This window comes from Streptomyces afghaniensis (genome assembly GCF_044327915.1).
In the GTDB taxonomy this organism is placed as follows: Bacteria; Actinomycetota; Actinomycetes; order Streptomycetales; family Streptomycetaceae; genus Streptomyces; species Streptomyces afghaniensis.
Genome location: NZ_JBIRGJ010000003.1, coordinates 646405 through 704075, shown reverse-complemented (window position 1 = coordinate 704075; position 57671 = coordinate 646405). Strand labels below are relative to the sequence as shown.

The 57671-nt window shown below is 68.6% G+C and carries 50 protein-coding genes and 2 tRNA genes (2 of these 52 only partly in view); 30 read left to right on the top strand and 22 right to left on the bottom strand.

The features are described from left to right. Nucleotides 1–295, top strand: the 3' portion of a protein-coding gene (locus ACH4G3_RS13560; RefSeq protein WP_020271185.1) for a MarR family winged helix-turn-helix transcriptional regulator. It extends 170 nt beyond the left edge of the window; 295 of the gene's 465 nt are visible here — the last part of the coding sequence; the start codon falls outside the window, past its left edge; its stop codon occupies nucleotides 293–295. Nucleotides 296–335: 40 nt separating this feature from the next. Continuing rightward, a complete protein-coding gene (locus tag ACH4G3_RS13555; RefSeq protein ID WP_397624593.1) occupies nucleotides 336–788 on the top strand; it encodes a GNAT family N-acetyltransferase in 453 nt (150 codons plus the stop codon). 58 nt (nucleotides 789–846) lie between these two features. Here ACH4G3_RS13555 and ACH4G3_RS13550 read toward each other — a convergent pair whose 3' ends face one another. Together ACH4G3_RS13550 and dnaB are read right to left on the bottom strand one after the other, a co-directional pair. Then, the gene (locus ACH4G3_RS13550) at nucleotides 847–2232 is read right to left on the bottom strand and encodes a serine hydrolase domain-containing protein (RefSeq protein ID WP_397624592.1); all 1386 of its coding nucleotides are present in this window, start codon (nucleotides 2230–2232) and stop codon (nucleotides 847–849) included. Between the two features lie 81 nt (nucleotides 2233–2313). Further along, on the bottom strand, nucleotides 2314–3795 hold the full coding sequence (gene dnaB, locus ACH4G3_RS13545; protein ID WP_397624591.1) for a replicative DNA helicase: 1482 nt from the start codon (nucleotides 3793–3795) through the stop codon (nucleotides 2314–2316). Nucleotides 3796–4255: 460 nt separating this feature from the next. Here dnaB and ACH4G3_RS13540 point away from each other — a divergent pair, with 460 nt between their 5' ends. After that, nucleotides 4256–5593, top strand: a complete 1338-nt coding sequence (locus tag ACH4G3_RS13540) for an MATE family efflux transporter (protein ID WP_397624590.1) — start codon at nucleotides 4256–4258, stop codon at nucleotides 5591–5593. 172 nt (nucleotides 5594–5765) lie between these two features. On the opposite strand, the gene rplI is transcribed toward ACH4G3_RS13540, so the two are convergent. From rplI to rpsF, 4 genes are all read right to left on the bottom strand, one after another. Then, nucleotides 5766–6212: a 50S ribosomal protein L9 gene (gene rplI, locus ACH4G3_RS13535; protein WP_354737775.1), complete on the bottom strand. Its 447-nt coding sequence runs from the start codon at nucleotides 6210–6212 to the stop codon at nucleotides 5766–5768. An 18-nt stretch (nucleotides 6213–6230) separates the two neighbouring features. Beyond that, a complete protein-coding gene (gene rpsR / locus ACH4G3_RS13530; RefSeq protein ID WP_003949403.1) occupies nucleotides 6231–6467 on the bottom strand; it encodes a 30S ribosomal protein S18 in 237 nt (78 codons plus the stop codon). Between the two features lie 44 nt (nucleotides 6468–6511). Then, on the bottom strand, nucleotides 6512–7108 hold the full coding sequence (locus tag ACH4G3_RS13525; RefSeq protein ID WP_397624589.1) for a single-stranded DNA-binding protein: 597 nt from the start codon (nucleotides 7106–7108) through the stop codon (nucleotides 6512–6514). Between the two features lie 71 nt (nucleotides 7109–7179). Next, on the bottom strand, nucleotides 7180–7470 hold the full coding sequence (rpsF, locus tag ACH4G3_RS13520; RefSeq protein ID WP_003991486.1) for a 30S ribosomal protein S6: 291 nt from the start codon (nucleotides 7468–7470) through the stop codon (nucleotides 7180–7182). A gap of 263 nt (nucleotides 7471–7733) precedes the next feature. Between rpsF and ACH4G3_RS13515 the strand changes: the two genes are divergently transcribed. The 3 genes from ACH4G3_RS13515 (at nucleotide 7734) to ACH4G3_RS13505 (ending at nucleotide 10454) form a co-directional block, all read left to right on the top strand. Continuing rightward, nucleotides 7734–8051 (top strand): hypothetical protein, encoded by a 318-nt coding sequence (locus ACH4G3_RS13515; protein WP_354737771.1) that lies wholly within the window; start codon nucleotides 7734–7736, stop codon nucleotides 8049–8051. A 167-nt stretch (nucleotides 8052–8218) separates the two neighbouring features. Next, nucleotides 8219–9340: a peptidoglycan bridge formation glycyltransferase FemX gene (gene femX, locus ACH4G3_RS13510; RefSeq protein WP_020277982.1), complete on the top strand. Its 1122-nt coding sequence runs from the start codon at nucleotides 8219–8221 to the stop codon at nucleotides 9338–9340. An 82-nt stretch (nucleotides 9341–9422) separates the two neighbouring features. Next, complete coding sequence (locus ACH4G3_RS13505) at nucleotides 9423–10454, top strand: alanine racemase (protein ID WP_397624588.1); 1032 nt, start codon at nucleotides 9423–9425, stop codon at nucleotides 10452–10454. Between the two features lie 79 nt (nucleotides 10455–10533). On the opposite strand, the gene ACH4G3_RS13500 is transcribed toward ACH4G3_RS13505, so the two are convergent. Together ACH4G3_RS13500 and ACH4G3_RS13495 are read right to left on the bottom strand one after the other, a co-directional pair. Further along, entirely contained in the window at nucleotides 10534–12042 is a 1509-nt protein-coding gene (locus ACH4G3_RS13500) for a glycosyltransferase family 87 protein (RefSeq protein ID WP_397624763.1), read from the bottom strand. A gap of 118 nt (nucleotides 12043–12160) precedes the next feature. Beyond that, on the bottom strand, nucleotides 12161–14815 hold the full coding sequence (locus ACH4G3_RS13495) for a transglycosylase domain-containing protein (protein ID WP_397624587.1): 2655 nt from the start codon (nucleotides 14813–14815) through the stop codon (nucleotides 12161–12163). A gap of 391 nt (nucleotides 14816–15206) precedes the next feature. Between ACH4G3_RS13495 and ACH4G3_RS13490 the strand changes: the two genes are divergently transcribed. The 4 genes from ACH4G3_RS13490 (at nucleotide 15207) to ACH4G3_RS13475 (ending at nucleotide 18996) form a co-directional block, all read left to right on the top strand. Further along, nucleotides 15207–15881, top strand: coding sequence for a PadR family transcriptional regulator (locus tag ACH4G3_RS13490; protein ID WP_397624586.1), 675 nt, complete (start codon nucleotides 15207–15209; stop codon nucleotides 15879–15881). Between the two features lie 45 nt (nucleotides 15882–15926). Further along, the gene (locus ACH4G3_RS13485; RefSeq protein ID WP_397624585.1) at nucleotides 15927–17009 is read left to right on the top strand and encodes an inositol-3-phosphate synthase; all 1083 of its coding nucleotides are present in this window, start codon (nucleotides 15927–15929) and stop codon (nucleotides 17007–17009) included. 90 nt (nucleotides 17010–17099) lie between these two features. Further along, nucleotides 17100–18362: an MFS transporter gene (locus ACH4G3_RS13480; protein ID WP_397624584.1), complete on the top strand. Its 1263-nt coding sequence runs from the start codon at nucleotides 17100–17102 to the stop codon at nucleotides 18360–18362. Between the two features lie 124 nt (nucleotides 18363–18486). Further along, complete coding sequence (locus ACH4G3_RS13475) at nucleotides 18487–18996, top strand: DUF1720 domain-containing protein (protein ID WP_397624583.1); 510 nt, start codon at nucleotides 18487–18489, stop codon at nucleotides 18994–18996. A 98-nt stretch (nucleotides 18997–19094) separates the two neighbouring features. Here the strand turns inward: ACH4G3_RS13475 and ACH4G3_RS13470 are convergent, their stop codons facing one another. Further along, nucleotides 19095–20564, bottom strand: a complete 1470-nt coding sequence (locus ACH4G3_RS13470) for a CCA tRNA nucleotidyltransferase (protein ID WP_397624582.1) — start codon at nucleotides 20562–20564, stop codon at nucleotides 19095–19097. 257 nt (nucleotides 20565–20821) lie between these two features. Between ACH4G3_RS13470 and ACH4G3_RS13465 the strand changes: the two genes are divergently transcribed. The 7 genes from ACH4G3_RS13465 to trxA all read left to right on the top strand — a co-directional run bounded on the left by ACH4G3_RS13465 (nucleotide 20822) and on the right by trxA (nucleotide 30594). Continuing rightward, nucleotides 20822–23221: a DUF6049 family protein gene (locus ACH4G3_RS13465; protein ID WP_397624581.1), complete on the top strand. Its 2400-nt coding sequence runs from the start codon at nucleotides 20822–20824 to the stop codon at nucleotides 23219–23221. Between the two features lie 43 nt (nucleotides 23222–23264). Continuing rightward, complete coding sequence (murJ, locus tag ACH4G3_RS13460) at nucleotides 23265–25556, top strand: murein biosynthesis integral membrane protein MurJ (protein ID WP_397624580.1); 2292 nt, start codon at nucleotides 23265–23267, stop codon at nucleotides 25554–25556. Between the two features lie 140 nt (nucleotides 25557–25696). Next, nucleotides 25697–27415 (top strand): protein kinase family protein, encoded by a 1719-nt coding sequence (locus ACH4G3_RS13455; RefSeq protein ID WP_397624579.1) that lies wholly within the window; start codon nucleotides 25697–25699, stop codon nucleotides 27413–27415. A gap of 26 nt (nucleotides 27416–27441) precedes the next feature. Beyond that, nucleotides 27442–28167 (top strand): RNA polymerase sigma factor SigM, encoded by a 726-nt coding sequence (gene sigM, locus ACH4G3_RS13450; RefSeq protein WP_397624578.1) that lies wholly within the window; start codon nucleotides 27442–27444, stop codon nucleotides 28165–28167. Further along, complete coding sequence (locus ACH4G3_RS13445) at nucleotides 28164–29087, top strand: anti-sigma factor family protein (RefSeq protein ID WP_397624577.1); 924 nt, start codon at nucleotides 28164–28166, stop codon at nucleotides 29085–29087. The genes sigM and ACH4G3_RS13445 overlap by 4 nt, the downstream gene beginning before the upstream one ends. Before the next feature lie 158 nt (nucleotides 29088–29245). Beyond that, entirely contained in the window at nucleotides 29246–30214 is a 969-nt protein-coding gene (gene trxB, locus ACH4G3_RS13440; RefSeq protein WP_397624576.1) for a thioredoxin-disulfide reductase, read from the top strand. Between the two features lie 47 nt (nucleotides 30215–30261). Next, on the top strand, nucleotides 30262–30594 hold the full coding sequence (gene trxA, locus ACH4G3_RS13435) for a thioredoxin (RefSeq protein WP_010032728.1): 333 nt from the start codon (nucleotides 30262–30264) through the stop codon (nucleotides 30592–30594). A 93-nt stretch (nucleotides 30595–30687) separates the two neighbouring features. Here the strand turns inward: trxA and ACH4G3_RS13430 are convergent, their stop codons facing one another. From ACH4G3_RS13430 to rpmH, 9 genes are all read right to left on the bottom strand, one after another. Further along, complete coding sequence (locus ACH4G3_RS13430; protein ID WP_397624575.1) at nucleotides 30688–31305, bottom strand: GNAT family N-acetyltransferase; 618 nt, start codon at nucleotides 31303–31305, stop codon at nucleotides 30688–30690. Nucleotides 31306–31620: 315 nt separating this feature from the next. After that, nucleotides 31621–32721, bottom strand: a complete 1101-nt coding sequence (locus tag ACH4G3_RS13425; RefSeq protein ID WP_397624574.1) for a ParB/RepB/Spo0J family partition protein — start codon at nucleotides 32719–32721, stop codon at nucleotides 31621–31623. Then, the gene (locus ACH4G3_RS13420; protein WP_078602706.1) at nucleotides 32718–33794 is read right to left on the bottom strand and encodes a ParA family protein; all 1077 of its coding nucleotides are present in this window, start codon (nucleotides 33792–33794) and stop codon (nucleotides 32718–32720) included. The genes ACH4G3_RS13425 and ACH4G3_RS13420 overlap by 4 nt, the downstream gene beginning before the upstream one ends. A 265-nt stretch (nucleotides 33795–34059) precedes the next feature. Continuing rightward, a complete protein-coding gene (gene rsmG, locus ACH4G3_RS13415) occupies nucleotides 34060–34776 on the bottom strand; it encodes a 16S rRNA (guanine(527)-N(7))-methyltransferase RsmG (RefSeq protein WP_020273087.1) in 717 nt (238 codons plus the stop codon). Nucleotides 34777–34900: 124 nt separating this feature from the next. After that, nucleotides 34901–35413, bottom strand: coding sequence for a Jag family protein (locus ACH4G3_RS13410; RefSeq protein ID WP_359765392.1), 513 nt, complete (start codon nucleotides 35411–35413; stop codon nucleotides 34901–34903). 15 nt (nucleotides 35414–35428) lie between these two features. Then, nucleotides 35429–36703, bottom strand: coding sequence for a membrane protein insertase YidC (gene yidC / locus ACH4G3_RS13405; RefSeq protein ID WP_397624573.1), 1275 nt, complete (start codon nucleotides 36701–36703; stop codon nucleotides 35429–35431). A gap of 3 nt (nucleotides 36704–36706) precedes the next feature. After that, nucleotides 36707–37081 (bottom strand): membrane protein insertion efficiency factor YidD, encoded by a 375-nt coding sequence (gene yidD, locus ACH4G3_RS13400; RefSeq protein ID WP_020273090.1) that lies wholly within the window; start codon nucleotides 37079–37081, stop codon nucleotides 36707–36709. Continuing rightward, nucleotides 37078–37449: a ribonuclease P protein component gene (gene rnpA / locus ACH4G3_RS13395; protein ID WP_010032713.1), complete on the bottom strand. Its 372-nt coding sequence runs from the start codon at nucleotides 37447–37449 to the stop codon at nucleotides 37078–37080. Before rnpA ends, yidD begins: the two co-directional genes overlap by 4 nt. Before the next feature lie 21 nt (nucleotides 37450–37470). Next, entirely contained in the window at nucleotides 37471–37608 is a 138-nt protein-coding gene (gene rpmH / locus ACH4G3_RS13390) for a 50S ribosomal protein L34 (protein WP_003956500.1), read from the bottom strand. A 374-nt stretch (nucleotides 37609–37982) separates the two neighbouring features. Here rpmH and dnaA point away from each other — a divergent pair, with 374 nt between their 5' ends. The 10 genes from dnaA to ACH4G3_RS13340 all read left to right on the top strand — a co-directional run bounded on the left by dnaA (nucleotide 37983) and on the right by ACH4G3_RS13340 (nucleotide 52157). Further along, nucleotides 37983–40031, top strand: a complete 2049-nt coding sequence (gene dnaA / locus ACH4G3_RS13385) for a chromosomal replication initiator protein DnaA (RefSeq protein ID WP_397624572.1) — start codon at nucleotides 37983–37985, stop codon at nucleotides 40029–40031. Nucleotides 40032–40937: 906 nt separating this feature from the next. Next, nucleotides 40938–42068 carry a DNA polymerase III subunit beta gene (gene dnaN, locus ACH4G3_RS13380; protein ID WP_020273092.1) on the top strand — a complete coding sequence of 377 codons (1131 nt, stop codon included), beginning with the start codon at nucleotides 40938–40940 and terminating at the stop codon, nucleotides 42066–42068. Nucleotides 42069–42256: 188 nt separating this feature from the next. Continuing rightward, nucleotides 42257–43132 (top strand): phosphogluconate dehydrogenase (NAD(+)-dependent, decarboxylating), encoded by an 876-nt coding sequence (gene gnd / locus ACH4G3_RS13375; protein ID WP_243380059.1) that lies wholly within the window; start codon nucleotides 42257–42259, stop codon nucleotides 43130–43132. A 36-nt stretch (nucleotides 43133–43168) separates the two neighbouring features. Continuing rightward, nucleotides 43169–44290, top strand: coding sequence for a DNA replication/repair protein RecF (gene recF / locus ACH4G3_RS13370; protein WP_397624571.1), 1122 nt, complete (start codon nucleotides 43169–43171; stop codon nucleotides 44288–44290). Next, the gene (locus tag ACH4G3_RS13365; RefSeq protein ID WP_397624570.1) at nucleotides 44287–44877 is read left to right on the top strand and encodes a DciA family protein; all 591 of its coding nucleotides are present in this window, start codon (nucleotides 44287–44289) and stop codon (nucleotides 44875–44877) included. The genes recF and ACH4G3_RS13365 overlap by 4 nt, the downstream gene beginning before the upstream one ends. Nucleotides 44878–45365: 488 nt before the next feature. Next, entirely contained in the window at nucleotides 45366–47438 is a 2073-nt protein-coding gene (gyrB, locus tag ACH4G3_RS13360) for a DNA topoisomerase (ATP-hydrolyzing) subunit B (RefSeq protein WP_397624569.1), read from the top strand. Between the two features lie 42 nt (nucleotides 47439–47480). Further along, nucleotides 47481–50075: a DNA gyrase subunit A gene (gyrA, locus tag ACH4G3_RS13355; protein WP_397624568.1), complete on the top strand. Its 2595-nt coding sequence runs from the start codon at nucleotides 47481–47483 to the stop codon at nucleotides 50073–50075. 18 nt (nucleotides 50076–50093) lie between these two features. Next, nucleotides 50094–50918, top strand: a complete 825-nt coding sequence (locus ACH4G3_RS13350; protein WP_397624567.1) for a DUF3566 domain-containing protein — start codon at nucleotides 50094–50096, stop codon at nucleotides 50916–50918. Between the two features lie 97 nt (nucleotides 50919–51015). After that, a tRNA-Ile gene (locus tag ACH4G3_RS13345) sits at nucleotides 51016–51092 on the top strand. A 153-nt stretch (nucleotides 51093–51245) separates the two neighbouring features. Further along, complete coding sequence (locus tag ACH4G3_RS13340) at nucleotides 51246–52157, top strand: hypothetical protein (RefSeq protein ID WP_397624566.1); 912 nt, start codon at nucleotides 51246–51248, stop codon at nucleotides 52155–52157. Between the two features lie 106 nt (nucleotides 52158–52263). On the opposite strand, the gene ACH4G3_RS13335 is transcribed toward ACH4G3_RS13340, so the two are convergent. Beyond that, a complete protein-coding gene (locus ACH4G3_RS13335; protein ID WP_397624565.1) occupies nucleotides 52264–52635 on the bottom strand; it encodes a DUF6344 domain-containing protein in 372 nt (123 codons plus the stop codon). A gap of 337 nt (nucleotides 52636–52972) precedes the next feature. Between ACH4G3_RS13335 and ACH4G3_RS13330 the strand changes: the two genes are divergently transcribed. Both ACH4G3_RS13330 and ACH4G3_RS13325 read left to right on the top strand, forming a co-directional pair. Further along, a complete protein-coding gene (locus ACH4G3_RS13330) occupies nucleotides 52973–53101 on the top strand; it encodes a DLW-39 family protein (RefSeq protein WP_003999697.1) in 129 nt (42 codons plus the stop codon). A 198-nt stretch (nucleotides 53102–53299) separates the two neighbouring features. After that, nucleotides 53300–54583 carry a hypothetical protein gene (locus ACH4G3_RS13325; RefSeq protein ID WP_397624762.1) on the top strand — a complete coding sequence of 428 codons (1284 nt, stop codon included), beginning with the start codon at nucleotides 53300–53302 and terminating at the stop codon, nucleotides 54581–54583. A 48-nt stretch (nucleotides 54584–54631) separates the two neighbouring features. Here the strand turns inward: ACH4G3_RS13325 and ACH4G3_RS13320 are convergent, their stop codons facing one another. Beyond that, nucleotides 54632–56218, bottom strand: a complete 1587-nt coding sequence (locus ACH4G3_RS13320; RefSeq protein WP_397624564.1) for a protein kinase domain-containing protein — start codon at nucleotides 56216–56218, stop codon at nucleotides 54632–54634. A 251-nt stretch (nucleotides 56219–56469) separates the two neighbouring features. Then, a complete protein-coding gene (locus ACH4G3_RS13315) occupies nucleotides 56470–57018 on the bottom strand; it encodes a helix-turn-helix domain-containing protein (protein ID WP_397624563.1) in 549 nt (182 codons plus the stop codon). Between the two features lie 183 nt (nucleotides 57019–57201). On the opposite strand from ACH4G3_RS13315, the gene ACH4G3_RS13310 reads away from it, so the two are divergent. Beyond that, nucleotides 57202–57274, top strand: a tRNA-Ala gene (locus tag ACH4G3_RS13310). A gap of 169 nt (nucleotides 57275–57443) precedes the next feature. Here the strand turns inward: ACH4G3_RS13310 and ACH4G3_RS13305 are convergent. Beyond that, nucleotides 57444–57671, bottom strand: the 3' portion of a protein-coding gene (locus tag ACH4G3_RS13305; protein WP_397624562.1) for a DUF5324 family protein. Its footprint extends 474 nt past the window's final position; only the last 228 of its 702 coding nucleotides appear in the window; its start codon lies off the right edge, out of view — the gene reads right to left on this strand; it ends in the stop codon at nucleotides 57444–57446.

Genomic DNA, 57671 nt, shown 5'->3' with positions numbered 1-57671 from the left:
TGGAGGGCATCTCCAGATGAAGCAGGTCGCCGACGCGGTCGTCCTCAGCCAGAGCGCCACCACGCGTCTGGTCACCCGGCTCGAGGACCGCGGTCTCCTGGAGCGCTACCTCTGCCCCACCGACCGCCGGGGCATCTACACGAACGTCACCGAGGCGGGCCTCAAGCTGCTCGAAGAGGCCCGGCCGACCAACGACGCCGCCCTTCGCGAGGCCCTCGACGAGGCGGCGAAGAACCCCGAGCTGGCCCCGCTGGTGCGGGTCGTGGAGACGCTGAAGGCTCCGGTGCCCGCCTGAGCGGGACTCAGCACAGGGCGTCTCTGCGTAGGGTGCGGTCATGGGAGATCTTGAGATACGTGCTGCCGTCGCGGACGACGTCCCGGCGATCGTCGCCATGCTCGCGGACGACCCCCTGGGCGCCCAGCGTGAGTCGCCTGACGACCTCACCCCGTACCTGACCGCACTGGAACGGCTCAGCGCCGACCCGAACCAGCGCCTGGTCGTGGCGGTCCGGGAAGGCCGCGTCGTCGGGACGCTCCAGCTGACGATCATTCCGGGGCTGTCCCGACGCGGTGCAACCAGGTCGATCATCGAAGGTGTACGCATTCATGCCGATGAGCGCGGCAGCGGCCTGGGAACACAGCTCATCGAGTGGGCGATCGACGAATCCCGGGATCAGGGTTGCCAGTTGGTCCAGCTGACCTCCGACAAGACCCGCACCGACGCCCACCGCTTCTACGAGCGGCTCGGCTTCACGGCCTCCCACACGGGCTTCAAGCTCCCGCTGTGACCGGACGCGAGTGGGCGCCCTGTTTCACGTGAAACAGGGCGCCCACTCATGTCACCGCCTATCCGATGCCGCGCCACCCCTCGGGATCGACCCCACCCGGCACCGGGGCCGCCTCGTCGTACGGCTGCCGCGTGAACACGAACGAGCCGAGGTCCAGATGGCTCACGGACCCGTCCGGCCGCCGTACGGCCTTCAGCAGCTCTCCGGCGTAGTACCCCTCCAGCCCGGTCCAGGTGCCGTCGCTGTTCGGACGGAACCGCGAGCGTCGCCCGTTGCCGGACAGTGGCTCCAGCGAGGCGAGCCCTTCGGCCGTGAGCCGCAGGGCGAAGGCGTGAGTCCCCCAGTACCACTGGCCCGTCAGCTCCAGCATCGACGGGTCGACGTCACGCAGTGGCCTCCAGGAGGAGGGAATCCGCGGCTCCGCCTCGGCGACGATACGGACGAGATCGGCCGAGACGCCGGACACCAGTGGGCCCGAGGTGCAGTTGGCCAGCACCACAGCCGCTACGTCGTCCTCCACGCTGATGCTCACACTCGCCAGGAAACCCGGCAGGGATCCGCTGTGCCCCACGAGCAGCCGGCCCTGCCGGCGCTGAATCTGCATGCCGAGGCCGTAGGCGTCACCGGACATCACGTCCGCGGCTTCCGCAGGCGCCGCCGGAGTCCGCATCTCCCGCAGGGACTCTGCACTCAGCACCCTCTCGTCGCCCTTCACCAGGAAGGCCGCGAACCGGGCCAGGTCTGCCGTGGTCGACCAGAGTTGTCCGGCGGGTGCCATACGACCGAGGTCCTCGGCGGGCTCGGGCAGCAGCACATCGGCCCAAGGGTGCACGGCCCAGCCACCCGCGTGCGGGGCCTGTGGTCGCACGCCCGTCCGGTCGAGCCCCAGCGGTTCGAGCACTTCACGCCGTAGTGCCTCCTCCCAGGAGGTCGCCCGCAGCTCCTCCACGAGTGCGCCCAGCAACGTGTAGCCGGGGTTCGAGTAGTGGTGCCGCCGGCCGACGGGGTGCAGAAGAGGCTGCTCGCCGAGCACGTCGGACAGTTCGGGCCGCAGGGATCCGGACGTGCGCTCCCACCACGGGCCGGGCGACTCGGCAGCCAGCCCGCCCGTGTGGGCGAGCAGTTCGGCGATCGTGGCCTCCCCCGCCCCGGTACCCGGCACGTACTTCTCCAGTGGATCCCCGAGCCCGAGCAGCCCCTCGTCCCGCAGGCGCATCACGAGAACGGCGGTGAAGGTCTTGGTGATCGAGCCGATGCGGTACTGGACGTTCTCGTCCGGCTCTTCCCCGTCCACCGATGTCCGCGCACCGTGCCACACCGCCCGGCCGTCCCGGACGACGGCCGCGACCAGCGACGGCGCCCGCCCCTCGGCCTGTGCCACGGCAATCCGGTGCAGCAGCGCACGACTCGTTGCGGGGAGCAGCTCTTCCTGAGGTGTCGTCATGGCCCAAGTCCACCTGGCCCGGGCCTACGAGTCGAACTCATTTCGCCGTCGGCACCGGATCAGACCTGCGTCCCCACCGGATCAGGTCTGCGCCATGTCCACGAACCGCGAGTAGTGACCCTGGAAGGCGACCGTGATCGTCGCCGTCGGGCCGTTTCGGTGCTTGGCCACGATCAGGTCGGCCTCGCCCGCGCGCGGCGACTCCTTCTCATAGGCGTCCTCGCGGTGCAGCAGGATGACCATGTCGGCGTCCTGCTCGATGGAACCGGACTCACGCAGGTCGGAGACCATCGGCTTCTTGTCCGTGCGCTGCTCGGGACCACGGTTCAGCTGGGAGAGCGCGATGACCGGGATCTCCAGCTCCTTGGCCAGCAGCTTGAGGTTACGGGACATGTCCGAGACCTCCTGCTGACGGCTCTCGGCCCGCTTGGAACCGCCGGACTGCATCAGCTGGAGGTAGTCGATGACCACCAGCCGGAGGTCGTTGCGCTGCTTGAGGCGGCGGCACTTGGCGCGGATCTCCATCATCGACAGGTTCGGGGAGTCGTCGATGTAGAGCGGGGCCGCCGAGACGTCCGGCATCCGCCGGGCCAGGCGCGTCCAGTCCTCATCCGTCATCGTGCCGGACCGCATGTGGTGCAGGGCGACCCGCGCCTCGGCGGACAGCAGACGCATCGCGATCTCGTTGCGCCCCATTTCGAGCGAGAAGATCACACTCGGCAGGTTGTTCTTGATCGAGGCGGCCCGCGCGAAGTCCAGCGCGAGCGTCGACTTACCCATGGCGGGACGCGCGGCGATAACGATCATCTGGCCCGGGTGCAGCCCGTTGGTGAGCGAGTCGAAGTCTGTGAACCCCGTGGGCACGCCGGTCATCTCGCCGCTGCGCGAGCCGATCGCCTCGATCTCGTCGAGCGCGCCCTCCATGATGTCGCCGAGCGGCAGGTAGTCCTCGCTGGTGCGCTGCTCGGTGACCGCGTAGACCTCCGCCTGGGCACGGTTGACGATCTCGTCGACGTCGTCGTCGGCCGCGTATCCCATCTGCGTGATGCGCGTACCCGCCTCGACCAGGCGACGCAGCACGGCCCGCTCGTGGACGATCTCCGCGTAGTAGGCGGCGTTGGCGGCCGTGGGCACCGTCTGGACGAGGGTGTGCAGATACGAGGCCCCGCCGACCTTGTTGATCTCGCCCCGTTTGGTGAGCTCGGCGGCGATCGTGATGGGGTCGGCCGGCTCGCCCTTGGCGTAGATGTCGAGGACGGCCTGGTAGATCGTCTCGTGTGCCGGCTTGTAGAAGTCGTGGCCCTTGAGGATCTCGACGACGTCGGCGATGGCGTCCTTGGAGAGCAGCATGCCGCCGAGGACGGACTGCTCGGCCTCGATGTCCTGCGGCGGTACCCGCTCGAACGCCGGGGCGGCGCCACCGTCCCACGCACCGTTGTCCCTGCCGCGCTCGTGTTGCTCGTCGCGGCCCCGGGGTCCCTCGCCGCGTCGACGGGAGGCGGGCAGACGATCACTGGGACCGCTGTCGGCCCACGGGTCGTCCAAGGGCTCGGAAATGCTCACCGAGCCACCTCCTCCCGTCCGCCGCAGCAGACCTCGCCGTGCCCCTCTGTTCTACGGCACGGCACTGACAAATGAGACGCCCAACTCCGGTTGGCCAACGCCGGTTTTGTGACGTTTTAGAAACCGGCAGACGGAGCGGGCGCCGGACCACGTTAGGCCTCTCGGCAGCGTCAGCCAATCTGGTTATCCACAGGCCATGTGGACGACGGCCCAGATGCTGTGGAGAACTCCTCAAAACCTGTGCACGACCCGGTGGACAGGCCTGTGAACAAGCTTCCATCCACCTCAAAGGGATGGCGCTGACCTGCGGCTTTGCCGTCCACCGGCTGTGCAGAAGAAAAACTTCCCCAACCGGCGCAAGATCGCTGCGAACGGTGCACAGAAGTGCGCGCCCCTGGACAGAAAGTAAGGGACGCAAAGCCTTTGCATCTCTTACCTGTGGACGATTAGATTGGTGCACATGACACAGGCCCCCGCGCGCCGCAGAACCGGCCGGAGACAGCACGACCGAGAGATCGTCGCTCTGGCCGTGCCGGCCTTCGGCTCCCTCGTCGCCGAGCCCCTCTTCCTCATGGCCGACACCGCCATCGTGGGCCATCTGGGTACGGCTCAACTCGCCGGCCTCGGCGTCGCCTCGGCCTTGTTGATGACCGCCGTCAGTGTCTTCGTCTTCCTCGCCTACGCCACGACAGCGGCGGTCGCCCGCCGCGTCGGCGCGGGTGATCTCCAGGCCGCCATCCGCCAGGGCATGGACGGCATCTGGCTGGCTCTGCTCCTCGGCGCTGCCGTCGTCGCCGTCGTCCTGCCGACGGCATCCGGCGTCGTGGACCTCTTCGGCGCTTCTGACGCGGCGGCTCCCTATGCGACCACGTACCTGCGTATCTCCACGCTCGGCATACCGGCGATGCTCGTCGTACTCGCCGCGACCGGCGTGCTGCGTGGCCTCCAGGACACCAAAACGCCTCTCTATGTGGCCATCGCCGGCTTCGTCGCCAACGGCGCCCTCAACGTGGGGCTCGTCTACGGCGCCGACCTGGGGATCGCCGGCTCCGCCTGGGGAACCGTCATCGCCCAGTGGGGCATGGCGGTGGTCTACCTCGCCGTGGTCCTGCGCGGGGCGCGCAAGCACGGTGCCTCGCTGCGCCCGGACGCCGCCGGGATCAGGGCCTCCGCACAGGCTGGTGTTCCCCTGCTGGTTCGCACCCTCTCCCTGCGGGCGATCCTGATGATCGCCACGGCGGTCGCCGCCCGTCTCGGGGATGCCGACATCGCCGCACACCAGATCATCCTGTCCCTGTGGAGCCTGCTCGCCTTCGCCCTCGACGCCATTGCCATCGCGGGACAAGCCATCATCGGGCGCTATCTCGGAGCCGGTGACGCACAGGGCGCCCGCGACGCATGCCGTCGCATGGTCGAGTGGGGGATCGGCGTCGGAGTCGTCCTCGGCATTCTGGTCGTCATCACCCGACCGGCATTTCTACCCCTGTTCACCAGTGACTCGGCGGTCACGGACGCAGCGCTGCCCGCCCTGCTCATCGTCGCGCTCTCACAGCCGATCTCGGGCATCGTCTTCGTGCTGGACGGAGTCTTGATGGGCGCCGGCGACGGTCCCTACCTGGCCTGGGCGATGCTGATCACTCTGGCGGTCTTCACCCCGTTCGCCCTCCTGGTGCCGGTACTGGGCGGTGGGCTCACCGCCCTCTGGGCCACCATGACGCTGATGATGACGGTGCGGATGATGACGCTGTGGCTCCGGACCCGCTCGGGCCGCTGGATCGTGACGGGCGCGACCCGCTGACGACCGGCCTCAGCGGTTGCTGACTGTTTCACGTGAAACACCGTGTTTCACGTGAAACGTCGACGGGACGAGAACGACGACGCGACGGAGACAACGACGGGGCGGAAACGACGATGGGACCGCACCCGGAAGGGTGCGGCCCCATCGCTCACTGCTTCAGCGAGCACGGCACTCAGGCCGCGACAACCTCGATGTTGACCTTGGCGGCAACCTCGGGGTGCAGACGCACGGACGTCTCGTGAGCGCCCAGCGTCTTGATCGGCGAGCCCAGCTCGATGCGGCGCTTGTCGACCTCGGGGCCACCGGAAGCCTTGATCGCGGAAGCGATGTCGGCCGGGGTGACGGAACCGAAGAGACGACCGGCGTCGCCGGAGCGGACAGCCAGACGGACCTTGACGCCCTCGAGCTGGGCCTTCACCTGGTTGGCCTGCTCGATGGTCTGGATCTCGTGGATCTTGCGAGCACGACGGATCTGCTCGACGTCCTTCTCGCCACCCTTGGTCCAGCGGATAGCGAACTTCCGCGGGATCAGGTAGTTGCGAGCGTAACCGTCCTTGACGTCGACGACGTCGCCCGCGGCACCGAGGCCGGTGACCTCGTGGGTGAGGATGATCTTCATGTGTCGGTCACCCTTCCCTTATCGCGCGGTGGAGGTGTAGGGCAGCAGCGCCATCTCACGGCTGTTCTTCACGGCCGTGGCGACGTCACGCTGGTGCTGCGTGCAGTTGCCGGTCACGCGGCGGGCACGGATCTTGCCGCGGTCGGAAATGAACTTCCGCAGCATGTTCGTGTCCTTGTAGTCCACGTACGTGACCTTGTCCTTGCAGAATGCGCAGACCTTCTTCTTCGGCTTGCGCACAGGCGGCTTCGCCATGGTGTATCTCCTGTGTGATCAAGAAGTTGGGGTGCGAACCCGCCCTAGAAGGGGGGCTCGTCCGAGTAGCCGCCGCCCTGCTGGCCGCCGCCGGAGCCGCCGCCCCAGCCGCCGCCACCGCCCTGGGCGCCACCGGCGGGAGCGCCGGTCGCCCACGGGTCGTCGGCGGGAGCGCCGCCGCCCTGCTGGCCGCCACCGGGGCCGCCGCCCCAGCCGCCGCCACCCTGGCCGCCACCGCCACCGCCACCGCCGCCGTAGCCGCCCTGGCCACCGCGGCCCGTGGTCTTGGTGACCTTGGCCGTGGCATTGCGCAGGCTGGCGCCGACTTCCTCGACGTCCAGCTCGTAGACCGTGCGCTTGACGCCCTCACGGTCCTCGTAGGACCGCTGCTTCAGCCGGCCCTGCACGATGACGCGCATGCCTCGCTGGAGCGACTCCGCGACGTTCTCCGCCGCCTGACGCCAGACCGAGCAGGTCAGGAACAGGCTCTCGCCGTCCTTCCACTCGTTCGTCTGGCGGTCGAAGGTGCGGGGAGTGGACGCGACACGGAACTTCGCGACGGCCGCACCGGAGGGGGTGAAGCGCAGCTCGGGGTCGTCGACAAGATTGCCGACCACCGTGATGACGGTCTCGCCTGCCATGGGGGAACCTCTCGGCGGGTTTGCTCTGGCTGCTTGCTACTCGAATCCCGGAATCAGCTGAGCGGGAGAGCTCAGTGGGTCTCGGGACGGAGGACCTTGGTCCGGAGGACCGACTCGTTCAGGTTCATCTGGCGGTCGAGCTCCTTGACGACCGCAGGCTCAGCCTGAAGGTCGATGACCGAGTAGATGCCCTCGGGCTTCTTCTTGATCTCGTACGCGAGACGACGACGGCCCCAGGTGTCGACCTTCTCGACCTTTCCGCCGCCGTCACGGACGACAGAGAGGAAGTTCTCGATCAGCGGGGAGACAGCGCGCTCCTCGACGTCGGGGTCGAGGATGACCATCACCTCGTAGTGACGCATGTGGAACCCACCTCCTTTGGACTCAGCGGCCACGGTCGTTCCGTGGCAGGAGGGTTGTGATGCGTAGCAACGGTATCGGCCACCACTGACAGTCGGGGGTTCCGTCGAGGAGCCCCTGTCGTGACATGGGCAGACACCGGTGCGGACGGTACAGAGTACCCGCACAGTGGCTTGCGGTTGAAATCCGGCCGCGAGGGCAGCCAATCTGTACACATCGGGTGTGTATGGCGCTACGATGCGCCGACTTTCGCAGGAGGTGCCCTATGGCACAGGCATTGCGACCCAACACCGCCGGCGGCCTCTTCGCCACGGACGGCAAGCCCCACCCCCTCCAGGACGCCCTGCTCGCGGTGACCCTGGTGCTGGGCATCACGTCGTTCATCACGGCACTCGTCGACGAGGACCTGCATCTCCTCAGCTCCTGGACCGGCCTGGTGGGCGTTCTCACCGGTGCGTACGGCCAGTGGGTGTCGGAGACGACCAGGGAACGCTTCGGCCTGATCCTCGGCCTCGGTGCCGCGGGCGTCGGGTTCTTCCTGGGCATGGCGCACGGCGGTCTCTTCGGCGGTCTCATCGACTGACGCCAGGGACATCCCCTTCTGAACACCGGGTGACGCCCCGGCCGCTCACGGGCCGGGGCGAAGGTTCCGTACGCCCAACCGGCGCGCATCCCAGGCGCAGTAGGCTTCGCGCGAGAGCCGGAGCCCCTGACCCCATGGGGACACACCAGCCCGAGGAGCGCCCCGAAATGAGCCTGACCCTGAGGACCATCAGTCGAGAGCAGCATCTGGCCTACATCCAGAGCCTGCCGTCGGCGAGCCACATGCAGGTCCCGGCCTGGGCTGACGTCAAGGCGGAGTGGCGCTCCGAGAACCTCGGATGGTTCGACGACAGGACGGGCGAGCTGGTCGGTGCCGGTCTGGTCCTCTACCGGCAGCTTCCCAAGATCAAGCGCTACCTCGCCTATCTGCCCGAGGGCCCGGTCATCAACTGGTTCGCGCCGAATCTCCAGGACTGGATCGAGCCGATGCTGGCGCACCTGAAGCAGCAGGGCGCCTTCTCGGTGAAGATGGGCCCGCCGGTGGTCATCCGGCGCTGGGACGCCACCTCGATCAAGCAGGGCATCCAGAACCCCGACGTGAAGCGGCTGCGCGACATCGAGGCCGACCACATCGAGCCGCGTGCCTTCGAGGTCGCCGACAAACTGCGCCGCATGGGGTGGCAGCAGGGCGAGGACGGCGGCGCCGGCTTCGGCGACGTCCAGCCCCGCTACGTCTTCCAGGTGCCGCTGGCCAACCGCTCCCTGGAAGAGGTCCACAAGAACTTCAACCAGCTGTGGCGCCGCAACATCAAGAAGGCCGAGAAGGCCGGCGTCGAGGTCGTCCAGGGCGGCTACCAGGACCTCGAGGAATGGCAGCGGCTGTACGAGATCACGGCCGTGCGCGACCACTTCCGGCCGCGCCCGCTGTCGTACTTCCAGCGCATGTGGACGGCCCTCAACACCGAGGACCCCAACCGCATGCGGCTGTACTTCGCACGGCACAACGGCGTGAACCTGTCGGCAGCGACCATGCTGATCGTCGGCGGGCACGTCTGGTACTCCTACGGCGCCTCCGACAACATCGGCCGCGAGGTCCGGCCCTCGAACGCGATGCAGTGGCGGATGCTGCGCGACGCCTACGCGCTCGGCGCCACCGTCTACGACCTGCGCGGTATCTCCGACTCGCTGGACGAGACCGACCACCTCTTCGGTCTGATCCAGTTCAAGGTGGGCACGGGCGGCCAGGCCGCCGAGTACCTCGGCGAGTGGGACTTCCCGCTGAACAAGCTGCTGCACAAGGCGCTCGACATCTACATGTCGCGCCGCTGATGTCACGTTCAGTGCTTCTATACCTCTGACACACGGCAACCACTGACACACGGCAACCACGAGAAAGGTTCCAGGTCCGGCCATGGCGCTCACGCTCTACGTCGACACCGCGCGCTGGCGGGCGCACCACAAGCACGTGCAGGAGCAGTTCCCAGGCCTCGTGCCGGTCTGCAAGGGCAACGGCTACGGCTTCGGGCACGAGCGGCTGGCGGAGGAAGCCACGCGACTGGGCTCGGACGTCCTCGCCGTCGGCACGACGTACGAGGCCGCCCGGATCAAGGACTGGTTCGGCGGTGACCTGCTGGTGCTGACGCCTTACCGGCGCGGCGAGGAGCCCGTGCCCCTGCCGGACCGGGTCATCCGCTCGGTGTCGTCGATAGACGGCGTGTACGGCCTCGTCGGTGCCCGTGTGGTGATCGAGGTGATGTCCTCGATGAAGCGGCACGGCATCAGCGAGCAGGACCTGCCCCAACTGCACGCCGCCATCGAGAACATCCGCCTGGAAGGCTTCGCGATCCACCTGCCGCTGGACCGCACCGACGGCTCGGACGCGGTCGAGGAAGTCATCGGCTGGATGGACCGGCTGCGCGCCGCCCGGCTGCCTCTGCACACCATGTTCGTCAGCCACCTCAAGGCCGAGGACCTCATCCGGCTCCAGCAGCAGTTCCCGCAGACCCGGTTCCGTGCCCGCATCGGCACGCGGCTGTGGCTGGGGGACCACGAGGCCACCGAGTACCGCGGCGCGGTCCTGGACGTCACGCGCGTGGCCAAGGGGGAGCGCTTCGGCTACCGGCAGCAGAAGGCCGCCTCCGACGGCTTCCTGGTGGTCGTGGCGGGCGGTACGTCGCACGGGGTGGGCCTGGAGGCCCCCAAGGCGCTGCACGGCGTCATGCCGCGGGCCAAGGGCGTCGCCCGGGCCGGCCTCGCGACAGTCAACCGGAACCTTTCTCCGTTCGTCTGGGGCGGCAAGCAGCGCTGGTTCGCCGAGCCGCCGCACATGCAGGTCTCGATCCTGTTCGTGCCCGCGGACGCGCCCGAGCCGAAGGTCGGCGAGGAACTGGTGGCCCATCTGCGGCACACGACCACGCAGTTCGACCGGATCGTGGACCGCTGACCGGCGAGCACACTCACCGGCCCCGCACAGCAAGAAGGCCGTACACGGTTTCCCGTGTACGGCCTTTCGCATCGTTCACTCAGAGCGAACCGTCCGCGCCCTGCCTGCCCCACTCGACCTGCGGCCCGTCGAACTGAGCAGCCGCGTGCCGGGCGGGCCGGGCCGCGGGACCGAGGACGAAGACGTCCTCCGCGCCGTCGAGCACTCCGCCCGAGGGATCGTCGTCCCCGGACCGGCGAACGGGATCCCGCTCCGGCATGAAGATGTCGCGCACGATCATGACGCACAAATACAGCGTGCCCAGCAGGTGCATGCCGATGGCCCAGTGGTAGCCGTCGGTGGGCAGCCCCTTGTGGGCGTCTCCGCTGGTCGTGTACGCGAGGTACATCCAGATCCCCAGGAAGTACGCCACCTCGCAGGCCTGCCAGATCAGGAAGTCCCGCCACTTCGGCCGGGCCAGGGCGGCCAGGGGCACCAGCCACAGGACGTACTGCGGCGAGTAGACCTTGTTGGTGAGGATGAACGCCGCGACGATCAGGAAGGCGAGCTGGGCGAACCGCGGGCGGCGCGGTGCGGTCAGCGCGAGCACGGCGACACCCGCGCAGCACACCAGCATCAGCAGCGTGGCGAGCGTGTTGACGGTGTCGGTGCTGAGCGGGCTGTCCGAGTTCTGGGCCATGATCAGCCAGAAGGAGCCGAAGTCGACGCCCCGCTCCTGGCTGAACGTGTAGAACTTCGACCAGCCCTCGAACGCGAAGAGCATCACCGGCCCGTTCACGACGACCCAGGCGACGATCGCACCGCCCAAAGCCGTCCCGAACGCACGCCACTTGCCCGCGCGCCAGCACAGCACCAGCAGCGGCCCGAGGATCAGGAAGGGATAGAGCTTGGCGGCCGTGGCGAGTCCCAGGAGGACGCCGAAGGCGAGGGAGCGGCCGCGCGACCACATCAGCATCGCCGCGGCCGTCAGAGCGACCGCCAGCAGGTCCCAGTTGATCGTCGCCGTCAGGGCGAAGGCAGGTGCCAGGGCGACCAGCAGGCCGTCCCAGGGACGCCGGGCATGGGTACGGGTCACGCAGACGGCGATGACCGACGCGCACACCATCAGCATCCCGGCGTTGACCATCCAGTACCACTGCTCCTGGTCCTGGATGGTGCCGCTGCCGGGCGTGAGCCAGGAGGCGACCTCCATGAAGACACCGGTGAGCACCGGGTACTCCAGGTACTGCATGTCGCCGGGGAGCTTGTCGAAGTACGGCACGAGCCCGTCGGCGAAGCCGCGGCCCTGGTAGAGGTGCGGGATGTCCGAGTAGCAGGCGTGCGTGTACTGGGAACTGGCACCGAAGAACCAGGCGCCGTTGTAGCAGGGTGCCTTCTGGACCAGACCGAGGGCGAACATGCCGATCGCCACCAGCGCGATCACCCGTACGGGAGTCCACCATGACGCCCCGAGCAGGGCACGCCGCCCGAGCGGGCCGCCGATCAGCTCGCTGCCGGCCGCGGCGACCTTGTCCTCCTGGGTCGGCCGCACCGGGTCCGGCTCGTGGACGCTCGCTTGCGTCGATTCTGCACTGGCCATGCCGCACATCCTGCCGTACGCGTCCATCAAAACGCCGAGGGCCGCCGCACCGGGTAGGTGCGACGGCCCGTGTTTCACGTGAAACGTCTTCGCGTTTCACGTGAAACACCCATGCCGGGCGAGCCGGCTATCCCTCGGGGCCTCCGAAGATGCCTCCGTTGCCATTGCCTCTGGTGTTGCCGCCGTCCAGATTCGTATCGGTTGGCGTGGGCTCGGGGGAAGCCCCTCCGTCTGTGCCCCCGTTACCGGTGCCGCCGTTCTGCGCGCCACCGTCCTCCTCACATCCGAAGAATCCACAGGTGTCGCTCGGCGAAGGCGACGGAAGCGTCGGCGTCTCGCTGGGCGTCGCGCTCGGCGACTCGGTCACGGTCTCGCTGGGCGTGACGCTCGGCGTCGGGGTCGGCGACGGAGCGCCCACCTCGTGCTGGATCTCACCGATCTTCTCGGCCTCCGGGAAGCCGAGGTCGGGCTCGCCGTCCAGCGCGGCCTTCATGTACTCGGTCCACACCTGGGTGGGAGTGTCACCACCGTGGATGGACTCCTCACCCGCCGTGCCGTTCATGGAGAGCAGCTTGGCGCTCTTGGGGTCCTCACGGAACATCGCGACCGAGGTCGACAGCTGCTGGGTGTAGCCGACGAACCAGGCCGACTTGTTCTCGTCCGTGGTACCGGTCTTACCGGCCGCCGTACGGCCCAGGGCCAGGGCGTTCTTACCCGTACCGTTCTGGATGACGTTCTCCAGAGTGTCCGTGACGTTGTTGGCCACGTTCTCGGGCATCGCCTGCGTGATGCGCGGCTTGTCGAAGCCTTCGACTTCCTTCCCGTTGAACTTGACGCTGGTCACCGAGTACGGGGAGGCCTGCTTGCCGGCGGCGGCGAACGTCGCGTAGGCGTCGGCCATGCGGATCGCACTGGGTGTCGACGTACCGAGCGCGAACGACGGGTTGAGGGTGGCGAAACTGGCGTCCAGGATGCCGGACTTCTCGGCCACGTCCCGCACGTTCCTCATCCCGACGTCCATGCCGAGCTGGACGAACGGGGTGTTGACGGACTGCTCCATCGCCTTGCGCAAGGTGATGTAGCCCCAGGGGTGGTCGCTCTCGTTCTCCTGGAAGAACGGTGTGTTGTCCTTCTTCAGGACGTAGGAGCCGTCGTTGTTCCTGACCTTGAGGTGGTCGTTGCCGTTGTACTTGCTCATCGGCGAGAGGGGACCGTCGCTCCGGTAAGTGCCGTGCTCCATGGCGGCGGCGAGCACGAACGGCTTCCACGTCGAACCGACGGGGACACCTGAGGTGTCCGCGTTGTTGTTGAAGTGGCCGTTCTCGTAACCCGCACCACCGTAGAGCGCGACGATCGCGCCGTCCTTGGGCTTCACCGACGCCGCACCGAACTGGACGTGCTTGTCCAGCTCACGCTTCTCCGGGTCCAGTTTTTCCTTCTCGACCTTCTTCACGGCCTTGGCCAGCGCCTCGACCTTGGCCTTCTCGAAGGTCGTCCTGATCTGGTAGCCGCCCTGGTCGAACTGCTTCTCCGTGATGTTGGAGTGGTTCAGGACGTACTTCTTGGCGGTGTCCGCCAGGTAGCCGATCTGGCCGCTCATGCCCTTGGTCGCCTTGCGGCCCTGGGGCATGGGGTACTTCTTGATCGCCTTCTGGTACTCGGCGTCCGAGAGCTTGTTGTCGTTGTGCATCTGCTCGAGGATCCAGCCCCAGCGCGCCCTGGACCGCTTCTCGTTGGCCTCGGCGCTCGCCGAGGAGTCGAGGCTGTCGTTGCCCGCGGGGTCGTAGTACGTCGGGCCCTTGAGCAGGGCGGCGAGGAAGGCGCACTCGCTCGGCTCGAGCTTGACCGCGTCCTTGCCGTAGTACGTCTGGGCGGCGGCCTGGATGCCGTAGGCGCCGCGGCCGTAGTAGGAGGTGTTCAGGTACCCCTGGAGGATCTCGTCCTTGGTGAGCTTGGTGCCCACCTTGATCGAGATGAACATCTCCTTGAACTTACGGGTGATCGTCTGGTCCTGGCTCAGGTAGGTGTTCTTGACGAACTGCTGGGTGATCGTCGAACCACCCTGCGTGTCACCGCCCCGGGCCATGTTCGCCAGAGCCCGCGCGATGCCCATCGGGTCGACACCCGAGTCCTGGTAGAAGCTCTTGTTCTCGGCCGAGATCACCGCCTGCTGCATGGCCTTGGGGATCCGGTCGATCGTGACGTTCTGCCGGTTCTGGCCGCTGCCCGTCGCAACCATCTGCTGGCCGTTCGACCAGTAGTAGACGTTGTTCTGCGACAGGGCCGCCGCGTTCTCCTCGTTGGGGACGCCCACCATGGCGTATCCGATGCCGGCCACGGCCACCAGGCTGCCGAAGAAGCCGATGCACAGGCCGGAGACGAGCTTCCAGGACGGCAGCCAGCGCTGCCAGCCGTACTTGCCGGCCCGCGGATAGTCGATCAGCCGCTTCTTGTCGGAATAGGCAGCCGTGCGCCCCCTGCCCCGCCCGGGCCCGGCCGGCCCGCCGGGAGCGGCGCGCCGGCCGCCACGGGCCGGTTCGGCCGCTCTGCGTCGGCCGCCTCCGGCACTTCTTTGCGCCGCACGCCGGGCCTCGGCACGGCCGCCGTACGGACGCTCCTCACCCCCCGAGCCGTAGGAGTCCGACCCATAGGAGTCGGACGGAGACCCGGTGGCGCCTCGCGGGGCCGCGCGGCGACCGGGGGACGAACCGGACTGGCCGCGTCGGGCCGCGGCACGTCCGCCTCCCTGCGGCTGCGGCGGTTTGCGACGGTGCTCGCTCATCGAACGACTACTCCTCGGGCAGGCGCACCCTTGCGCGCCTGGAAACGGCGGCTGGTTTCCGGTCCCCCCGAAGTACGGATGCGGTGGTCTCTGCATTCATCGGTCCCGCATGCACCCGTACTACACCGAAGACGACGACGCTCTCAGGCGCCACTTGGTTCCCGGTGATGTGCATGGCGCACAGACTACGCACCACCAAAACCTGCCGAGGGCTGAAGTTCACCTCAAATCAGGCAACTCGCGTCCGATGAATCGGTGATGTGATCCCGTTCACCGCACCCCCTCTTGTCGCATCCGGAAGGCCGTTCTATCGTCGTGATGTATCGAGTCGATACATCAGCGCGACACATCGGCCCGAGACATCGGGTTCCGCGGCAGAGAGGAGGCGACGATGAGCCGGCGTTCCGGGATCCTCGAGTTCGCCGTACTCGGCCTGCTCCGCGAATCTCCGATGCACGGCTATGAGCTGCGCAAACGACTCAACACCTCACTGGGTGTGTTCCGTGCGTTCAGCTACGGGACGCTGTACCCCTGCCTCAAGACGCTGGTCGCCAACGGCTGGCTGATAGAGGAGCCGGGGAACGACACCGAGGCCGCTCCCCTCACCGGCCGCCGCGCCAAGATCGTCTACCGGTTGACGGCGGAGGGTAAGGAGCACTTCGAGCAGCTGCTCTCCCAGACCGGGCCCGAGGCGTACGAGGACGAGACATTCGCCGCCCGTTTCGCCTTCTTCGGGCAAACCTCACGCGATGTGCGCATGCGCGTGTTGGAGGGCCGCCGCAGCCGGCTGGAGGAGCGCCTGGAGAAGATGCGCCTCTCGCTGGCCCGGACCCGGGAGCGCCTCGACGACTACACGCTTGAGCTCCAGCGCCACGGGATGGAGTCCGTGGAGCGCGAAGTGCGCTGGCTGAACGAGCTCATCGAGAGCGAGCGGGCGGGGCGGGACCTGAAGGGTCCCACCCCGGGGGAGCCCGGTTCGCGTGACACCACATCTGGAGCGTCGGGCGGCCTGCCCCGGCCGGGGGACGACCCCCGTCCGGATACGCCCGGCGACACCGCCACGTGAGAGCCCGCTGAAGGGCCTCACTCGTACACACAGGGAGCAACCGGAATGGGTTCGGTTCGCGTAGCCATCGTCGGTGTGGGCAACTGCGCCGCATCGCTGGTGCAGGGAGTCGAGTACTACAAGGACGCCGATCCGGCGGCCAAGGTGCCGGGCCTGATGCACGTCCAGTTCGGCGCCTACCACGTCAGCGACGTCGAGTTCGTCGCCGCGTTCGACGTGGACGCCAAGAAGGTCGGCCTCGACCTGGCGGACGCCATCGGCGCCTCCGAGAACAACACCATCAAGATCTGCGACGTACCCAGCACCGGTGTGACGGTCCAGCGCGGCCACACGCTCGACGGCCTCGGCAAGTACTACCGGGAGACCATCGAGGAGTCCGCCGAGGAGCCGGTCGACGTCGTCCAGGTCCTCAAGGACAAGCAGGTCGACGTCCTCGTCTGCTACCTGCCCGTCGGCTCCGAGGACGCGGCGAAGTTCTACGCCCAATGCGCCATCGACGCCAAGGTCGCCTTCGTCAACGCCCTTCCGGTCTTCATCGCCGGCACCAAGGAGTGGGCCGACAAGTTCACCGAGGCGGGCGTCCCGATCGTCGGCGACGACATCAAGTCCCAGGTGGGCGCCACCATCACGCACCGTGTCATGGCGAAGCTGTTCGAGGACCGGGGCGTCATCCTGGACCGCACGATGCAGCTGAACGTCGGCGGCAACATGGACTTCAAGAACATGCTCGAGCGCGACCGCCTCGAGTCGAAGAAGATCTCCAAGACGCAGGCCGTCACCTCGCAGATCCGCGACCGCGACCTGGGTGCGGACAACGTCCACATCGGCCCGTCCGACTACGTCGCCTGGCTGGACGACCGCAAGTGGGCCTACGTCCGACTCGAGGGCCGCGCCTTCGGTGACGTCCCGCTGAGCCTGGAGTACAAGCTGGAGGTCTGGGACTCCCCGAACTCCGCCGGCGTCATCATCGACGCCCTGCGCGCCGCGAAGATCGCCAAGGACCGCGGCATCGGCGGCCCCGTGCTCTCCGCGTCGAGCTACTTCATGAAGTCCCCGCCCGTCCAGTACTACGACGACGAGGCCCGCGAGAACGTCGAGAAGTTCATCAAGGGTGAAGTCGAGCGCTGAGGCGCCGCAACCAGTCGCTCCTGCCAGGGCTGTGAGGGTCCCCGGGTCGTACGACCCGGGGACCCTCTCCCATATGTGAGGCTGTGCCCCATGGCCGTCGTCCGTGACCTGCGTGTCCTGTTGCGCTTCCAGGGCTTCAGGCGCCTGCTCGGCGTGCGCCTGCTCTCCCAGGGCGCCGACGGCGTCTACCAGATCGCGCTCGCCTCATACGTGGTCTTCTCGCCGGAGAAGCAGACCTCGGCGGCCGCGGTCGCCTCCGCCATGGCGGTGCTGCTGCTCCCGTACTCCCTCGTCGGCCCTTTCGCCGGTGTCCTGCTGGACCGCTGGCAGCGCCGCCAGGTCCTGCTGTACGGCAGCCTGCTGCGCGCGGTGCTGGCTTCCGCCACGGCCCTGCTGATACTCAGTCCCGCTCCGGACTGGCTCTTCTACGTCTCCGCCCTGTGCGTCACCGCCGTCAACCGTTTCGTCCTCGCCGGCCTGTCCGCCGCCCTGCCCCGCGTGGTCGACGCCGAGCGCCTCGTCATCGCCAACTCCCTCTCCCCGACCGCCGGAACCCTGGCGGCGACCGCAGGCGGCGGGCTCGCCTTCGTCGTCCGCCTGGTGGTGGCGGACTCCGACGCCGCCGTGGTGCTCGTGGGAGCCGTGCTGTATCTGTGCGCCGCCCTGGCATCGCTCAGCATGGCGCGGGAACTCCTCGGCCCCGACCGGAAACTGGTGCGCGAGCGCATCGCGACGGCTCTCACCGGCACCGCTCGCGACCTGGCGGCGGGCGTACGTCACCTGGCCGCGCCACAGCGCCGGCAAGCGACCTGGGCGCTCGCGGCCATGGCGCTGATGCGCTTCTGCTACGGCGCCCTGCTGGTGATGCTGCTGATGCTCTGCCGGTACGCGCTCACCACGACCACGGACGACGGACTCGCCCTGCTGGGCCTGGCGTTGGGCGTCTCCGGCGCCGGCTTCTTCGCTGCGGCCGTGGTGACGCCCTGGACCGCGGGACGGCTCGGGCCGGGACGCTGGATCGTCGTGTGCGCGGGGGCCGCCGCGCTGCTGGAGCCCGCTCTCGGGCTGCCGTTCGCCGCTGCCCCTCTGCTGGCCGCGGCCTTCGTCCTGGGGCTGACCACTCAGGGCGCGAAGATCGCCACCGACACGATCGTCCAGTCCTCCGTCGAGGACGGCTTCCGTGGCCGGATCTTCTCGGTCTACGACGTCCTCTTCAACGTCGCTTTCGTCGGCGCCGCCGCCGTCGCCGCCCTGGTGCTGCCGCCGGACGGCCGATCCGTGCCGCTGGTGATCACGATCGCCGTTATCTACGCGGCAGTAGCTGTGACTATGGGCCGGTTTGGCCGCCAGTAAGTGTCACATCAATGACACAGAGCCACATTCGGCTACTGCGGTGTCAGTGGGGACCGATAACTTACGTGGGTCTTATCTCGCGACATGTTCGCGTCACTCAACCATGTTCTAGGGGGACCCCCAAGTGACTACTCCGCCGCCCCAGGGCAACCCGTTCGCACAGGGCCAGCCCGCGGGTCAGCCCCAGGCCCCGTACCCGCCGCAGGGCGGCTACCCCCAGCAGCCCGGCCAGCCCGGATTCCCGCCCCAGGGCGCGGCTCCGTACGCTCCGGTTCCGCCGCAGCCGACCGGCCGCAAGCTCAGCTTCAAGACCATCAAGAACATCGCCATCGTCATCGCGGTGGCCAGCATTGCCATCGGCGGCTACATAGCCAGCCGGGACGACGCCAAGACGGCGGCCGTCGGCGACTGCATGCACCGCGGCAGCACCGACGACAACAACCCGGACCTCGAGGTCGTCGAGTGCAGTGACGCGAAGGCCAAGTTCGTGGTGCTGGCCAAGATCGAGGGCGCCTACCTCACTCAGACCCTGGCGTCGAGCAAGTGCGAGGCCGAGGCCAAGGACTTCCAGTACACGTACACCGAGAGCGGTGACGGCAAGGACTTCCTGCTCTGCCTGAAGGACAAGAAGTAAGGCAGACACGCGAGGGGCGGTGTTTCACGTGAAACACCGCCCCTCGGCCCGTCTCCCGGGGTCATGTTTCACGTGAAACATGACCCCGTTTCACAGCCTCAGCCCTCCTGGTCGGCCCACCACTCCTTGAGTGCGGCCACCGCCGAGTCGTGCTCCATCGGCCCGTTCTCCAGGCGCAGCTCCAGCATGTGCTTGTACGCGCGGCCGATGGCCGGGCCGGGACCGACGCCGAGGATCTCCATGATCTGGTTGCCGTCGAGGTCAGGACGGATCGAGTCCAGCTCCTCCTGTTCCTGAAGCTTGGCGATCCGCTCCTCCAGGCCGTCGTACGCGCGCGACAGGGCTGCCGCCTTGCGCTTGTTGCGCGTGGTGCAGTCCGAGCGGGTCAGCTTGTGGAGACGGTCGAGGAGCGGACCGGCGTCACGTACGTAGCGGCGGACCGCCGAGTCCGTCCACTCGCCGGTGCCGTAGCCGTGAAACCGCAGGTGAAGTTCGACCAGACGTGAGACGTCCTTCACCAGCTCGTTGGAGTACTTCAACGCCGTCATGCGCTTCTTGGTCATCTTCGCCCCGACCACCTCGTGGTGGTGGAACGAGACCCGTCCGTCCTTCTCGAAGCGGCGGGTGCGGGGCTTGCCGATGTCGTGCAGCAGGGCGGCCAGGCGGAGGGTCAGGTCGGGACCGTCGTCCTCCAGCGCCATCGCCTGTTCCAGGACGATCAGCGTGTGGTCGTAGACATCCTTGTGCCGGTGGTGCTCGTCACGCTCCAGGCGCAGGGCCGGCAGCTCGGGCAGCACGCGGTCGGCGAGGCCCGTCTCGACGAGCAGGGACAGGCCCTTGCGCGGGTACGGCGACAGGATCAGCTTGTTCAACTCGTCCCGCACCCGCTCGGCGGAGACGATCTCGATACGCCCGGCCATCTCCTTCATCGCCGCGACGACCTCGGGAGCGACCTCGAAGTCGAGCTGAGCCGCGAAGCGCGCGGCCCGCATCATCCGGAGCGGATCGTCGGAGAAGGACTCTTCCGGGGTGCCAGGAGTACGCAGCACACGCGACGCGAGGTCCTCGAGCCCGCCGTGCGGATCGATGAACTCCTTCTCCGGCAGCGCGACGGCCATCGCGTTCACCGTGAAGTCACGGCGGACCAGGTCCTCATCGATGGAGTCTCCGTACGACACCTCGGGCTTGCGTGAGGTCCGGTCGTACGCCTCCGACCGATAGGTGGTCACCTCGATCTGGAAGCGTCGATCCGCGTCCCCGACGCGGGCATCCTTCTGCGCTCCGACCGTGCCGAAGGCGATTCCGACCTCCCAGACGGCGTCCGCCCACGGACGCACGATCTTGAGTACGTCCTGGGGGCGGGCGTCGGTCGTGAAGTCCAGATCGTTGCCGAGCCGGCCCAGCAGCGCGTCCCGGACCGAGCCGCCGACCAGGGCGAGTGAGAACCCGGCCTCCTGGAAGCGGCGGGCGAGGTCGTCGGCGACAGGTGCGATCCGCAGCAGTTCACTCACCGCGCGGTGCTGCACCTGACTCAGGGCACTGGGCGTTTCTTCGTTGGCGTTCGGCACAACAGAAGAGGGTACGTGGCTCGGGCGCCCCCAAGCTCCCCCTATGAGGCATGCAGACACGTCCGTCAATACGCGCACAAGAGATGCCCTTGAGGTGGAGACGACCGCTCTCCGTCATACAGCGACATACCGGACAGCTCGCCGCCGGGCCGCGATCTTGTGGAACGGACCGCGGCACTTCCCCTCAGCGCGCATCGTTACCATGCGTGGACGCACATTCCGACGACCACTGACGACGACGAGGGACGGGCGAGCGCGTGGCCGAGGCGGCAGACTTCCAGGGGACCAGTGCCTCACCTGCCCGCCGGTGGCTGCGGCGCACCGGGGCACTGCTCGCCGGTGCGCCCCTGCTGGCCGGACTCCTCCAGTTGCCCGCCGCGACGCCGGCGGACGCGGCCGGGCAGGAGTCCCCGCAGGCTGCCTCCGGTACGAGCGGCTCGGTGTCCGTCGCTGTCGACTCACTCAGCCCCAGCGCCCCCACCGAGGGGGACACGGTGACCGTGACGGGCACGGTGACCAACAACGGCAAGCAGCCGGTCACCGACGCCCACGTCGACCTGCGGGTGGGACCCTCGCTCGACACCCGTTCCGCCATCGACAGCCTCGCCAAGAAGAGCGACGCCGTCCAGGGCCCCGCCGGCGAGGCCATCGGCGGCAAGTACACCGAGAAGTTCCCCAAGCTCACCCCCGGTGTGGCCGAGCCCTTCAACATCTCCGTGCCGGCCGACGAGCTGGACCTCGGCCAGGACGGCGTCTACCAGCTGGCCGTCGCCCTCTCCGGAGAGACCGCCGCGCAGCCCTGGGACCAGGTTCTCGGCGTCCAGCGCACCTTCCTGCCGTGGCAGCCGGAGGAGGCCGGTACCAAGACGAAGACCACGTTCCTGTGGCCGCTCGTCTCCGACGTCCACATGACGGCCGAGACGGGGTCGAACGAGCAGCAGACGCCGGTCTTCAGCAACGACGACCTCGCCGAGGAGATCTCCCCGGGCGGCCGCCTCGACCAGATGGTGTCGCTGGGCAAGGGCCTCGACATCACCTGGGTGATCGACCCGGACCTGCTGGCTTCCGTCGACGCGATGACGAGGACCTACGAGGTCAGGGGCGAGGACGGCGACACCACCCCCGGCAGGAACCAGGCGGTCGCCAAGCAGTGGCTCTCCGAGCTCCAGCAGGCGGTGGCGGGCAAGGAGGTCGTCGCCCTGCCGTTCGGCGATCCGGACCTGGCCTCCCTCGCCCACAACGGCACCGCCGTCACGGGCTCGCTGAGCCACCTCAAGGAGGCCACCGACGCCGTCGACAACACGGTGCAGACGGTCCTCCACGTGAAACCGTCCAAGGACTTCGCGTGGCCCGTGGACGGCGCCGTCGACCCGTCGATCATGAAGGTCGCGACCTCTGCGGGCGCCGACAAGGTGATCGCCCGCAGCGACAGCCTCCAGGACGACCTGTCGTACACGCCCTCAGCGGCCCGGCCCATCGGCGGCGGCACCACGGCGGTCGTCGCGGATGCCAGGATGTCCACGGCGTTCCAGGGCAACCTGACGAGGGCCTCCGCGTCCACGCTCGCCGTGCAGCGCTTCCTGGCCCAGAGCCTGACGCTCGGCCTCCAGACCGGCAAGCAGCGCAGCGTCGTCGTCGCCCCGCAGCGCACGCCCTCCGTGAGCCAGGCGCAGGCCATGGCCGACGCACTGGGCGCCCTCCAGGGCGGGAACTGGTCCGAGCCGCAGGACCTCTCGGCCGCGGCCAAGGCCAAGCCCGACCCGGCGGCCAACAGGAAGGTGCCGCCCGCCGACGCCTACCCCCGCTCGCTGCGCAAGCAGGAGCTGCAGCGGGACGCCTTCGAGCAGATGGCGACGACGCAGGGCAAGCTCGACAACTTCAAGGTGATCCTCACCGACGAGTCCCGGGTGGTCACCCCCTTCGGGCGGGCCATGAACCGCGAGATGTCCACGTCGTGGCGTGGCCGGGGCGACGCGGCGCTGGGGTACCGCACCGACGTCGAGTCCTACCTCGACGGGCTGATCGACGGCGTCAAGCTGATCAAGAAGACGGAGACCAAGCTCTCCGGCCGCAGCGCCATGATCCCGGTGACCGTTCAGAACAACCTGGTCCAGGGAGTCGAGCACCTGGAGCTGCGGCTCACGTCGAAGAACCCGACGCGACTCAAGATCGGCGGCGACGCCTACGAGGAGCAGCGGGTCGCGGTGAACGGCGGGCACAGCCAGTCGGTGAAGTTCACCACGTCCGCCAACGCCAACGGCCGGGCGGAGGTGGTCGCCCAGCTGTACACGGAGGACGGCCAGCGGTACGGCGAGCCCGTCACCTTCGACGTGAAGGTCACCGAGGTCACGCCCACCGTGATGCTGGTCATCGGCGGCGGCGTTCTGCTCCTGGTCCTCGCCGGCTTCCGTATGTACACCCAGCGCAAGCGCGCCGCCGCCCGCGAGGCCGCCGAGGACGCCACCGCGGAGGCGGACGACGACGTCGACAGCCCGGCCGACGCTCCGCAGAACCCTGAAGCCCCCGGCGACCGTCTCAAGGAGGAGTCCGCGGCCGACTCCCGGGCAGACGCCCCGCAGCAGCCGAGTGACCCGGCCCCGGACACCGCAGCGGAAAGCGCCGACCCGTCCGGCACGGGTGAGAGAGTGGACCGTTGAGATGTCGTGGCCGGTGGGCCCGGGACGATGAGGTGGGGTAACCATGAACGCGCCGTACGACGGTGACCACGGCCGTGGCGTGGGCAACTCGGGCTACCCCGAACCGGGCGGGCCCGAGGGCCCGCAGCCCGAGCACGGCCAGGTGCCGCCGCAGCCGCCCGCGGACATGTACCTCCAGGACGCCTACACCCAGGACCCCTACCGGGCACAGGACCTCTCCGCCCAGGACCCGGTCGCCGAGGCGCGCTACGACCGAGCCGCGCACCCGCCGCCCCCGCCGGGCACGTACCAGCCGCAGCAGCAGCTGTACGCCCAGCCGCCGCAGTCGCCGTACGCGCCCGACCCGCGGGTGTGGGCCCAGACGCCCGCACCGGAGCCAGAGGGCCCAAGCAGGCACCTGCCGTACGGCGACGACGCCCGGACCACCCAGTTCGTGGGCGTGGACGACCTCGTCTCCCACGCGGGCGAGCCGCGCCAGGAGCCGGACGCGTTCGCGCATCTCTTCCGGGACCAGCAGCAAGGGAGCGGCCACCCGTCCTACGAGCCGCCGTCGGTCCCCGGCCCATCCCCGGCCCCGGGCCAGATGGCGCAGGGGCAGTACGCAGCGCAGGGGCAGTACCCGGTTCCCGGCGAGACCGCGGCGATGCCGGCGGCGGACGACACCCCTGCACCGGAGGCCGCCGCCTCGTCCGCTCCGAAGAAGGGCGGCCGCGCCGCGGGCCTGATGAAGTCCAGCGCCGTGATGGCGGCGGGCACGATGGTCTCCCGCCTCACCGGCTTCATCCGCTCCGCACTGATCGTCTCGGCCATCGGCGTCGGCTTCCTCGGTGACACCTTCCAGGTCGCCTACCAGCTGCCGACCATGCTCTACATCCTCACGGTCGGCGGCGGTCTCAACTCCGTCTTCGTGCCGCAGCTCGTCCGCGCCATGAAGGACGACGAGGACGGCGGCGAGGCGTACGCCAACCGCCTGCTGACCCTCGTCATGGTGGCGCTCGGCGCACTCACCGCGCTCGCGATCTTCGCCGCGCCACTGCTGATCCGCCTGATGTCCCCCTCGATCGCCAGCGACCCCGCGGCGCATCAGGTCGGCATCACCTTCGTCCAGTACTTCCTGCCCTCGATCTTCTTCATGGGCGTCCACGTGGTGATGGGCCAGATCCTCAACGCCCGTGGGAAGTTCGGCGCGATGATGTGGACCCCGGTCCTGAACAACATCGTCATCATCGTGACGCTGGGCATGTTCATCTACGTCTACGGCACCGCCGCCGACTCCGGGATGAAGGTCACGAACATCCCGCCGGAGGGCCAGCGCCTCCTCGGCATCGGCGTCCTGCTCGGCCTCGTGGTCCAGGCCCTGGCGATGATCCCCTACCTGCGCGAGACGGGCTTCCGCCTGCGGCTGCGCTTCGACTGGAAGGGCCAGGGCCTCGGCAAGGCCATCACGCTCGCCAAGTGGACGGTCCTGTTCGTCCTGGCCAACCAGGCGGGTGCCATGATCGTCGTCTGGCTGTCCACCGCGGCGGGCAAGGCCTCGCCCGTCGACGGCACCGGCTTCTCCGCCTACGCCAACGCACAGCTGATCTGGGGTCTGCCGCAGGCCATCATCACGGTCTCCCTCATGGCCGCCCTGCTGCCGCGCCTGTCGCGCTCGGCGGCCGAGGGCGACGGCGGTGCCGTCCGCGACGACATCTCCCAGGGCCTGCGCAACACCGCGGTCGCCATCGTGCCGATCGCGTTCGGTTTCCTCTCGCTCGGCATCCCCATGTGCACGCTGATGTTCGGCTCCTCCGGCACCAGCGAGGCCACCAACATGGGCTTCATGCTGATGGCGTTCGGTCTCGGCCTGATTCCGTACTCCGTGCAGTACGTCGTCCTGCGCGCCTTCTACGCCTACGAGGACACCCGAACTCCCTTCTACAACACGGTCATCGTGGCCGCGGTCAACGCGGGCGCCTCGGCGGTCTGCTACTTCGTCATCCCGTCGCGCTGGGCCGTGGTCGGCATGGCCGCCTCGTACGGCCTGGCCTACGCGATCGGTGTCGGCGTCGCCTGGCGCCGGCTGCGCAAGCGGCTGGGCGGGGACCTCGACGGCGCACGTGTGCTGCGGACTTATGCGCGGCTGTGCATCGCGTCGATCCCGGCAGCCCTGCTCAGCGGCGCTGCCTGCTACGGCATCGGCCGCACGCTCGGCCAGGGCGTCGTGGGCTCGCTCGCCGCGGTGCTGGCCGGTGGCGCCGTGCTGCTCGTGATCTTCTTCGTCGCCGCCCGCCGCATGCGCATCGAGGAACTCAACTCGCTGGTCGGCATGGTCCGCGGACGCCTGGGACGCTGAGTCGGGGGTGGGCGCACAACCATCGTCAGCCACCGCGTGTCGTGCATAGCGGCGGACTGTGGGCACAATTGGTTTCGGCGTCGGACGGCGCGCAACGGATGCCGGGCGGCGCGCAAATGGATGGGGAGGCAGGAACGACGGTGGCGGAACGGAGTACGGCTGCCGTCGACGTGGCAGACAACAGCGACGAGACGTCGCTGACCGCACAGGCGGACCAGTCCACGGCCGACGGGGTGGCCAAGAACCGGGAGCGGGACACGGACAGCGACGAGGTACAGGAGAGCACCCGGACCGACGGTCCAGGGAAGACCTCGCCGCCCGAACTGCACAGTGGTCACAAACTCGCCAGACGCTACCGCCTCGAGGAGTGCGTCACCCGTCTGGACGGTTTCAGCAGTTGGCGTGCCGTGGACGAGAAGCTCCGCCGTGCCGTCGGCGTGCACATCCTGCCCGCTGACCACTCACGGGCCCGATCCGTCCTGGCCGCCGCCCGCTCCTCCGCCCTGCTGGGCGACCCGCGCTTCGTCCAGGTACTGGACGCGGTGGAGGAGAACGACCTCGTCTACGTCGTCCACGAGTGGCTTCCGGACGCGACGGAACTGTCCACGCTCCTCGCCTCCGGGCCGCTGGAGCCGTACGACGCGTACCAGATGGTCAGCCAGATCTCCTCCGCCATGGCCGCTGCCCATCGCGAAGGTCTCGCCCATCTGCGGCTCAACCCCAACGCCGTCCTGCGTACCTCGACCGGCCAGTGGCGCATCCGCGGGCTCGCGGTGAACGCCGCGCTGCGGGGCGTCGCGTCCGACACCCCGCAGCGCACCGACACCGAGGCCATCGGCGCCCTGCTGTACGCGGCGCTCACCCAGCGCTGGCCGTACGAGAGCGACGCCTACGGGCTGTCCGGCCTGCCGAAGGACATCGGCCTGATCGCGCCCGACCAGGTGCGTGCCGGTGTGCACCGCGGCCTCTCCGAACTCTCCATGCGCGCACTCGTCAACGACGGCGCCACCGCCTCCCGGCACGAGTCGCCGTGCACCACGCCGGAGGAGCTGGTGAAGGCGATCGGCGAGATGCCCCGCATCCGCCCGCCGGAGCCGGCGTTCACCGCGCCGCCCGAGTACCAGCGCACGTCGTACCAGCAGGGCACGTACGGCCGTCAGGCCCCGCGCCCAGGTGCCGCCCAGCCGGTCCCGACGCCGCCGCCCCCGCTGCAGAGCCGCACGGGCAAGGCCCTGAAGTGGGCCGTGTCCGGGCTCCTGATCGCCGCGCTGGGCCTCGGCAGCTGGCAGCTGGCGGACGCGCTCATGGACCAGGGCGGCAAGAATGACGACCCGGGCCAGACGCGGAACAACGACGACGGCGACAAGAACAAGAACCGCCCGGCACCGAAGCCGATCGCCATCAAGGGCGCCGAGGAGTACGTCGCCAAGGGCGACGCCCAGCACCCCGCCGACGTGACCAAGACCTACGACGGCAACCCGTCCACAGCCTGGCGCACCAGCAGCTACCTGGACGGGCCGGAGATGGTGATAAAGCCCGGTGTCGGCATTGTCTATGACCTCGGGTCCGAGAAGGAAGTGTCGGCGGCGACCCTCTCGCTGCGGTACGGCAGCGACCACACCACGGTCGAGCTGTACGCGACCGACTCCCTCGGTTCGTCCACGCCACTCAGTTCCATGACGAAGCTGGGCAAGGCGACGACGAGCACCACCTCCGCGAAGGTGACCGTCGACAAGCCGGTGAAGAGCCGGTACGTCCTGGTGTGGCTGACAGCCCTGCCGTACTCCGGCCACGACCCCGCCAACTACAGCGATCCGGGCTACAAGCAGGCCATCACCGAAGTGAAGTTCACGGGCTGAGAGCCGACAAAAGGGAAGGGGGTTCGATGGCGGACCGCGCCGAGCACCGCGGTGCAAGTGATCAGGACCTCCTCGCCCGGCATGTCGAGGGCGACCCGGACGCCTTCGCTGAGATCGTGCGGCGGCACCGCGATCGGCTCTGGGCCGTCGCCCTGCGGACGCTGGGAGACCGCGAGGAGGCCGCTGACGCGGTGCAGGACGCCCTGGTCTCCGCCTACCGGGCCGCCCACACCTTCCGGGGCCAGTCGGCCGTCACGACGTGGCTGCACAGGATCACGGTGAACGCCTGCCTGGACCGTGCCCGCAAGGTCGCCTCCCGGAAGACCTCTCCCGTCGACGACACCGAGCGCCTGGAGCAGCTGCTGGAGCCGCACGAGTCGGCCTCGGCGCCCGCCGAGCGCAATGATCTCCACCGGCAGCTCATCGAAGCCCTGGGGACCCTGCCGGCCGACCAGCGAGCGGCTCTCGTCCTGGTGGACATGCAGGGCTACCCGGTCGCGGAGGCGGCCCGCATCCTCGACGTTCCGACCGGCACGGTGAAGAGTCGATGTGCGCGCGGCAGAGCCAGACTCCTCCCGCTGCTCACCCACCTACGGCCGGACAGCACCAGTGAGAGCAAGAAGCCGGGCGGGGAACGGAACCGGACGCAGGGGCCAGCCGTCCCACCCGCAGCGGGACCGCGCCGAGCGGAACCACCGGACACAGGACCGAGCGACCCAGCGGCAGTGAAGGGCGGAGGTGGACGAGCGTGACGTCGACGACAGACATGGCCGGGCACCCGGACGTCGCGGAGATCTCCGATCTCGCCGAGAACCTCCTCCCACCGTCCCGGAGCACCGACGTACGCCGGCATCTGGACGGGTGCGAGCTCTGCGCGGACGTCTACGCCTCCCTGGAGGAGATCCGCGGGTTGCTCGGCACACTCCCAGGCCCGCCGCGCATGCCCGCCGATGTCGCAGGCCGCATTGATGCCGCCCTCGCCGCCGAAGCCCTGCTGAACGCCACGGAGCCGGAGGCCCCGGAGAGCCAGACTTCGGTGAGCACTCCCCGCTCCACGTCCGAGACCGGTAGCGGTGCGCATGTTTCACGTGAAACATCGACGCCAGCCGACCGGCCCGCCGGGCGCCCCCGCTCTTCCACCACCGGCCCGGGCCGCAAGGGCAGCACGCGGAACGGACGCCGGAGGATCGCTGTTCTGGGGACCGTCTTCACCGTCGCCGCCCTGGGGCTGGGCTCCGTCCTGCTGTCGTCACTCGGCGACGGCAAGCCCTCGCATGACACGGCGGGCGGACCACGGACCGCCCCTGCGGACACCTTCTCCGAGGGGAAGCTCGAGAAGCAGGTCACCGATCTCCTGGCGGACAAGCAGAGCAAGAAGGGTGGCGGCTCCCGCACCCCCTTCGGCGCGGCGACCGCCGGCCCCAACCATCCCCAGATCTTCCGGGAGCCCACCGTGCCCGGCTGCGTCCGCGACGGCATCGGGCGTAAGGACTCGGTCCTCGCCGTCGAGAACGGCAGGTATCAGGGGAAGAAGGCCATGCTGGTGCTGCTCCCCGACGCATCCGACGCCACTCGGGTGACCGCCTACATCGTCGACGCGACCTGTGTGGATCATGCCGCGGCCAACGCAGAGGGCAAGATCCTTCTCGAGCGCTCGTACCCGTCCGCCTGAGGCACGTCTTCGTTCACCCTGCCGCGGTACCCGGCACAGGGCCGCATCTCCGTGTGCCCGGACACAGTGGGAATGCGCGCCCCTTAGGATCCGTTGGGTGGGGTGAGAGAGAAGCTCCCACCGGTCGAAGACGCAGTCCAGAGACGAGGAATCCAGCCGTGAGCGACGTCCGTAACGTGATCATCATCGGCTCCGGGCCCGCCGGCTATACGGCGGCGCTCTACACCGCACGCGCGTCGCTGAAGCCACTGGTGTTCGAGGGCGCCGTCACCGCGGGCGGTGCGCTCATGAACACCACCGACGTCGAGAACTTCCCGGGCTTCCAGGACGGCATCATGGGCCCCGAGCTCATGGACAACATGCGCGCCCAGTCGGAGCGCTTCGGCGCCGAGCTCGTCCCGGACGACATCGTCAACGTCGACCTGACCGGTGAGATCAAGACCGTCACGGACACGTCCGGTACCGTCCACCGCGCGAAGGCCGTCATCGTCGCCACCGGCTCGCAGCACCGCAAGCTCGGTCTGCCGAACGAGGACGCCCTCTCCGGTCGCGGGGTGTCGTGGTGCGCCACCTGTGACGGGTTCTTCTTCAAGGACCAGGACATCGCCGTGATCGGTGGTGGCGACACCGCCATGGAGGAGGCCACCTTCCTCTCGCGGTTCGCCAAGTCCGTGACCGTCGTCCACCGCCGCGACACCCTGCGCGCCTCCAAGGCCATGCAGGAGCGCGCCTTCGCCGACCCGAAGATCACGTTCGTGTGGGACAGCGAGGTCGCCGAGATCCAGGGCGACGCGAAGCTCTCGGGCCTGAAGCTGCGCAACCTCAAGACCGGCGAGCTTTCGGACCTGCCGGTGACCGGTCTCTTCATCGCCATCGGCCACGACCCTCGCACCGAGCTCTTCAAGGGTCAGCTCGACCTGGACGACGAGGGCTACCTGAAGGTGGCCGCGCCGTCGACCCGCACCAACCTGACCGGTGTCTTCGGTGCCGGCGACGTGGTCGACCACACCTACCGCCAGGCGATCACCGCGGCGGGGACCGGCTGCTCCGCCGCTCTCGACGCCGAGCGCTACCTCGCCGCCCTCGCGGACGAGGAACAGGCCGAGCCCGAGAAGACCTCTGTCTGACCTCTCTTCCTACCCGCCCCACGCACCAACCAGTTAAGGAGCCCGCCGTGGCCGGCACCCTGAAGAATGTGACCGACGACTCCTTCGAGCAGGACGTCCTCAAGAGCGACAAGCCCGTTCTGGTGGACTTCTGGGCCGCCTGGTGCGGTCCGTGCCGCCAGATCGCGCCGTCCCTCGAGGCGATCGCCTCCGAGTACGGCGACAAGATCGAGGTCGTCAAGCTGAACATCGACGAGAACCCGGGTACGGCCGCCAAGTACGGCGTCATGTCCATCCCGACCCTGAACGTCTACCAGGGTGGCGAGGTCGCCAAGACCATCGTGGGCGCCAAGCCGAAGGCCGCGATCGTTCGCGACCTCGAGGAGTTCATCGCCGAATGAACCGGCGGAGCCGTCTGAGCGACGGTGCATGTTTCACGTGAAACACGAATGGGCCAACCCGGAAGGGTTGGCCCATTCGTTTGGCTGCCTGCTCTACAGCGGCCGCAGCGCCGGCTCCTTCTGTACGGCTCCCAGGAGCCGGTCCAGAGCCATCTCGACGTCTTCCTTCCAGGAGAGCGTCGACCGCAGTTCCAGCCTCAGCCGGGGATAGGTGGGGTGCTGCCGGACCGTCTTGAAGCCCACCGCCAGGAGGTGGTCGGCGGGCAGCACACAGGCCGGTTCCTTCCAGCGCGCATCCCCGAACGCCTCGATCGCTTTGAACCCGCGACGCAGCAGGTCCTTGGCGACCGTCTGGACCATCACCCGGCCGAGTCCCTGCCCCTGGTACCCCGGCACGATGAACGCGGTCATCAGCTGAACCGCGTCGGGGGAGACGGGACTCGTGGGGAACGCCGCGGAGCGCGGAACATAGGCGGGAGGCGCGTAGAGCACGAAGCCCACCGGCACATCGTCGACGTACACGACCCGGCCGCAGGACCCCCAGTCCAGCAGAACCGCCGAGATCCAGGCTTCCTTCTCCAGAGCGGACTTGCCCGCTTTTACCGCGGCCTCACCGCTGACCGGGTCGAGTTCCCAGAAGACACACGACCGACAGCGCTTGGGAAGGTCCTGAAGGTTGTCCAACGTGAGCGGTACGAGCCGGCGCCCCATGAAGGCTGATCCTCGCTTCCTTCGCCTGCCGCGTCGCGGGCGGCTGTCAGAGCGCTCCGTTCCCTGAGGAGACTGCCGATGAACCCACCGACCGCTCCCAGCCCCAAACCGGCGCTCACCAGTCCAGAGCGGCTCATCGTTCGCATGGCCCCTGCCTTCCTCTCAGAGGTGCTGCCGGGTGGTTGCGCCGTATCCGAACGCATCGTATCCACGATGCGATTCCATCGATACCGCCAGAAAGGAAAGAGCGAGCCACGTTCCGGCACACACCGGACATGGCCCGCTCTGTCATCCACAGCGGCTCCTGCCGGAGGCTCAGGACTCGTTCTCCTCGGAGTCGCCCTCCAGCAGGCTCTTCTGCAGAACCGGCCCCTCGCCAGGGGCGAGTGATCCGAGGATCCGCTCAAGGTCCTCCATGGAGGCGAACTCGACAGTGATCTTGCCCTTCTTCTGGCCCAGGTCGACCTTCACCCGCGTCTCGAAGCGGTCCGACAGCCGGGTGGCGAGCTCGGACAGCGCGGGAGAGACACGGGCACCGGCACGCGGGCCCTTGGGCCGCTGAGCCTTCTGAGGACGCGACCCCATCAGGGTCACGATCTCCTCGACGGCCCGCACCGACAGCCCCTCGGCCACGATGCGGTGGGCCAGCCTGTCCTGCTCCTCCGAGTCCTCGACGGACAGCAAGGCCCGTGCGTGACCGGCGGAGAGCACTCCGGCGGCGACCCGGCGCTGTACCGCCGGCGAGAGCTTCAGCAGGCGCAGAGTGTTGGAGACCTGCGGGCGGGACCGACCGATGCGGTCTGCCAGCTGGTCGTGCGTGCAGTTGAAGTCCCGCAGCAACTGGTCGTAGGCGGCTGCCTCTTCCAGCGGGTTCAGCTGGGCACGGTGCAGATTCTCCAGCAGAGCGTCCAGGAGGAGCTTCTCGTCGTCCGTGGCGCGCACGATCGCCGGGATCGCCTCCAGCCCCGCCTCGCGGCAGGCCCTCCAGCGGCGCTCGCCCATGATGAGCTCGTAGTGGGCGGGACCCACCTGCCGTACGACGACCGGCTGGAGGAGTCCCACTTCCTTGATGGAGGTGATGAGCTCGGCCAGCGCGTCCTCGTCGAAGACCTCACGCGGCTGCCGCGGGTTCGGCGTGATGGAGTCGAGGGGGATCTCGGCGAAGTGCGCACCGATGGGCGCCGCAGGCGTGGCGGGAGCACTGGGCTGCGTCGGCTCCTCAGTTTCACGTGAAACATTCGGCAGCGTCGCCACCTTCGCTGCGGCCACCCCACGGTCGTGCGGCAGCACGGGCACTGCGGCTGGAGACGTGGAAGCGGCGCCCCCCGCCGCAGCCTGGGCTACCGACTTCTCCGTCGGGGCAGCAGGGATCAGTGCGCCGAGACCACGACCCAGCCCCCTCCGTCGCTCGCTCACTGAATGCCCTCCACCATGCTCGGGTCGTTCTGCTGTGCGCCGATATGGGCGTGCGTCGCGTCATAACTGATGCCGACGCCCTTCAGCGCAATCTCTCGTGCCGCCTCAAGATAAGAGAGGGCACCACTCGATCCTGGATCGTAAGTCAGGACCGTCTGCCCATAACTCGGCGCCTCGGAGATACGGACGGACCTGGGAATGCTCGTCCGCAGAACCTCGTCGCCGAAGTGGGTGCGCACCTCGTCCGCGACCTGGGACGCCAGTCGCGTCCGGCCGTCATACATGGTGAGCAGGATGGTCGACACATGCAGGGCGGGATTGAGGTGCCCTCGCACCAGATCGACGTTACGCAACAACTGACCCAGGCCTTCCAGCGCGTAGTACTCGCACTGGATCGGGATCAGAACCTCCTGACCCGCTACCAACGCATTGACCGTCAGGAGGCCGAGCGAGGGCGGGCAGTCGATGAGGATGTAGTCCAGCGGCTGTTCGTACGCCTGGATGGCGCGCTGCAGCCGGCTCTCCCGTGCCACCAGGGACACCAGCTCGATCTCCGCACCGGCGAGATCGATCGTGGCAGGGGCACAGAAGAGGCCCTCGACGTCGGGGACAGGCTGGACGACCTCGGAGAGCGGCTTGCTCTCCACCAACACGTCGTAGATGGACGGGACTTCGGCGTGATGGTCGATGCCCAGAGCGGTGGACGCATTGCCCTGTGGGTCGAGGTCGACCACCAGAACCCGGCCACCGTGCAGGGCCAGCGACGCGGCAAGGTTGACGGTCGTCGTCGTCTTGCCCACACCGCCCTTCTGGTTGGCGACCACCATGATTCGGGTCTGCTCGGGCCGTGGCAGGCCCTCGCCGGCGCGGCCTAGAGCCTCCACCGCCAGTTGGGCAGCACGACCGATGGGAGTGTCGTCCATCGGAGGCGGTGTTTCACGTGAAACATCCGCCCCCATCGACTCGGTACGGGGACCGGGGACCGGATCGGTCATCGGTCCCGCGATGTTGGCGTCGGACCGCAAGGATTCACTCTCCTCGACTTCAGGCTCGCAATGAACAGAGCCTCCCATGCCTTCGGGGTCGTGAACCAGTGAGGCCTTCCGTTCTGTGGAGAAATCCACCTCTGTGGACAACTCAGTTCCCTCATCGAGTGACCCGAGAGGCTTACGGTCGCGGGGTTCGGCCGCAGCGCGGCCACGACTGATGATGCCGTGCAGCAGTGAGCGACGTTTCACGTGAAACACGATGCACAGCAGTCGTGGCTGAACTGTCGCGACACTCCGGCTTGCGTACGTTTGGCAGCTTGTGTGGAGTACGTCTCGTCCTCAGGACGGATCAGCGTCGCCGGCGGGCCCGCCCTGTGCGAGCCGCCTTGGCACGCTTCGCCGCGAAGCGCACTCCGCCGGGGCTCTCCCCGACCTCGACCCGTACGACCGTGGACATCGGATCCACCACGCCCTCACCCACATGCAGGATGGACGTCTCTACCGCACCCAGCTTGCTCAGGGCCGCCGACGCGCTCTTCAGCTCCTCCTCGGCGGTGTCGCCCTTGAGCGCGAGCATCTCCCCGTACGGCCGCAGCAGCGGGATGCCCCACGTGGCGAGGCGGTCGAGGGGGGCGACGGCTCGGGCCGTCACGACGTGAACGGGCTGGATCTTGCCCATGACCTCCTCGGCCCGGCCGCGCACGACGGTCACATGATCGAGGCCGAGCAGTTCCACGACCTCGGTGAGGAAGTTGGTACGCCGCAGCAGCGGCTCCAGCAGCGTGATCTTCAGGTCCTCCCGGACCAGCGCCAGCGGAATGCCGGGAAGGCCCGCGCCCGAGCCGACATCGCACACCGTCACACCCTCGGGCACGACCTCCGAGAGCACCGCGCAGTTCAGCAGGTGCCGCTCCCACAGGCGGGGCACTTCACGCGGGCCGATGAGGCCGCGCTGCACGCCCGCCTGAGCGAGCAGCTCGGCGTACCGCACCGCATCCGCGAAGCGATCACCGAACACCTCGCGCGCCTGCTCGGGCGCGGGGGGAAGCTCCGCTGCCTCCGTCACGGGGGACCGTCCTTCCGTACCGCGTCAGCGCACCCGCGCCGACACCAGAACCACCAGAACTATCAGGCTGACAAAGTTCGGCCCCGCCTGCGCAACAGACGGGGCCGGGGAACGTAGGGGCCGATCAGGCGGGAAGCACGACGACGAAGCGCTGCGGCTCCTCGCCCTCGGACTCGCTGCGCAGGCCCGCGGCCTTGACCGCGTCGTGCACGACCTTGCGCTCGAACGGAGTCATCGGCTTCAGCTTCACGGCCTCACCGCTGCTCTTGGCCTCGGCGGCGGCCTTGGCACCCAGCTCGGACAGCTCGGAGCGCTTCTGGGCGCGGTATCCCGCGATGTCGAGCATCAGCCGGCTGCGGTCACCGGTCTCACGGTGCACGGCCAGACGGGTGAGCTCCTGGAGCGCCTCCAGCACCTCGCCGTCACGGCCGACCAGCTTCTGAAGGTCGCGGCTGCCCGTGTCGCTGATGATCGAGACAGAGGCACGGTCGGCCTCGACGTCCATGTCGATGTCGCCGTCGAGGTCGGCGATGTCGAGCAGACCCTCCAGGTAGTCCGCCGCGATCTCGCCCTCCTGCTCCAGGCGGGTCAGGGTGTCTGCACCCTCGGCAGCGGCGGAGGTGGTGCCTTCCGTCACGGGATGGACTCCTTCTTACTTCTTGGACGGGGACTTGGGCCGCTGCGGACCCTTGCGCTGTCCGGACTGGGCCTTGCTGCGGGTGCCGCTGCCGGACTTCGCACCGGACTTCTTGGCAGCGGCGGCGGGCTTGGCGTCCTCGGGCTCGTCGGACTTGGTGAGCGACGTCTTCTGCTCGGACTCCTCGGCTGCCTTGGCGGCAGCGGACTGGCGCTGCGCCTTGGTCTGCCGCTTGGGCTGCTGACGCTTCGGTGTGCCAGTGGTCGGCGTACCGTCCTCGGCCTCGACCGCGGCAGCGGTGTCGCTCTTGATCACGGTGCCGTCGGTCTGAGCGGCGAGTCCGGCCTTGCTGAGGCCGTTGATGAACTTGCGCTCGAACTCGTTGCGGTCGCGTCCCTTGGCGACGATCGCCTTCACGATGACCTTGTCACGGCGGCGGCTGACCTTGCCGTGCGTGGTGACGTGCTTGTGCAGGCGCTCCAGGTACGAGGCCTGGGCCTTGGAACCCGGGGTCGGGTTGTTGTGGATGACGTACATCTGCTGGCCCATGGTCCACACGTTGGTGGTCAGCCAGTAGACGAGGACACCGACCGGGAAGTTGATACCGAAGACGGCGAACATGACGGGGAAGACGTACATCAGCATCTTCTGCTGCTGCATGAACGGCGTCTTCACCGTGGTGTCGACGTTCTTCGTCATCAGCTGGCGCTGGGTGAAGAACTGCGACGCCGACATCAGGACGATCATGATGGCGGTGACCACGCGGACGTCGGTCAGGGAGGCACCGAGTGCTTCCACCTTCGACGCGCTGTCGGTGAACTTCACCGCCAGCGGAGCACCGACGATGTGCGCCTTCTGCGCGCTCTCCAGCAGGCTGGTGTTGATCACGCCGATGGTGTCGTTCGACGCGATGCTGTTGAGCACGTGGTACAGGGCGAAGAAGAACGGGGACTGCGCCAGGATGGGAAGGCACGAGGAGAGCGGGTTGGTGCCCGTCTCCTTGTACAGCTTCATCATCTCTTCGGACTGACGCTGCTTGTCGTTCTTGTAGCGCTCCTGGATCTTCTTCATCTCGGGCTGGAGCGTCTGCATCGCCCGGGTCGCCTTGATCTGCTTCACGAAGAGCGGGATCAGGCAGATACGGATCAGGATCACCAGGGACACGATCGACAGGCCCCAGGCCCACCCGGTGTCGGGGCCGAAGATGGCGCCGTACACCGAGTGGAACTGGACGATGACCCAGGAGACGGGTGTGGTGATGAAGCTGAAGAGGCTGGCAATCGTGTCCACTAATCATGCTCCTTGGGCATGGGACGGTGTCTCTGCGGCCGGGCTCGAAGGACTCGGGGGACTTGTGGGAGAAGTCTGTCCTTCGATGTCCGGGTCGGCGGCGGAGGGCCCGCCCTTGCGTGCGCGCCACGCGTTACGCAGCATTTCGTGCCACCGTGGGCGCTTGCGCGGCGGGACATGGTCCACACCGCCCAGCGACCACGGATTGCACCGCAGGATGCGCCAGGCCGTGAGTGCCGTTCCCTTGATGGCACCGTGCCGGTCGATGGCCGTGAAGCCGTAGTGGGAGCACGACGGGTAGTACTTGCAGACCGGCCCGAGCAGCGGACTGATCGTCCACTGGTAGAGCTTGATCAGAGCAAGCAGCGGGTACTTCATCGCGCGCCCCCTCCCAGCAGCCGCTGGAGGGCGGCGTCCAGGTCTCGGGCCAGCTGTGCATGGTCGGCGTCGCCCGCACCGGGCAGCGCTCGTACCACTACCAGGCTACCGGGGGGCAGCTGGGCGACTCGGTCGCGCATCAGGTGGCGAAGCCTGCGCTTCACTTTGTTGCGTACGACCGCACCGCCCACGGCTTTGCTCACGACGAAACCCGCACGCGTCGGGGGAGCGCTCTCCCCAGGCGCATGCGGGTCCGTGGCACCGCTACGAAGGTGGACGACGAGGTACGGGCGTCCTGCCCGGCGTCCTCGCCGTACCGCGGTCGCGAAGTCCTCGCGCCGCCTCAGCCGGTTCTCGGTGGGCAGCACGACGTCATGACCTGATCGGGATCAGGCGGACAGACGGGCGCGACCCTTGCTACGGCGGGACGCGAGAATCGCGCGGCCGGCACGGGTGCGCATACGCAGCCGGAAGCCGTGGGTCTTCGCGCGACGACGGTTGTTCGGCTGGAAGGTGCGCTTGCTCACTCGGGGGCTCCAGAAAGATTCGGTAGTTGCGGGGTGCCGTCCTGGCTGTCACCGTGCGCCCACGAGTAGCTCGCAGTTACGCCCGAGTGCACCGCTTACCGATCACCCAAATGATCTGTGCCCATCGGAGGCAGGCGGCAGCAGCCATCGACAACTCGACCTGGTTACGGTACGCGCGGCTACGCCATCCGGTCAAACCAGCAGCCCCCCGGAGACACTTGTCCACAGGCTGGGGACAACAACTTGAACCGCAGCGGCCGCCCTGACTACCGTGACGGAACTCCGATTCGTTCCCTTATCCCTGCCCCACCCGATTTACATCCCGAGCCGTCCCAGAACCACACGTTCGTGGGACCTGTGAGAGAGCGTGCCCTGTGGCTGACGTACCTGCCGATCTTGCCGCAGTGTGGCCACGCGTATTGGAGCAGCTCCTCGGGGAGGGCCGCGGCCAGGGCGTCGAGTCGAAGGACGAGCACTGGATCCGGCGCTGCCAGCCGCTCGCGCTCGTCGCGGACACTGCCCTGCTCGCCGTACCGAACGAATTCGCGAAAGGCGTACTCGAGGGCCGCCTGGCGCCCGTCGTCAGCGAGACCCTGAGCCGCGAGTGCGGCCGCCCGATCCGGATCGCGATCACCGTCGACGACTCCGCGGGCGAGCCCCCGGCCCAGGCGGCGCCCCCCTCCCGCCCCCAGTCGCGTTACGAGGAGCCCGAGCTTCCGGCCGCGCGCCAGGACCGCGACGGTTACGAGGGGTACGGCCGCCACCGCGCCGACCAGCTACCGGGAACGGCAGGCGACCAGCTCCCGCCTACGCGCGGAGATCAGCTCCCTTCCCCTCGTCCCGCGTACCCGTCCGAATACCAGCGCCCCGAGCCCGGCTCCTGGCCGCGGCAGGCGCAGGACGACTACGGCTGGCAGCAGCAGCGCCTCGGCTTCCCCGAGCGTGACCCGTACGCGTCACCGAGCCAGGACTCCTACGGCTCGCAGGACTCGTACGGCACCCAGGACTCTTATGGATCCCATGGGTCGTCGCAGGACTCCTATGGTTCACAGGGATCCCATGGATCACACGGATCACACGGATCCCATGGATCACACGGATCGCATGGGTCACATGGATCGCATGGCTCGCAGGATTCGTACGGCTCCCCGTCCCAGGACTACCGCCCGCAGTCCATGGACCGCCCGTCCTACGAGGCGCCGCGCTCCGACTACGACACGTCGCGCCCCGACTACGACCAGCGCGACCCGGTCCGCCGCGAGCTGCCCGAGCCGCCGGCCGGCTCGGGACACGTGCACCGCGGCGGCCCCGTCGGCCCGAATCTGCCCACCACCGGGGCGCCCGGCCCGCTGGCCGCGCAGCCCGCACCGGCGACCGGCCCGGGTGAGCCCACCGCGCGTCTGAACCCGAAGTACCTCTTCGACACGTTCGTCATCGGCGCCTCCAACCGCTTCGCGCACGCCGCTGCGGTCGCCGTCGCCGAGGCACCGGCGAAGGCGTACAACCCCCTGTTCATCTACGGAGAGTCCGGGCTCGGCAAGACGCACCTGCTGCACGCGATCGGGCACTACGCGCGCAGCCTCTACCCGGGCACGCGGGTGCGGTACGTGAGCTCGGAGGAGTTCACCAACGAGTTCATCAACTCGATCCGCGACGGCAAGGGCGACAGCTTCCGCAAGCGCTACCGCGAGATGGACATCCTGCTCGTCGACGACATCCAGTTCCTGGCGGACAAGGAGTCGACGCAGGAGGAGTTCTTCCACACCTTCAACACGCTCCACAACGCCAACAAGCAGATCGTGCTGTCCTCCGACCGGCCGCCCAAGCAGCTGGTGACGCTGGAGGACCGGCTGCGGAACCGTTTCGAATGGGGACTGATCACCGACGTCCAGCCGCCCGAGCTGGAGACGCGCATCGCGATCCTCCGCAAGAAGGCGGTGCAGGAGCAGCTGAACGCGCCGCCGGAGGTGCTGGAGTTCATCGCGTCCCGGATCTCGCGCAACATCCGCGAGCTGGAGGGCGCGCTGATCCGGGTCACGGCGTTCGCCTCGCTCAACCGGCAGCCGGTCGACCTGGGTCTGACGGAGATCGTCCTCAAGGACCTGATCCCCGGCGGCGAGGACTCGGCCCCCGAGATCACTTCCACGGCGATCATGGGCGCGACCGCGGACTACTTCGGACTGACCGTCGAGGACCTGTGCGGCACCTCGCGCGGCCGCGCCCTCGTCACCGCCCGGCAGATCGCCATGTACCTGTGCCGCGAGCTCACGGACCTGTCGCTGCCGAAGATCGGCGCGCTGTTCGGCGGCCGCGACCACACGACGGTCATGCACGCGGACCGCAAGATCCGCAATCTCATGGCCGAGCGCCGCTCGATCTACAACCAGGTCACCGAGTTGACCAACCGCATCAAGAACGGCTGACACAGCCGCATCAGGAACGGCTGACGCAGCCGCTCGTACGACGCCGAGGGCGCTCCCGGAGCAGGTCTTCCGGGGGCGCCCTTCGTCATGTCGCGGTCGGCCTTCGTCATCTCGCGGTCGCCGGCTGTTCGAATACCTGCCGGGTTACGGCCGCTCTCCACAGATTCGGCGACTTTTTCCCGTCCACACCCTGGGGACTGGGAAGTTGTCCAGACTGTGTCCACAGAGGCCACTGTTGAAGGACCATCAGACCAGCTCAGTGGCGTGTGGATTCGTGGACGAAGGATCTCCACAGACTGTGGACAACGCGGGGATCCACAGGCTGTGCATCGAGTTGTCCACCGGCAACCCACAGGTTGAGGCCGGTTGTCCCCAGCGATCCCCGGCTTCTCCACATCGCTGTCCACTGTTCGGCAACATGACGCGCCTCCTCACCAGGTCGAGTGAAAGGCGTCACACGAAGGTGCCGGGTTGGCCTGTGGGAAACGTGGGTAAACCTGGGGACGGCACTGGGGAGAACTCGCCTCACCCTGTGCACGGCGTGTGCAGAACTTTCCGTTCTCCACAGAGACCCCTGGTTGTCCACCGGCGTCACCCACAGGACCGGTGGACAAAATTTCCGCTCTGAGCTGGGCAAACGTGGTTATCCACGGTATCCACAGGCCCTACTACTACTCCCGACTAGAGAGAGCTGGGAATTCGTTTCGAAGCGGGTCCTGTGCACAACTCGCTCTTCGGCGCCCGACCGCCCCTCGTCACGACTTGACCCCGAGAGGCACCTACTGTCAGTGCGGTGCGTCAGACTGGTCCCCGGTGTCCTCCCCATCCCAGGGACCGTCGACACCGACACAGACGACGAGGGCCAGGCAGAGCGAGAAGCGCCGGCAACAGCAGGAGGCGGCAACAGTGAAGATCCGGGTGGAACGCGACGTACTCGCGGAGGCAGTGGCCTGGGCGGCACGCAGCCTCCCGGCCCGTCCGCCGGCGCCTGTCCTCGCCGGCCTGCTGCTGAAGGCCGAGGACGGCCAGCTGAGCCTGTCCAGCTTCGACTACGAGGTCTCCGCGCGGGTGTCCGTGGAGGCCGAGGTCGAGGAGGAGGGCACGGTGCTGGTCTCCGGCCGCCTCCTCGCGGACATCTGCCGCGCCCTCCCCAACCGGCCGGTGGAGATTTCCACAGACGGTGTACGGGCGACCGTGGTCTGCGGCTCCTCCCGGTTCACACTCCACACACTGCCTGTGGAGGAGTACCCGGCGCTGCCGCAGATGCCGAACGCGACGGGCACGGTCCCCGGCGAGGTCTTCGCCTCCGCCGCCGCCCAGGTGGCGATCGCCGCCGGCCGCGACGACACGCTGCCCGTCCTCACAGGCGTCCGCATCGAGATCGAGGGCGACACGGTCACGCTGGCGTCCACCGACCGCTACCGCTTCGCGGTCCGCGAGTTCCTGTGGAAGCCGGAGAACCCGGAAGCCTCCGCGGTCGCCCTGGTGCCCGCCAAGACGCTGCTGGACACCGCCAAGGCCCTGACGAGCGGTGACCAGGTCACCTTGGCGCTGTCCGGCTCGGGCTCCGGCGAGGGCCTGATCGGCTTCGAGGGCGCCGGGCGCCGTACGACGACGCGTCTCCTGGAGGGCGACCTCCCGAAGTACCGCACGCTGTTCCCGACGGAGTTCAACAGCGTCGCCGTGATCGAGACCGCCCCCTTCGTGGAGGCCGTCAAGCGTGTGGCCCTGGTCGCCGAGCGGAACACCCCGGTGCGCCTCAGCTTCGAGCAGGGCGTGCTCATCCTGGAGGCCGGCTCCAGCGACGACGCACAGGCTGTGGAAAGGGTCGACGCCCAGCTGGAGGGCGACGACATCTCGATCGCCTTCAACCCGACGTTCCTGCTGGACGGCCTGAGCGCCATCGACTCCCCGGTCGCGCAGCTGTCCTTCACTACGTCCACCAAGCCCGCGCTGCTCAGCGGCAAGCCGGCGGTGGACGCCGAGGCGGACGAGGCCTACAAGTACCTGATCATGCCGGTGCGGCTCAGCGGCTGAGTCGGACCGCTTCGGCGGCGGTTGTCCACAGGCTGAGGACAAAGCTGCAGGTAAAGCCGCAGGTGAGGGCCTACGACTGAGCGCGTATGCCCACAGATGTGCGCGAGCGTCCGGGTTTAGGCTCGGACGCAGGTACGAAAGTGCCGCAACGCCACGTCGGACACCTGCAAACCTAAGGAACACCACTGATGGAGCTCGGTCTCGTCGGCCTCGGCAAGATGGGCGGCAACATGCGCGAGCGGATACGCCGCGCAGGCCACACCGTCTTCGGATACGACCGCAACCCGGACCTCGCCGATGTCCACAGCCTGCCGGAGCTTGTGGGCAAGCTCAGCGGCCCGCGTGTGATCTGGGTGATGGTCCCGGCGGGCGAGCCCACGCAGTCCACCATCGACGAGCTCGCCGAACTGCTGGAGCCCGGCGACGTCGTGGTGGACGGCGGTAACTCCCGCTGGACCGATGACGAGAAGCACGCCGAGGAGCTGGCGGCCAAGGGCATCGGCTTCGTCGACTGCGGTGTCTCCGGCGGCGTCTGGGGCCTGGAGAACGGCTACGCGCTGATGTACGGCGGCGACGCGGAGAACGTCGCCAAGGTGCAGCCGGTCTTCGACGCCCTCAAGCCGGAGGGCGACTTCGGCTCGGTGCACGCGGGCAAGGTCGGCGCGGGCCACTTCGCGAAGATGGTCCACAACGGCATCGAGTACGCGATGATGCAGGCCTACGCCGAGGGCTGGGAGCTGCTGGAGAAGGTCGACTCCGTGACCGACGTCCGGGAGGTCTTCCGCTCCTGGCAGGAAGGCACGGTCATCCGCTCCTGGCTGCTCGACCTCGCGGTCAACGCGCTCGACGAGGACGAGCACCTGGACAAGCTCCGGGGTTATGCACAGGACTCCGGCGAGGGACGCTGGACTGTGGAAGCAGCCATCGACCACGCGGTGCCGCTGCCGGCGATCACCGCGTCGCTGTTCGCGCGGTTCGCCTCCCGTCAGGAGGACTCGCCCCAGATGAAGATGATCGCGGCGCTGCGGAACCAGTTCGGTGGCCACGCGGTCGAGACCAAGTAAGCAACACCGACGGTTGGGGAGGTCGGCGAAACGACCATGCACGTCACGCATCTGTCGCTGGCCGACTTCCGCTCGTATCCCCGGGTCGAGGTCCCGCTCGACCCGGGGGTGACGGCCTTCGTCGGCCCGAACGGGCAGGGCAAGACCAATCTCGTCGAGGCCGTCGGCTATCTCGCCACCCTCGGCAGCCACCGCGTCTCCTCCGACGCCCCCCTGGTCCGCATGGGCGCCGAGCGCGCGATCATCCGGGCCCAGGTGCGGCAGGGCGACCGGCAGCAGCTGGTCGAGCTGGAGCTGAACCCCGGGCGCGCCAACCGGGCCCGTATCAACAGATCCTCGCAGGTCAAGCCGCGTGACGTGCTGGGGATCGTACGGACCGTGCTGTTCGCCCCCGAGGATCTCGCCCTGGTCAAGGGCGACCCCGGTGAGCGGCGCCGCTTCCTCGACGAGCTGATCACCGCCCGCTCCCCGCGCATGGCCGGGGTCCGCTCGGACTACGACCGGGTCCTCAAGCAGCGCAACACCCTCCTGAAGTCGGCCGCGCTCGCCCGCCGGCATGGCGGCCGCAGCATGGACATGTCCACGCTGGACATCTGGGACCAGCATCTCGCGCGCGCGGGCGCCGAGTTGCTCGCCCAGCGCCTGGACCTGATCGCCGCCGTACAGCCGCTCGCGGACAAGGCGTACGAGCAGCTCGCCCCCGGCGGCGGCCCGATCGCCCTGGAGTACAAGCCGTCCGCGCCGGGCGAGGCGCACACCCGTGAGGACCTGTTCGAGCAGCTGATGACCGCGCTCGCCGAGGCCCGCAAGCAGGAGATCGAGCGGGGCGTCACCCTGGTCGGCCCGCACCGCGACGACCTCCAGCTCAAGCTCGGCCAGCTGCCCGCCAAGGGCTACGCCTCCCACGGCGAGTCCTGGTCCTACGCCCTGGCCCTGCGCCTGGCCTCGTACGACCTGCTCAGAGCCGAGGGCAACGAGCCGGTGCTGGTGCTCGACGACGTCTTCGCCGAGCTGGACACCCGCCGCCGTGAGCGCCTCGCCGAGCTGGTCGCGCCCGGCGAGCAGGTCCTGGTGACCGCCGCGGTCGACGACGATGTCCCGCATGTGCTGTCGGGGGTGCGGTTCGCCGTGACCGAGGGGTCGGTGGAGCGCGTATGACGGAGAACACACCGGAGAACACACCCGACAGCACACTGGGGAACACACCCGAGAGCCCGTCCGGGAAAACGCCCGGGCCCCGGTCTCCCGAGCCCTCCGGCGTGGACCTCGCGCGCGTGGCGCTCCGTGCAGCCAAGGAGGCCGCACGCGCGCGTGGGGACGCGGCGCAGCAGAAGAAGCAGGCGCGCCGCGGCGGTCTGCGCTCCGGCGCGCGAGCCGACGGCCGCGATCCCATGGCGCTCGGCTCCGCGATCAACCGGCTGATCACCGAGCGCGGCTGGGAGGCCCCGGCAGCGGTGGGCGGGGTGATGGGCCGCTGGCCGCAGATCGTCGGCGAGGACGTGGCCAAGCACTGTGTCCCGGAGCGATACGACGAGGACGAGCACGTGCTGTCCGTGCGCTGCGACTCGACGGCCTGGGCGACGAACCTCCGGCTGCTCGCCCCCACCCTGGTCGCGCGCCTCAACGAGGACCTGGGCCACGGCATGGTGAAGCAGATCAAGGTGCAGGGCCCGGGGGCGCCCAATCGCCGCTACGGCCCGTTGCGCGCCCCCGGCAGCACGGGTCCCGGCGACACCTACGGCTGACGGGAACTCGGCCCGGAAGCTGTCGGGAGCCCTCCCCAAGGCTCTCGGGAGCCCCTCCCCAGGGCTCTCGGAAGGCCCGATCGGCACCTGTTTCCCGCCGATCCACAGCACGTGACTGACATCACAAAAGTGGCCGTCGGCGGCCCGCCCGGACCGTCTACGCCCCTCTCTTCGCACCACCGCACACGGTTGCGAATCGCGACCTGACTCCGAAGTAGCCAAGGGTTGACGGCCGGAAGCGCTGAGTGCCTCCGTGAGCCTCTTGGAGCCCCCATCCGCATATCGGGAGTCGGGGAAGACCGGTTGAGGGCGGCACATGCGGTCCCAGGTACCGGCAAACCCCCATCAGTGTCAGTGCTACCGGTAGACTGGAGGCAATCCCGCCCCAATCGTGGGGACCGTCCGGGAAAAGCTGAGCAACGCTGAATCAAGGCTTACCAACGCAACATGCCGCAGCCGCTCCGGCAACCCGCCGACGAGCCTGGCTCGTGCTGTGCCAGAAAGGGCGCTTCGTGGCCGATTCCGGCAACCCCAACGAGAACATCCCGTCCACCGAGGCCCCGGCCGGAGTCGCCGAGGCCTCCGTAACGGCGTCGTACGACGCCAGTGCCATCACCGTCCTCGAGGGTCTGGACGCGGTCCGCAAGCGACCCGGCATGTACATCGGCTCGACCGGTGAGCGAGGACTGCACCACCTCGTGTACGAGGTCGTCGACAACTCGGTCGACGAGGCGCTGGCCGGCCACGCGGACACGATCGACGTGACCGTCCTCGCCGACGGCGGTGTCCGGGTCGTCGACAACGGCCGTGGCATCCCGGTGGGCATCGTGGCCTCCGAGGGCAAGCCGGCCCTCGAGGTCGTGCTGACCGTGCTGCACGCGGGCGGCAAGTTCGGCGGCGGGGGCTACGCGGTCTCCGGCGGTCTGCACGGCGTGGGTGTCTCCGTCGTGAACGCGCTGTCCTCGAAGGTCGCCGTCGAGGTCAAGACCGACGGCCACCGCTGGACGCAGGACTACAAGATGGGCGTCCCCACGGCGCCGCTCGCCAAGCACGAGGCCACCGAGGAGACCGGCACGTCGGTCACCTTCTGGGCCGACCCGGACATCTTCGAGACCACCGACTACTCCTTCGAGACGCTCTCGCGGCGCTTCCAGGAGATGGCGTTCCTCAACAAGGGCCTGCGCATCAACCTCACCGACGAGCGTGAGTCCGCGAAGGCCACCTCCGGGGCGGACGAGGCGGGCGCGGACGAGACCGCCGAGGTCAAGACGGTCAAGTACCACTACGAGGGCGGCATCGTCGACTTCGTGAAGTACCTCAACTCCCGCAAGGGCGAGGCGGTTCACCCCACCGTCATCGACCTGGAGGCCGAGGACAAGGACAAGCAGTTGTCCCTCGAGGTCGCCATGCAGTGGAACGGCGGCTACACGGAGGGCGTGTACTCCTTCGCCAACATCATCCACACCCACGAGGGCGGTACGCACGAAGAGGGCTTCCGGGCCGCGCTGACCTCGCTGATCAACAAGTACGCCCGCGACAAGAGGCTGCTGCGCGAGAAGGACGACAACCTCACCGGTGACGACATCCGCGAGGGTCTGACCGCGATCATCTCGGTCAAGCTGGGCGAGCCCCAGTTCGAGGGCCAGACGAAGACCAAGCTCGGCAACACCGAGGTCAAGACCTTCGTCCAGAAGGTCGTCTACGAGCACCTGAACGACTGGCTGGACCGCAACCCCAACGAGGCCGCGGACATCATCCGCAAGGGCATCGCGGCGGCCACCGCGCGCGTGGCGGCCCGCAAGGCCCGCGACCTGACCCGCCGCAAGGGCCTGCTGGAGACCGCGTCCCTGCCGGGCAAGCTCTCCGACTGCCAGTCGAACGACCCCACCAAGTGCGAGATCTTCATCGTCGAGGGTGACTCCGCCGGCGGCTCGGCCAAGTCCGGCCGCAACCCGCAGTACCAGGCGATCCTCCCGATCCGCGGCAAGATCCTCAACGTCGAGAAGGCGCGCATCGACCGCATCCTGCAGAACCAGGAGATCCAGGCGATGATCTCCGCGTTCGGCACGGGTGTGCACGAGGACTTCGACATCGAGAGGCTCCGCTATCACAAGATCATCCTGATGGCGGACGCCGACGTCGACGGCCAGCACATCAACACCCTGCTGCTGACCTTCCTGTTCCGCTTCATGCGGCCCCTGGTGGAGGCCGGGCACGTGTACCTCTCCCGCCCGCCGCTCTACAAGATCAAGTGGGGCAAGGACGACTTCGAGTACGCGTACTCCGACCGCGAGCGCGACGCCCTGATCGAGATGGGCCGCAACGCCGGCAAGCGCATCCGCGAGGACTCCGTGCAGCGCTTCAAGGGTCTCGGCGAGATGAACGCCGAGGAGCTGCGCATCACGACCATGGACCAGGAGCACCGCGTCCTCGGCCAGGTCACCCTCGACGACGCCGCCCAGGCCGACGACCTGTTCTCGGTCCTCATGGGCGAGGACGTCGAGGCCCGCCGCGCGTTCATCCAGCGCAACGCCAAGGACGTCCGCTTCCTCGACATCTGAGTCGGTCTCAGCTGACCGCACCAGGAAGGACCTTCACCAGCAATGACCGACGAGAACACTCCCGTGACGACGCCCGAGGGTGACGCCCTGGCCATGCGCGTCGAGCCGGTCGGGCTCGAGACGGAGATGCAGCGCTCGTACCTCGACTACGCGATGTCCGTCATCGTCTCGCGTGCGCTGCCGGACGTCCGCGACGGCCTCAAGCCCGTCCACCGCCGCGTGCTGTACGCCATGTACGACGGCGGCTACCGCCCCGAGCGCGGCTTCTACAAGTGCGCTCGCGTCGTCGGCGACGTCATGGGCAACTACCACCCGCACGGCGACTCCTCCATCTACGACGCGCTGGTGCGCCTGGCCCAGTCGTGGTCGATGCGCATGCCGCTCGTCGACTCCAACGGCAACTTCGGCTCCCCGGGCAACGACCCGGCCGCGGCGATGCGGTACACCGAGTGCAAGATGGCGCCGCTGTCGATGGAGATGGTCCGTGACATCGACGAGGAGACCGTCGACTTCACGGACAACTACGACGGCCGCTCCCAGGAGCCGACCGTCCTGCCGGCCCGCTTCCCGAACCTGCTGATCAACGGCTCGGCCGGGATCGCGGTCGGCATGGCGACCAACATCCCGCCGCACAACCTGCGCGAGGTCGCCGCCGGCGCCCAGTGGTACCTGGAGAACCCCGAGGCCTCTCACGAGGAGCTGCTGGACGCGCTCATCGAGCGCATCAAGGGCCCGGACTTCCCGACCGGCGCGCTGGTCGTCGGCCGCCGGGGCATCGAGGAGGCGTACCGCACCGGCCGCGGCTCGATCACCATGCGCGCGGTCGTCGAGGTCGAGGAGATCCAGAACCGCCAGTGCCTGGTGGTCACGGAGCTTCCGTACCAGGTCAACCCGGACAACCTCGCCCAGAAGATTGCCGACCTGGTCAAGGACGGTAAGATCGGCGGCATCGCGGACGTCCGCGACGAGACGTCGTCCCGCACGGGCCAGCGGCTCGTCATCGTGCTCAAGAGGGACGCGGTCGCCAAGGTCGTCCTCAACAACCTCTACAAGCACACGGACCTGCAGACGAACTTCGGCGCCAACATGCTGGCGCTCGTGGACGGCGTGCCGCGCACGCTCTCGCTCGACGCGTTCATCCGCCACTGGGTGACGCACCAGATCGAGGTCATCGTCCGCCGTACGAAGTTCCGGCTGCGCAAGGCCGAGGAGCGGGCGCACATCCTGCGCGGTCTGCTGAAGGCCCTGGACGCCATCGACGAGGTCATCGCGCTGATCCGGCGCAGCGACACCGTCGAGATCGCCCGCGGGGGCCTGATGAGCCTCCTGGAGATCGACGAGATCCAGGCCAACGCCATCCTCGAGATGCAGCTGCGCCGACTGGCCGCCCTGGAGCGCCAGAAGATCGTCCAGGAGCACGACGAACTCCAGGCGAAGATCAACGAGTACAACGAGATCCTGGCCTCCCCGGTCCGTCAGCGGGGCATCGTCAGCGCGGAGCTGACCGCGATCGTTGAGAAGTACGGCGACGACCGCAAGACCAAGCTGATCCCGTACGAGGGCGACATGTCCATCGAGGACCTGATCGCCGAGGAGGACATCGTCGTCACGGTCACCCGGGGCGGCTACATCAAGCGCACCAAGACCGACGACTACCGCGCCCAGAAGCGCGGCGGCAAGGGCGTCCGCGGCACGAAGCTCAAGGAAGACGACATCGTCGACCACTTCTTCGTGTCCACGACGCACCACTGGCTGCTCTTCTTCACCAACAAGGGCCGCGTCTACCGTGTCAAGGGCTACGAGCTGCCCGACGCCGGCCGGGACGCGCGCGGTCAGCACGTCGCGAACCTGCTCGCCTTCCAGCCCGACGAGGCGATCGCCGAGATCCTGGCGATCCGCGACTACGAGGCGGTTCCGTACCTCGTTCTCGCCACCAAGGCCGGACTTGTGAAGAAGACGCCTCTGAAGGATTACGATTCGCCGCGTTCCGGCGGTGTGATCGCGATCAACCTCCGCTCCATGGAGGACGGTTCGGACGACGAACTGATCGGAGCCGAACTGGTCTCGTCGGACGACGATCTGCTTCTGATCAGCAAAAAGGCACAGTCGATCAGGTTCACCGCTTCGGACGAAACCCTGCGCCCCATGGGCCGTGCCACCTCGGGTGTCAAGGGCATGAGCTTCCGCGAGGGCGACGAGCTGCTCTCGATGAATGTTGTTCGACCCGGTACGTTCGTGTTCACTGCCACCGACGGCGGGTACGCGAAGCGGACCAACGTCGACGAGTACCGCGTCCAGGGTCGCGGCGGCCTCGGCATCAAGGCCGCCAAGATCGTGGAGGACCGTGGATCTCTCGTCGGCGCGCTGGTGGTCGAGGAGACCGACGAGATCCTCGCCATCACGCTGGGCGGCGGTGTGATTCGTACGCGAGTCAACGAGATCAGGGAAACCGGCCGTGACACCATGGGCGTCCAACTGATCAATCTGGGCAAGCGCGATGCCGTCGTCGGCATCGCACGCAACGCCGAGGCGGGACGCGAGGCGGAGGAGGTCGACGGCGACGTGGTCGTCGACGAGACCGCCGAAGGTGCCGTGACCACCGGCACGGACGAGGGTGAGGCGCCCTCGGCCGAGTAGCACGAGGAGTGAGTCAGCGTGAGCGGAGCCACGGGCGCCGGACCGACCGGTACCTCGAAGGGTACGGACACGGACGACGGCGGCCGTGGCTCCGCCGCGCGTGCGGCGGATCCGCACACGACCAACCTGAAGGCGATCAAGTCCCCGACCAAGGACGCGCCCTCGCCTGACAGGAATGAATCACAGGGGGGAACTGTGACGGACGCCAGAGGTCCGCAGACCCAGCAGCACACGGCTGGAGCGGGCCCGTCCGCATCCAGCGCCCAGCCGCAGCCCGAGCCGGCCGCGGGGGAGAAGGGCACCGCCGCGCAGACGGCGTCCCCCCTGCCGGGGGAACGGCAGGCTCAGCAGCAGACCGGGCCGTACCACCCGCCGCAGGCCTACCCGGCGCAGCCGGCGGCGGCCGGTGCCGGAGCCGGTGCCGCCGCCGCGGCCGTACGGCGTCCGCGCACAGGTGCGCGCACCACGCCGCGCGTCCGCAAGGCCCGTCTGCGGGTGGCCAAGGCCGACCCGTGGTCGGTGATGAAGGTCAGCTTCCTGCTCTCCATCGCCCTGGGCATCTGCACGATCGTGGCGGCCGCCGTGCTGTGGATGGTGATGGACGCGATGGGCGTCTTCTCCACGGTCGGCGGCACGATCTCGGAGGCGACCGGCTCCAACGAGTCGAACGGCTTCGACCTCCAGGCCTTCCTGTCGCTGCCCAACGTCCTGATGTTCACGTCGGTCATCGCGGTCATCGACGTCGTCCTGGCGACGGCCCTCGCGACGCTCGGCGCGTTCATCTACAACCTGTCCGCGGGCTTCGTGGGCGGTGTGGAGCTGACGCTCGCCGAGGACGAGTGACGTCCTTGACGTTGTCGCGACAACCGATTTTGGGACTGCCCATGTCGTGCGCTAATCTTCAGGAGTCAGCGCGCGGGACACACCCGCAGAGCGCGGCGGGGCTATAGCTCAGTTGGTTAGAGCGCATCCCTGATAAGGATGAGGCCACAGGTTCAAATCCTGTTAGCCCCACCAGCGAGAAGACCCCCAGTCGAATGCGACTGGGGGTCTTTTTCGGTATCCATGAGGTTCCTGTGACGCCTGGCGACGTTCCAACGCTTCTGGAGTGAGGCCGGTCGGCCTCACTCCAGAGTCATTTCCTTGGGGGGAACCTTGACGAGAAGCACCATGCCCAGACGCGTCCTGGCCCGGACGGTGGGCGTTGTCGCCGCGCTGGCCGTCGCGCTCGCTGTCGCGCCGCTGGCGGGCACCGCGCAGGCCCACAGCGCGGCGTCGGGAACGCTGAGCTTCAGCGGCGACGCGGGTGAGCCCATATCCGGCGGTCAGTCGTACGCGTACACGGCCGGCGCGGTCCAGATGTTCGACGTCCAGGGCAGCACGGACGGGAACAGCCTGACCGTCGCGGTGGACGCGGAGCAGGGCACGCTCTGGCGGCTCATCATCGCCGCCCCCGACGGTCAGAAGCTGACCGAGGGCACCACGTACACCGGGGCGAAGCAGTGGCCCGACGCCCAGCCGGAGGATCCGGAACTGGTGTTCAGCGGAACCGACAACGGGACCGAGAAGTGGTGCAACACCAACTCCGGTTCCTTCACCATCGAGCACATCGCTTTCGGCCCCTACGGTTACATCAGCGAGCTCGACGCCACCTTCGAGCAGTACTGCAACGGCTCGACCGTGCCTCTGCGCGGTGCGGTGCACGCGGTCATGCCCGAGCCTCCGGCCGAACTGGCCCTGGGGATGACCATCGACCCCGAGGGCACGGCGGAGGTTCCGGAGGGGCGGATCACCGTCGGCGGCACCGTGACGTGCAACAAGCCGGCGAGCGTCTCGCTCGCCGGCCAGGTCTTCCAGATACAGAAGAAGGGGACGCCGGGCGCGTCCTACCAGACGACCGTGGCCTGCACCCCGGGTGCGCCCGTCCCGTGGTCGGTCAGCCTGACCAGCCAGGAGCCGGGCACCTCGTTCCAGCCCGGGACCGCGACGATACGCAGCAGGGCCCGGGCGGACGACCGGGACTACCCGGTGACGGCCGACACCGGACAGCAGGAGACACAGATCACGCTCTCCAAGGGCTGATCCCCTTCAGGGCTGCCCCTTGAGGGCTGATCCGCATGGAAAAAGGCCCGGCGGCTCCGAGGAGCCGCCGGGCCTGTACGCAGGTCGCCGGGAGGTGCCGGTGGTATCAGCGCTGCAGCGGAGTGAGATGGTCCGTTGGGTCGCCGACGGCGTCGGTGTGGTCGTCGGTGCAGTCGGCGGTGGGTGACGCCGCTGTGTCCGTGAGCGTGCGGTGGCGGCAACTGGGGGACTTGCCGTGGGCCTCGGCGTGGATGCGCTGTTTCATCGTGGGGGGCAGGGCCTTGGCGTAGGACAAGGACCAGAGGGCGGCCGTCGCCGGTGCCGTCCGCTGCTGCGGGATGAGCGCGCTGTTGCGCTTCTGCTCGGTCTGCGGTACCGCCGCGGCGGCGGTCGTGGTGACGAATCCGAGCGTCGTGCACAGCGCGAGGAAGGCGGTGACGATGGCAGTCCAGAGCTTCATGACCTTGTTCCGGGCCATAACCCCTCACTTTCGGGTCGGGCGATTTGCGTACTTTCCTCATGATGTGTATGAGGGCCGAGAAGTGGTGGACCGACGCTCGTGGCGCGTCGTTGTTCAGATGAACACCACCCAGATGGGTGCAAGAAGGGTGAAAAGGTAGGAAAGAGGGAGAAAAGCGGTCGAAGTAACCGTCCGTCGGCGTGTGATCACTCTCCGGTGGGAGCGACGGACTCCGCTTCTATCGCGGTTCCCCGGAGGGGAGTTGAGGTCCGACTCAGGTCACCGATCGGTATCGGTCGGTGTGTATAGTCGGGCGCCAGAGGTCCCCTACGTCAACGAAAGACGAGGTCGCGCGGTGAAGAAGCTTCTCCTGGTCGCACTGGCCGCCATCGGCGGGCTCCTCGTGTACCGCCAGATCCAGGCGGATCGCGCCGAGCAGGATCTGTGGACGGAGGCGACTGACTCCGTGCCCACGGGTTCGTGAGTCACGACATCCCAAACCGAACACACCCCGGCCGCCTCGCGGTCGGGGTTTTGTGTGTGAGGATTCACGGCGGTTCTGAGGATTCACGGCGGTTCTGCGGTCCGGTGACGTGAGGGGTGGCGCGTGAGGGGACGGTGTCGTACGGCGTGGGGGCGTGCGGGCGCGTGGCGCGGTCGTCGTCCGTCGGTGGTCGTGGGTCTGAGCGCTGTGGCGGTGCTGCTGGGTACGACGGCTGCCGGGGTGCCCGGACAGGCCGCGTGGGCCGCCGCCGGGGCGTCCGGTACGGCGCGGTCGCCGAGCCCGTACGCCTTCGCCGCTGACGCCCGGACCATCAAGGGGGCGAGGAGTACCGCCGACGCCGTGGCGCTGACGCCCGGCACGGCGTACAAGAGCTCCCTCCCGAGCAGTGGCAAGGTCAACTACCGCCTCGAGCTCGACGCCACGTCGAACGCGTACGTCTCCGTCACCGCCGTCCCCTCCCCCGGCAGCACCGTCTCCGTCATCGACGGGATCAAGGTGTCCGTGCAGGACGACGACGGCACCCCCTGTTCCGACGACAGGGCGAGCTTCGGCGCCGCCCGCAGTCCGCACCCGATCGCGACGTGGGGCCGACGCGAGATCTCCCCCACCAAGCCGCTGTGCCGGGAGGCCGGGACCTACTACGTGACCGTCGAGCGCGTCGACCCGAAGGGCGAGGGCTCCTCGCCCGACGCCTGGGACCTGGAACTCGTCGCCATGACGGAGCCCCGGACGGCGAAGGCCGGGCCGACCGGCGCACCCGAGGTGTGGAACTCCGCCTCGCCCCAGCCGCTCCAGGGGGAGGCCGAGGACCGCCGGGGCGGTGCGGGGTTCACCCGGGCGACCCCGCTGGACCAGGGGGTCTGGCGGGACGACATCAGGCCCGGCCAGACGCTCTTCTACGAGGTGCCGGTCGACTGGGGCCAGCAGCTCCAGGTCACCGCCGACCTGGGCAGCTCGGCCTCCGGCCGCACCGGCTACACGTCCGACGCGCTGGACCTGGACCTGTACAACCCGGCGCGCGGCCCCGTCGCCGACGTGGGCGTCGGCTACAACGGCGGCCAGAAGTCCGGCAGCCTGCCTCCCCTGCCGCCGGTGGACCACGCCAACCGCAACGCCGCCATCGGCCAGGTCGGTGCGATGCGCTTCGCCGGCTCCTACTACCTCGTCGCGCACCTCGCCGAGAGCGTCGCCGACACCTTCGGGGACGGGCCGTTCCCGATGACACTGCGGGTCAAGGTGAGCGGAGAGGCGCGCAGCGGGCCCGAATACGTGAGGGAGTCCGAGCCGAAGGGCGTCTTCGAGGTCTCGGAGCAGGACCGGGAGGCGGCGGCCGAGGGCGTGGCCGGGGGTGACGACACCGCGATGCGGGTCGTCGCCGTGGGCGGCATCGGCGCCGGGAGCGCGCTGCTCGTGGGGCTCGGGGTGTGGACCGTGGTGGCTCGGCGGAGGAACGCCGGGTAGGCCGAGCAGGGGAGCCGTGCGTGCGCCCGGGCTGGTGCTCGCGGGCGCTCAGATGCGGGTCAGGGCCCAGAACCCCACGGCATAACAGGCCAGGGCGAGGAGCAGGAGCGGGACCACGACCTTGGCCGGGGGGCCCGGTCGGCGGGCAGGGCGCTGTGCTCGGTGCCGTGACGTGCCCTGGCCGGGCGGAATCCCTTGTCCAGGCAGTGTGGCTTGCGGAGCCGGGGCCGGCGGGGTTTGCGTGGTGTACGAGGCTGTGGAGGTGTGGGTGGGCTGCTGGTTCACGGAGGGCAGCGGCTGACCGGGATAGCCCGTGTGGTTCGGGTACGCCGGAGGGAGCGGCTGGGACGGGGACAGAGGGTGCGTGGGGTCGTAGGGGGAGTAGAGGGCCTGCTGGTGTGAGGCCTGTGCTTGTGCGTCGTGGTCTGGTGTGGGGGAGTTGGTGCCGGTGACCTGGGGCGGCGGCAGGTGGAAGCTGCCGGTGTCCGACATGGCGGGCGGCTGAGCGGGGGTGGCCGGCAGGGCGGCGTCCTCGCCGTGGCCGGGCTGTACGACCGCTGCGCCGGGGCCCTGCCACGACGCCGACGCGCCCGTTCCCGACGCGCCCGTTCCCGAGGGGGCCTGGGCGTCCTGCCGGGGCCGCTCCCCGGCCGCCGGACCGGACCGCTCCTGGTCGGCCGCCGGACCGGACTTCTCCTCGTCCGTCGCCGGGCCGGCCGGTCCGTCCTGTCCCGGTCGCGGACTCCGCGCTCTCTCCAGCGGGCCGTTCGGCGCGAACCCCGGGGGGAGCGGACCGATCTGGTCGAAGATCTCGATCAGCTCGTCGTCCGGGCCGGGCTCGGGGAGGAGCTCCGCCGCGGCGGCGAGCGCCTTGCGCGCCCCCGTGGCCGTACGGAACCGGGCTTGCGGGTCCGGCTGGAGCAGCGTGGCCACCACCTGCCACAGCGGCTCCGGAATGCCCTTGGGCGCACCGGGCGTCCCGTGCTCGGCGAAGTACTGGATGAGCGCCTTGCTGTCCGGCTTGGCGCCCTCCAGCAGATACAGCGCGACCAGGCCCGCGGCGAACAGGTCGGCGGGGAAGTCCGGCTCCGCGCCCATCATCTGCTCGGGTGCGAGATACCCGGGCGTCCCCACGACGAGGTTGGTCTCCGTCAGGCGGGGCTCGCCCAGTCGCATCGCGATGCCGAAGTCGGACAGCCGCAGCCGCGGCCGGCCCGTACCGGTGGCTTCCAGCAGGATGTTGGCGGGTTTGACGTCCCGGTGCACGACACCCTCCGCGTGCACCGCCGCCAGCCCCGCCAGCAGCTGGTCGAGCAGCGTGCAGACGAAGGCCGGCGGCAGAGGACCGTAGTCGCCGATGAGGTGGACCAGAGAGCCGCCCGCGACGAGGTCCATGGTGAACAGGACCTTGTCGTCGTCGGCGGCCCAGCTGGTGGGGGCGAGCACATGGGGATGATCGATCCGCAGGGCCTGTTCGCGGACGAAGCGCAGCAGCGAGTGCGCGTCGCTCTGGAGCAGGACCTTGGCGGCCACATAGCGGCGGCGGCGGTGGTCCCAGGCGCGCCAGACGGCGCCGACCCCTCCGCGTCCGATCGGGTCGACCAGTTCGTACCGGCCGGCGAACACCTCACCCATGGCTGTACGTCGCTCCTCCCCCTGTGGTCTCCCCCCTTGCTTCCCCCTCGACGAGCCTTACGACTCCCCGACGGGCGAAACGCGTCCCCCGCACCCCCGTGACTCCCCCGATGAGCCGATACACGCCCCCTCGCGTCGACCGGTCCCCCGTACGGAACACGCCCCCTCGTGTCCGCCCGTACCGTGACGCACCCCCCGTCACCTCACCCGGAACCCGGTGCCGAACCCCCTTCGGCGGCCGGGTGGCGGGGTCAGCTCTGGTGGGACTGGTAGTGCGCGACCGCGTCCGAGGTACGGCCGGCGCCGTACACACGGAGGAACTCTGCCAGTTCCGGGTGGGTCGGGGCGAGGGTCTCCGCGGCGTCGATGATGTCGCCCGCCGCCGCGACCGAGCGCAGCAGCGACTGGATCTCCCGGACGACGCGCTTGACCGTGGGCGCTCCCGAACTGCTGGTTGTCTGCGTGGTGTTGCTGAGCACTGAGCCCCCCTGTGACTTCTTGATCTCCTCCATGCGCTCCGTGGCCTCGGCCGCGCTCACGCTGCCGTCCGCGACCTGCCCCGCCAGGTCCTGCAGCAGCTGCACCCGCTGCACCACAGCGGGATTGCCGATCTTCGCCCGCTGACCGCTCATCAGCTGCGACAGCATCGGTGCGGACAGTCCCAGAACCCCCGCGAGACGAGCCTGGTTGAGACCAAGATCGTCGATGAGCTTACGGAAGAGCGCCCCCAGCGGCTCCCCGTACCAGTTCCGCTGCAGTTCCCGCGCTCTTGCGGTGGCTTCCTGCTGTGCGGCGTCCATTGCGTCTCCCCATCGCTTCCCCAAGTACGGCGGTTCGCGGTAGCGAACCACGCCGAGCATCTTACGGAGAGTGGTCGGCGACGGGGACCCCCAATCCTTTTGCGAAATCATGGGGGTGACCCGGTACTCTGGTCTCCGACGCCCGCCGGGACAAGATTTTCTCCGGGCGGACGTTCCTCTTCCGGGGCCTTAGCTCAGTTGGTAGAGCGCTGTCTTTGCATGGCAGATGTCAGGGGTTCGACTCCCCTAGGCTCCACTCTCGAAGCCCTCCGAACTGCGGAAACGTGGTTCGGGGGGCTTTTGTTTCACGTGAAACAGCACGGCGGGGCGGGAGACTCGCAAGGCTCTCAAGACTGAGCCCCAAGTCTTCCGCCCCGCCGTGCTGTTGATCCGGTGGCTGTGCCGTGGGATCGATCCGGCGGCCGTCAGGAACGGTCGTCGCGCCGTGCGGCCTCGTCCTCCGCCTGCTTCGCCTCGACCTCCGGGTCCAGAGCGGACTCACCACTGCCGTCCACAGAGGTCAGACGGCCCGACTCGGGAACCTCCGTCGCGGCGGGCGGCTCCACCAGCCAGTCCGGGTTGGCCTGCTTGTCCCACCACTTCCAGGCGGCGAAGGCACCGCCCGCGAGGGCGCCCAGAACGATCAGCGTCTT

Excerpts from the sequence above, each read along its gene's own strand:
- ACH4G3_RS13485 (WP_397624585.1), top strand. The coding sequence starts at position 15,927 with ATGGGTTCGGTTCGCGTAGCCATCGTCGGTGTGGGCAACTGCGCCGCA.
- gnd (WP_243380059.1), top strand. The coding sequence starts at position 42,257 with ATGGAGCTCGGTCTCGTCGGCCTCGGCAAGATGGGCGGCAACATGCGC.
- ACH4G3_RS13525 (WP_397624589.1), bottom strand. The coding sequence starts at position 7,108 with ATGGCAGGCGAGACCGTCATCACGGTGGTCGGCAATCTTGTCGACGAC.
- ACH4G3_RS13495 (WP_397624587.1), bottom strand. The coding sequence starts at position 14,815 with ATGAGCGAGCACCGTCGCAAACCGCCGCAGCCGCAGGGAGGCGGACGT.
- ACH4G3_RS13365 (WP_397624570.1), top strand. The coding sequence starts at position 44,287 with ATGACGGAGAACACACCGGAGAACACACCCGACAGCACACTGGGGAAC.
- gyrA (WP_397624568.1), top strand. The coding sequence starts at position 47,481 with ATGACCGACGAGAACACTCCCGTGACGACGCCCGAGGGTGACGCCCTG.
- ACH4G3_RS13315 (WP_397624563.1), bottom strand. The coding sequence starts at position 57,018 with ATGGACGCCGCACAGCAGGAAGCCACCGCAAGAGCGCGGGAACTGCAG.
- ACH4G3_RS13320 (WP_397624564.1), bottom strand. The coding sequence starts at position 56,218 with ATGGGTGAGGTGTTCGCCGGCCGGTACGAACTGGTCGACCCGATCGGA.
- femX (WP_020277982.1), top strand. The coding sequence starts at position 8,219 with ATGAGCCTGACCCTGAGGACCATCAGTCGAGAGCAGCATCTGGCCTAC.
- rpsR (WP_003949403.1), bottom strand. The coding sequence starts at position 6,467 with ATGGCGAAGCCGCCTGTGCGCAAGCCGAAGAAGAAGGTCTGCGCATTC.
- ACH4G3_RS13480 (WP_397624584.1), top strand. The coding sequence starts at position 17,100 with ATGGCCGTCGTCCGTGACCTGCGTGTCCTGTTGCGCTTCCAGGGCTTC.
- ACH4G3_RS13340 (WP_397624566.1), top strand. The coding sequence starts at position 51,246 with ATGCCCAGACGCGTCCTGGCCCGGACGGTGGGCGTTGTCGCCGCGCTG.
- ACH4G3_RS13420 (WP_078602706.1), bottom strand. The coding sequence starts at position 33,794 with ATGGGAGGCTCTGTTCATTGCGAGCCTGAAGTCGAGGAGAGTGAATCC.
- rplI (WP_354737775.1), bottom strand. The coding sequence starts at position 6,212 with ATGAAGATCATCCTCACCCACGAGGTCACCGGCCTCGGTGCCGCGGGC.
- ACH4G3_RS13490 (WP_397624586.1), top strand. The coding sequence starts at position 15,207 with ATGAGCCGGCGTTCCGGGATCCTCGAGTTCGCCGTACTCGGCCTGCTC.
- ACH4G3_RS13515 (WP_354737771.1), top strand. The coding sequence starts at position 7,734 with ATGGCACAGGCATTGCGACCCAACACCGCCGGCGGCCTCTTCGCCACG.
- murJ (WP_397624580.1), top strand. The coding sequence starts at position 23,265 with ATGAACGCGCCGTACGACGGTGACCACGGCCGTGGCGTGGGCAACTCG.
- recF (WP_397624571.1), top strand. The coding sequence starts at position 43,169 with ATGCACGTCACGCATCTGTCGCTGGCCGACTTCCGCTCGTATCCCCGG.
- sigM (WP_397624578.1), top strand. The coding sequence starts at position 27,442 with ATGGCGGACCGCGCCGAGCACCGCGGTGCAAGTGATCAGGACCTCCTC.
- yidD (WP_020273090.1), bottom strand. The coding sequence starts at position 37,081 with ATGAAGTACCCGCTGCTTGCTCTGATCAAGCTCTACCAGTGGACGATC.
- ACH4G3_RS13500 (WP_397624763.1), bottom strand. The coding sequence starts at position 12,042 with ATGTGCGGCATGGCCAGTGCAGAATCGACGCAAGCGAGCGTCCACGAG.
- ACH4G3_RS13430 (WP_397624575.1), bottom strand. The coding sequence starts at position 31,305 with ATGGGGCGCCGGCTCGTACCGCTCACGTTGGACAACCTTCAGGACCTT.
- ACH4G3_RS13505 (WP_397624588.1), top strand. The coding sequence starts at position 9,423 with ATGGCGCTCACGCTCTACGTCGACACCGCGCGCTGGCGGGCGCACCAC.
- ACH4G3_RS13335 (WP_397624565.1), bottom strand. The coding sequence starts at position 52,635 with ATGGCCCGGAACAAGGTCATGAAGCTCTGGACTGCCATCGTCACCGCC.
- rpsF (WP_003991486.1), bottom strand. The coding sequence starts at position 7,470 with ATGCGTCACTACGAGGTGATGGTCATCCTCGACCCCGACGTCGAGGAG.
- ACH4G3_RS13540 (WP_397624590.1), top strand. The coding sequence starts at position 4,256 with ATGACACAGGCCCCCGCGCGCCGCAGAACCGGCCGGAGACAGCACGAC.
- ACH4G3_RS13555 (WP_397624593.1), top strand. The coding sequence starts at position 336 with ATGGGAGATCTTGAGATACGTGCTGCCGTCGCGGACGACGTCCCGGCG.
- ACH4G3_RS13550 (WP_397624592.1), bottom strand. The coding sequence starts at position 2,232 with ATGACGACACCTCAGGAAGAGCTGCTCCCCGCAACGAGTCGTGCGCTG.